Origin of the sequence: Undibacterium sp. Ji49W (assembly GCF_049340205.1) — a bacterium.
Lineage (GTDB): Bacteria > Pseudomonadota > Gammaproteobacteria > Burkholderiales > Burkholderiaceae_D > Undibacterium.
Window position 1 is genome coordinate 1 of record NZ_JBMPOW010000021.1, and the last position, 57671, is coordinate 57671.

The 57671-nt window shown below is 51.9% G+C and carries 52 protein-coding genes (1 of these 52 running past the window's edge); 36 read left to right on the forward strand and 16 right to left on the reverse strand.

The annotated features are described in order from the left end of the window. Positions 1 to 238 precede the first annotated feature (238 nt). From ACO0LK_RS22345 to map, 3 genes are all read right to left on the reverse strand, one after another. A complete protein-coding gene (locus tag ACO0LK_RS22345; RefSeq protein ID WP_422978998.1) occupies positions 239 to 985 on the reverse strand; it encodes a pseudouridine synthase in 747 nt (248 codons plus the stop codon). A gap of 131 nt (positions 986 to 1116) precedes the next feature. Continuing rightward, complete coding sequence (locus ACO0LK_RS22350; protein ID WP_422979139.1) at positions 1117 to 3669, reverse strand: [protein-PII] uridylyltransferase; 2553 nt, start codon at positions 3667 to 3669, stop codon at positions 1117 to 1119. 13 nt (positions 3670 to 3682) lie between these two features. Then, positions 3683 to 4501 (reverse strand): type I methionyl aminopeptidase, encoded by an 819-nt coding sequence (gene map / locus ACO0LK_RS22355; RefSeq protein ID WP_422979000.1) that lies wholly within the window; start codon positions 4499 to 4501, stop codon positions 3683 to 3685. Positions 4502 to 4813: 312 nt separating this feature from the next. On the opposite strand from map, the gene rpsB reads away from it, so the two are divergent. From rpsB to ACO0LK_RS22445, 18 genes are all read left to right on the forward strand, one after another. Next, entirely contained in the window at positions 4814 to 5560 is a 747-nt protein-coding gene (gene rpsB / locus ACO0LK_RS22360) for a 30S ribosomal protein S2 (RefSeq protein ID WP_422979141.1), read from the forward strand. Positions 5561 to 5697: 137 nt separating this feature from the next. Beyond that, positions 5698 to 6579: a translation elongation factor Ts gene (tsf, locus tag ACO0LK_RS22365; protein WP_186945276.1), complete on the forward strand. Its 882-nt coding sequence runs from the start codon at positions 5698 to 5700 to the stop codon at positions 6577 to 6579. A 250-nt stretch (positions 6580 to 6829) separates the two neighbouring features. Next, entirely contained in the window at positions 6830 to 7546 is a 717-nt protein-coding gene (gene pyrH / locus ACO0LK_RS22370; protein ID WP_162041352.1) for a UMP kinase, read from the forward strand. 84 nt (positions 7547 to 7630) lie between these two features. After that, positions 7631 to 8191: a ribosome recycling factor gene (gene frr, locus ACO0LK_RS22375; protein WP_422979002.1), complete on the forward strand. Its 561-nt coding sequence runs from the start codon at positions 7631 to 7633 to the stop codon at positions 8189 to 8191. Between the two features lie 35 nt (positions 8192 to 8226). Further along, complete coding sequence (locus ACO0LK_RS22380) at positions 8227 to 9006, forward strand: isoprenyl transferase (protein ID WP_186945274.1); 780 nt, start codon at positions 8227 to 8229, stop codon at positions 9004 to 9006. After that, complete coding sequence (locus tag ACO0LK_RS22385) at positions 9006 to 9824, forward strand: phosphatidate cytidylyltransferase (protein ID WP_422979005.1); 819 nt, start codon at positions 9006 to 9008, stop codon at positions 9822 to 9824. Before ACO0LK_RS22380 ends, ACO0LK_RS22385 begins: the two co-directional genes overlap by 1 nt. 5 nt (positions 9825 to 9829) lie before the next feature. After that, positions 9830 to 11011, forward strand: a complete 1182-nt coding sequence (ispC, locus tag ACO0LK_RS22390; RefSeq protein WP_422979007.1) for a 1-deoxy-D-xylulose-5-phosphate reductoisomerase — start codon at positions 9830 to 9832, stop codon at positions 11009 to 11011. Beyond that, positions 11011 to 12381: an RIP metalloprotease RseP gene (rseP, locus tag ACO0LK_RS22395; RefSeq protein WP_422979143.1), complete on the forward strand. Its 1371-nt coding sequence runs from the start codon at positions 11011 to 11013 to the stop codon at positions 12379 to 12381. The genes ispC and rseP overlap by 1 nt, the downstream gene beginning before the upstream one ends. Before the next feature lie 69 nt (positions 12382 to 12450). Then, a complete protein-coding gene (gene bamA, locus ACO0LK_RS22400; protein ID WP_422979009.1) occupies positions 12451 to 14799 on the forward strand; it encodes an outer membrane protein assembly factor BamA in 2349 nt (782 codons plus the stop codon). Positions 14800 to 14885: 86 nt separating this feature from the next. Further along, positions 14886 to 15365: an OmpH family outer membrane protein gene (locus tag ACO0LK_RS22405; protein ID WP_422979145.1), complete on the forward strand. Its 480-nt coding sequence runs from the start codon at positions 14886 to 14888 to the stop codon at positions 15363 to 15365. 5 nt (positions 15366 to 15370) lie between these two features. Next, positions 15371 to 16432, forward strand: a complete 1062-nt coding sequence (gene lpxD / locus ACO0LK_RS22410) for a UDP-3-O-(3-hydroxymyristoyl)glucosamine N-acyltransferase (RefSeq protein ID WP_422979011.1) — start codon at positions 15371 to 15373, stop codon at positions 16430 to 16432. Continuing rightward, positions 16425 to 16877, forward strand: a complete 453-nt coding sequence (fabZ, locus tag ACO0LK_RS22415) for a 3-hydroxyacyl-ACP dehydratase FabZ (protein WP_186945269.1) — start codon at positions 16425 to 16427, stop codon at positions 16875 to 16877. Before lpxD ends, fabZ begins: the two co-directional genes overlap by 8 nt. Before the next feature lie 15 nt (positions 16878 to 16892). Continuing rightward, positions 16893 to 17681 (forward strand): acyl-ACP--UDP-N-acetylglucosamine O-acyltransferase, encoded by a 789-nt coding sequence (gene lpxA / locus ACO0LK_RS22420; RefSeq protein WP_422979013.1) that lies wholly within the window; start codon positions 16893 to 16895, stop codon positions 17679 to 17681. Positions 17682 to 17722: 41 nt separating this feature from the next. Then, on the forward strand, positions 17723 to 18850 hold the full coding sequence (lpxB, locus tag ACO0LK_RS22425) for a lipid-A-disaccharide synthase (protein ID WP_422979147.1): 1128 nt from the start codon (positions 17723 to 17725) through the stop codon (positions 18848 to 18850). 59 nt (positions 18851 to 18909) lie between these two features. Next, positions 18910 to 19689, forward strand: a complete 780-nt coding sequence (locus ACO0LK_RS22430) for a TatD family hydrolase (protein ID WP_422979015.1) — start codon at positions 18910 to 18912, stop codon at positions 19687 to 19689. A 7-nt stretch (positions 19690 to 19696) separates the two neighbouring features. Continuing rightward, entirely contained in the window at positions 19697 to 20392 is a 696-nt protein-coding gene (locus ACO0LK_RS22435; RefSeq protein ID WP_422979017.1) for an ankyrin repeat domain-containing protein, read from the forward strand. Between the two features lie 381 nt (positions 20393 to 20773). Then, entirely contained in the window at positions 20774 to 22507 is a 1734-nt protein-coding gene (locus tag ACO0LK_RS22440; RefSeq protein WP_422979019.1) for an ABC transporter permease, read from the forward strand. Positions 22508 to 22529: 22 nt separating this feature from the next. Next, the gene (locus tag ACO0LK_RS22445) at positions 22530 to 23831 is read left to right on the forward strand and encodes an AAA-associated domain-containing protein (protein ID WP_422979021.1); all 1302 of its coding nucleotides are present in this window, start codon (positions 22530 to 22532) and stop codon (positions 23829 to 23831) included. A gap of 18 nt (positions 23832 to 23849) precedes the next feature. Here ACO0LK_RS22445 and ACO0LK_RS22450 read toward each other — a convergent pair whose 3' ends face one another. From ACO0LK_RS22450 to chrA, 4 genes are all read right to left on the reverse strand, one after another. Then, the gene (locus ACO0LK_RS22450; RefSeq protein ID WP_422979023.1) at positions 23850 to 27044 is read right to left on the reverse strand and encodes an error-prone DNA polymerase; all 3195 of its coding nucleotides are present in this window, start codon (positions 27042 to 27044) and stop codon (positions 23850 to 23852) included. A 5-nt stretch (positions 27045 to 27049) separates the two neighbouring features. Next, entirely contained in the window at positions 27050 to 28648 is a 1599-nt protein-coding gene (locus ACO0LK_RS22455) for a Y-family DNA polymerase (RefSeq protein ID WP_422979025.1), read from the reverse strand. Further along, positions 28551 to 29285: a translesion DNA synthesis-associated protein ImuA gene (imuA, locus tag ACO0LK_RS22460; RefSeq protein WP_422979026.1), complete on the reverse strand. Its 735-nt coding sequence runs from the start codon at positions 29283 to 29285 to the stop codon at positions 28551 to 28553. Before imuA ends, ACO0LK_RS22455 begins: the two co-directional genes overlap by 98 nt. 138 nt (positions 29286 to 29423) lie before the next feature. Then, positions 29424 to 30797, reverse strand: a complete 1374-nt coding sequence (gene chrA / locus ACO0LK_RS22465) for a chromate efflux transporter (protein WP_422979029.1) — start codon at positions 30795 to 30797, stop codon at positions 29424 to 29426. A gap of 169 nt (positions 30798 to 30966) precedes the next feature. Between chrA and ACO0LK_RS22470 the strand changes: the two genes are divergently transcribed. After that, positions 30967 to 31194, forward strand: coding sequence for a hypothetical protein (locus ACO0LK_RS22470; RefSeq protein WP_186945261.1), 228 nt, complete (start codon positions 30967 to 30969; stop codon positions 31192 to 31194). Between the two features lie 484 nt (positions 31195 to 31678). Here ACO0LK_RS22470 and ACO0LK_RS22475 read toward each other — a convergent pair whose 3' ends face one another. After that, entirely contained in the window at positions 31679 to 35737 is a 4059-nt protein-coding gene (locus ACO0LK_RS22475) for a Pls/PosA family non-ribosomal peptide synthetase (protein WP_422979031.1), read from the reverse strand. Positions 35738 to 36148: 411 nt separating this feature from the next. Further along, positions 36149 to 37723, reverse strand: a complete 1575-nt coding sequence (locus ACO0LK_RS22480; RefSeq protein ID WP_422979033.1) for a sensor domain-containing diguanylate cyclase — start codon at positions 37721 to 37723, stop codon at positions 36149 to 36151. Between the two features lie 246 nt (positions 37724 to 37969). Here ACO0LK_RS22480 and ACO0LK_RS22485 point away from each other — a divergent pair, with 246 nt between their 5' ends. The 3 genes from ACO0LK_RS22485 (at position 37970) to ACO0LK_RS22495 (ending at position 39728) form a co-directional block, all read left to right on the forward strand. Continuing rightward, positions 37970 to 38818, forward strand: a complete 849-nt coding sequence (locus ACO0LK_RS22485; protein ID WP_422979035.1) for a transposase — start codon at positions 37970 to 37972, stop codon at positions 38816 to 38818. 161 nt (positions 38819 to 38979) lie between these two features. Then, the gene (locus ACO0LK_RS22490) at positions 38980 to 39333 is read left to right on the forward strand and encodes a hypothetical protein (protein WP_422979037.1); all 354 of its coding nucleotides are present in this window, start codon (positions 38980 to 38982) and stop codon (positions 39331 to 39333) included. Next, complete coding sequence (locus tag ACO0LK_RS22495; protein WP_422979039.1) at positions 39330 to 39728, forward strand: hypothetical protein; 399 nt, start codon at positions 39330 to 39332, stop codon at positions 39726 to 39728. The genes ACO0LK_RS22490 and ACO0LK_RS22495 overlap by 4 nt, the downstream gene beginning before the upstream one ends. A gap of 256 nt (positions 39729 to 39984) precedes the next feature. Here ACO0LK_RS22495 and ACO0LK_RS22500 read toward each other — a convergent pair whose 3' ends face one another. The 5 genes from ACO0LK_RS22500 to ACO0LK_RS22520 form a co-directional block, all read right to left on the reverse strand. Beyond that, the gene (locus tag ACO0LK_RS22500) at positions 39985 to 40443 is read right to left on the reverse strand and encodes an integrase core domain-containing protein (RefSeq protein WP_422979041.1); all 459 of its coding nucleotides are present in this window, start codon (positions 40441 to 40443) and stop codon (positions 39985 to 39987) included. Beyond that, a complete protein-coding gene (locus ACO0LK_RS22505) occupies positions 40440 to 40901 on the reverse strand; it encodes a hypothetical protein (protein WP_422979043.1) in 462 nt (153 codons plus the stop codon). Before ACO0LK_RS22505 ends, ACO0LK_RS22500 begins: the two co-directional genes overlap by 4 nt. 33 nt (positions 40902 to 40934) lie before the next feature. Continuing rightward, positions 40935 to 42152 carry a hypothetical protein gene (locus ACO0LK_RS22510; RefSeq protein WP_422979045.1) on the reverse strand — a complete coding sequence of 406 codons (1218 nt, stop codon included), beginning with the start codon at positions 42150 to 42152 and terminating at the stop codon, positions 40935 to 40937. An 80-nt stretch (positions 42153 to 42232) separates the two neighbouring features. Next, on the reverse strand, positions 42233 to 42742 hold the full coding sequence (locus ACO0LK_RS22515) for a hypothetical protein (RefSeq protein WP_422979047.1): 510 nt from the start codon (positions 42740 to 42742) through the stop codon (positions 42233 to 42235). Further along, complete coding sequence (locus tag ACO0LK_RS22520) at positions 42739 to 43353, reverse strand: RNA polymerase sigma factor (protein ID WP_422979049.1); 615 nt, start codon at positions 43351 to 43353, stop codon at positions 42739 to 42741. Before ACO0LK_RS22520 ends, ACO0LK_RS22515 begins: the two co-directional genes overlap by 4 nt. Before the next feature lie 337 nt (positions 43354 to 43690). Between ACO0LK_RS22520 and ACO0LK_RS22525 the strand changes: the two genes are divergently transcribed. The 12 genes from ACO0LK_RS22525 to ACO0LK_RS22580 all read left to right on the forward strand — a co-directional run bounded on the left by ACO0LK_RS22525 (position 43691) and on the right by ACO0LK_RS22580 (position 53143). Next, positions 43691 to 43993 (forward strand): urease subunit gamma, encoded by a 303-nt coding sequence (locus tag ACO0LK_RS22525; protein ID WP_110253278.1) that lies wholly within the window; start codon positions 43691 to 43693, stop codon positions 43991 to 43993. 9 nt (positions 43994 to 44002) lie between these two features. After that, positions 44003 to 44308: an urease subunit beta gene (locus ACO0LK_RS22530; protein WP_162058817.1), complete on the forward strand. Its 306-nt coding sequence runs from the start codon at positions 44003 to 44005 to the stop codon at positions 44306 to 44308. Continuing rightward, positions 44305 to 46002 carry an urease subunit alpha gene (ureC, locus tag ACO0LK_RS22535; protein ID WP_422979052.1) on the forward strand — a complete coding sequence of 566 codons (1698 nt, stop codon included), beginning with the start codon at positions 44305 to 44307 and terminating at the stop codon, positions 46000 to 46002. Before ACO0LK_RS22530 ends, ureC begins: the two co-directional genes overlap by 4 nt. A gap of 3 nt (positions 46003 to 46005) precedes the next feature. Next, complete coding sequence (gene ureE / locus ACO0LK_RS22540; protein ID WP_422979054.1) at positions 46006 to 46524, forward strand: urease accessory protein UreE; 519 nt, start codon at positions 46006 to 46008, stop codon at positions 46522 to 46524. 2 nt (positions 46525 to 46526) lie between these two features. Beyond that, positions 46527 to 47207: an urease accessory protein UreF gene (locus ACO0LK_RS22545; protein WP_422979056.1), complete on the forward strand. Its 681-nt coding sequence runs from the start codon at positions 46527 to 46529 to the stop codon at positions 47205 to 47207. Positions 47208 to 47244: 37 nt separating this feature from the next. Beyond that, on the forward strand, positions 47245 to 47889 hold the full coding sequence (ureG, locus tag ACO0LK_RS22550; RefSeq protein ID WP_422979058.1) for an urease accessory protein UreG: 645 nt from the start codon (positions 47245 to 47247) through the stop codon (positions 47887 to 47889). 27 nt (positions 47890 to 47916) lie between these two features. Continuing rightward, entirely contained in the window at positions 47917 to 48519 is a 603-nt protein-coding gene (locus ACO0LK_RS22555; RefSeq protein WP_422979060.1) for a HupE/UreJ family protein, read from the forward strand. Between the two features lie 410 nt (positions 48520 to 48929). Then, on the forward strand, positions 48930 to 49826 hold the full coding sequence (locus ACO0LK_RS22560; RefSeq protein WP_422979062.1) for a dihydrodipicolinate synthase family protein: 897 nt from the start codon (positions 48930 to 48932) through the stop codon (positions 49824 to 49826). A 25-nt stretch (positions 49827 to 49851) separates the two neighbouring features. Further along, positions 49852 to 50985, forward strand: a complete 1134-nt coding sequence (locus tag ACO0LK_RS22565) for an NAD(P)/FAD-dependent oxidoreductase (protein WP_422979064.1) — start codon at positions 49852 to 49854, stop codon at positions 50983 to 50985. Next, the gene (locus ACO0LK_RS22570; protein WP_422979065.1) at positions 50978 to 51262 is read left to right on the forward strand and encodes a (2Fe-2S)-binding protein; all 285 of its coding nucleotides are present in this window, start codon (positions 50978 to 50980) and stop codon (positions 51260 to 51262) included. Before ACO0LK_RS22565 ends, ACO0LK_RS22570 begins: the two co-directional genes overlap by 8 nt. After that, complete coding sequence (locus ACO0LK_RS22575; protein WP_422979067.1) at positions 51259 to 52557, forward strand: FAD-dependent oxidoreductase; 1299 nt, start codon at positions 51259 to 51261, stop codon at positions 52555 to 52557. Before ACO0LK_RS22570 ends, ACO0LK_RS22575 begins: the two co-directional genes overlap by 4 nt. 232 nt (positions 52558 to 52789) lie before the next feature. Beyond that, positions 52790 to 53143 carry a hypothetical protein gene (locus ACO0LK_RS22580; RefSeq protein ID WP_422979069.1) on the forward strand — a complete coding sequence of 118 codons (354 nt, stop codon included), beginning with the start codon at positions 52790 to 52792 and terminating at the stop codon, positions 53141 to 53143. Between the two features lie 30 nt (positions 53144 to 53173). On the opposite strand, the gene ACO0LK_RS22585 is transcribed toward ACO0LK_RS22580, so the two are convergent. Then, a complete protein-coding gene (locus tag ACO0LK_RS22585; protein ID WP_422979149.1) occupies positions 53174 to 53803 on the reverse strand; it encodes a TetR/AcrR family transcriptional regulator in 630 nt (209 codons plus the stop codon). 185 nt (positions 53804 to 53988) lie between these two features. Between ACO0LK_RS22585 and ACO0LK_RS22590 the strand changes: the two genes are divergently transcribed. Continuing rightward, positions 53989 to 55131, forward strand: a complete 1143-nt coding sequence (locus tag ACO0LK_RS22590) for an acyl-CoA dehydrogenase family protein (protein ID WP_422979071.1) — start codon at positions 53989 to 53991, stop codon at positions 55129 to 55131. Positions 55132 to 55170: 39 nt separating this feature from the next. Then, a complete protein-coding gene (locus tag ACO0LK_RS22595) occupies positions 55171 to 56322 on the forward strand; it encodes a CaiB/BaiF CoA transferase family protein (RefSeq protein WP_422979073.1) in 1152 nt (383 codons plus the stop codon). Positions 56323 to 56336: 14 nt separating this feature from the next. Here ACO0LK_RS22595 and ACO0LK_RS22600 read toward each other — a convergent pair whose 3' ends face one another. Beyond that, positions 56337 to 57671 carry the end of an ATP-binding protein gene (locus ACO0LK_RS22600; RefSeq protein WP_422979075.1) on the reverse strand. The gene runs 2601 nt beyond the window's last position, so the window shows 1335 of its 3936 coding nt (coding positions 2602-3936); the start codon falls outside the window, past its right edge — the gene reads right to left on this strand; it ends in the stop codon at positions 56337 to 56339.

The following is a 57671-nucleotide window of genomic DNA, read 5'->3' on the forward strand; positions in this document are numbered from 1 at the left end:
TTCAATCGCATAAAGCAATTCCGCAGGCTTGCAACACGGTATGAAAAATTGGATAGAAACTTCCTTTCCTTCATCAATCTTGTATTTGCTTACCTTTGGATTTATTGAATGTTAACAGCCCCTAGAAGTACATCCCGCTTTTTGCGCTGCGCTTAGTTACCCTGACCCCGCTGACGCCCGCTCGCTACAGATCGTAAACAGGTTCTAAGTTGTCAGCTTGTCAAACTGACCAGCCAGATCAGAACTGTTCGTCTTCGCGCAGATAGCGCCATTGTCCTTCGGGCAGTTTGCCCAGCTTGACCTTGCCTATGCGCACGCGTTTCAGCCCTAGTACCTGCAAGCCCACCATATCGCACATGCGCCGTATCTGGCGCTTTTTGCCTTCGCGCAAAATGAAGTTTAACTGGTCTTCATTTTGCCAGGTGACTTTTGCTGGCAGCAGCTTTTTGCCATCCAGCGTTAAACCGTGATTCAGTCGACGTAAATCGGCATCCGGCAAGCGGCCCGGTTTGCTGTACTGCACACGTACCAGATACTCTTTTTCAACAACGGTAGTTTCACCGATCAGGTGTTTGGCGATACGGCCATCCTGGGTCAATACCAGTAAACCGACCGAATCAATATCGAGCCGGCCCGCAGGCACCAGGCTGCGTAGCTGGGTAGGGTGGAACTGCGTATCAACGTCGTCTTCTTCCCAGCGATTTTCTGGTTTGACGAGAGCGATGGCGGGCGTGTAGCCATCTTCTGCCTGACCACTGACAAAACCTACCGGTTTGTTGATGAGGACGGTGACGCGCTTTGATTGTTCGGCAGCGGCCTGTCTTTCCACTGTCACTTGCTGGTGTGGCAGCACTTTGCTGCCCAGTTCAGAAATGACTTTGCCATCCACTCTTACCCAGCCACGGACGATCCATTCATCGGCCTCGCGTCGTGAGCAAAGGCCCAGTTCGGACATGCGTTTCGAGAGTCTTACAAGTTCAGTCATGATGCTATCAAATAAAAATTACGGCGGTATCGGCGGCCGGCAAGACCGCGACGTGTAGTGTTTGTATTGTTTAGGTTTATTGTTTATGTTTATTGTTATGTGCGCCGTGCTGTATCAGAAGTAAATTGGTTTCAGATACGCAGGGCATCCAGTAAATCGGTCTCAAACTGGATCTGGCTGCGTGCACCCTGCAAGGCCTGGCCATCGACGATGAAGACGTCTTCGACCCTTTCCCCCAGAGTCATGATTTTTGCTGTATGCAAATTGATCTTGTGCTTGGTTAGGATATTCGCAATAGCATACAGCAAGCCATTGCGGTCATTCGCTGAAATCGACAGTAAATAATACTGGCCACGATCATCCGGGCGCAAATCCACGGTAGGCACGATAGGGAAAGTGCGTGACAGGCGTGACAGGCGTCCGCGATTCGGCGGTGACAGGGGTGTCTGGCGGGTCAGTACTTCGGTCAGTTCATGTTCCAGCAGATTGATGATGTCGCGATAATTATTGGCAAAGGCCGGTTCAATCACCAGGAAGGTATCCAGTGCATAGCCACCTTTGCTGGTGTGAATTTTGGCATCCAGGATGCCAAAATTCTTGCCGTCGAAATAATTGCAGATGCGGGCGAATAAATCCGGCTGGTCCTTGACGTAGACAGTGATCTGCAAGCCTTCACCTATCGGTGACAGGCGGCATTTTACTACTGGTGTGGCACTGTCTATGCGGTCGTGCAGGGCACGCGTCTGCCAGGCGATGTCGGACGCATCATGGCGTAAAAAGTAGGCCACATCCAGTTGTTGCCAGAATTTCTCATGGGCATCGGGTGCCAGGCCATACAGGCGCAGTGCCTTGAGGGCTTCTTCCTGGCGGTTTTTCAGTTCCCGGTCTTTGCTTGGCGCTTCACCGCCCAGTACGCGCAGGGTTATGCGGTACAGGTCTTCGAGTAGCTTGCCCTTCCAGGCGTTCCAGACCTTGGGGCTGGTGCCACGGATGTCGGATACGGTCAGCAAATACAGGGCCGTCAGATGGCGCTCATCCTTGACCAGGCTGGCGAAATGTTGCACGACATCCGGATCAGACAAATCCTGCTTTTGCGCTACGTGTGACATCGTCAGATGATTCTGCACCAGAAAAACGATGAGCTCGGTATTGGCTCTGGTCAGGCCATGGTCATAGCAGAATTTTTTGGCATCCGTCATGCCCAGTATCGAATGATCGCCACCGCGCCCCTTGGCAATATCGTGGAACAGGGCGGCAATATACAGTATCCATGGCTGATTGAAATTGGCCATCAATTGACTGCAGAATGGGTATTCATGCGCATGTTCCGGCATGGTGAAGCGGCGCAGATTGCGCACCACCATCAGGATATGTTGGTCCACTGTGTAGGCATGAAACAGGTCGTGCTGCATCTGCCCGATGATGCGGCGGAAGTTGGGCAGATAACGACCGAGTATGCTCATCTGGTTCATGCGGCGCAGGGCATGGGTGATACCTTGCGGCGATTGCAATATTTGCAGGAATAGCGAACGGTTGAAAATATCATGCCTGAATTCAGCGTCGATCAACAGGCGTGCATGCCATAGTGCGCGCAGGGTCCTTGCCGTCATGCCTTTGAGTTCACTTTGCCTGGCCATGACAAGGAAAATTTCGAAGATGGTCGATGGCGATGATTCAAAGGTGTCATCGCGGGCGATATCAATAAAGCCGTTCACTTCATTGAAATGCGCATTGATGGGGCGCGGTACCGATGGCTGTGGAAACAGGACAGCTTCAATATTTTGCAGCAGTACGGTATTTAACTGGGTAACTGCTTTGGCCGCCCAGTAGTAACGTTGCATCAGGTATTCGCTGGCGCGTCGCGATTCGGTGGTCTTGAAGCCGAAGGTTTCAGCAATAGGTGTCTGCACGTCAAAGATCAGGCGGTCTTCGCGCCGGCCGGCATAAATGTGCAGACGTATGCGGATATCCTTGAAGGCACGCTCATTGCGCTTCAACTGCCGCGCCTCGACATCGGTAATCAGTCCACGTTCTGCCAGTTCGCGCCATGAATTGCCCAGGTTGGCTGCCTTGGCGACCCAGAGTATCACCTGTAAATCACGCAGGCCGCCCGGGCTTTCCTTGCAGTTTGGCTCCAGGCTATAGGGGGTGTCTTCGTACTTGACGTGGCGCTGCTGTAGTTCCAGCAGTTTTTCCTGGAAAAACTTTTGCGGATTCATTGCTTCCGCATAGTGCTGTTGCATGTCGCGGAATGACTTGCGGCTGCCGGTCACCAGGCGCGCTTCCAGTAAACTGGTTTGCACGGTGATATCGGCGGCCGATTCTTGCAGGCATTCTTCTACAGTACGTATGCTGTGCCCGATATCAAGGCCAATATCCCAGAATAGCTGTACCAGTTTTTCCAGCTTTTCACGCAATGTGGCGTCCGGCCTTTGCTGTAGCAGTATCAGTACATCCACGTCCGAATAAGGGAATAGTTCGCCACGGCCATAGCCGCCCACGGCCACTAATGCTGCTTCTTTCGGAAAATCAAAATCACGCCAGATCTTGCTTAGCAGGTGATCGACATTGCGGCAGAGATCGTGCAGCAATTGCTCTGCCTTGTGATTTTCCTTGAATGCATTAATGACCAGCAGTTGTGCTGCCTTTAATTCTTCCTTGAATGTGATTGCCGGAGTCTGCATTTGCCTGTGGGCCTTACGCTTTGCCAGCCGCAGTGATGAAGTCTGGAATTGGCGGGTAGCCATCCGACAGGGTCAGCACTTCGTAGCCGGTTTCTGTCACCAGCACGGTATGTTCCCACTGCGCTGACAGGCTGCGATCCTTGGTCTTGATGGTCCAGCCATCCTGCATTTCCTTGATTTCACGGCGGCCGGCATTGATCATCGGTTCTACGGTGAAAATCATGCCGGGTAGCAGTTTTTCCATGGTGCCCGGTTTGCCGTAGTGCATGACCTGTGGTGCTTCGTGGAAAATCTTGCCGATGCCATGACCGCAGAATTCACGCACTACGCTGTAGCCAGCTTTTTCTGCATATTGCTGTATGACATGACCGATATCACCCAGATGCGCACCCGGTTTAATTTTTGATATGCCCAGCCACATGCACTCATAAGTGATGGCACTCAGGCGTTTGGCAAGGATGGATGTTTCGCCCAGCAAAAACATGCGGCTGGTATCGCCGTGGTAGCCGTCTTTGATGACGGTAATGTCCAGATTGACGGAATCGCCATCTTTCAGGACTTTGTCGCCCGGTATGCCGTGGCAGATCACGTCGTTGATCGAGGTGCAGATGGCTTTCGGATAGGGTGTGTAACCTGGCGGGCAGTAATTTAGTGGAGCAGGGATGGTGCCCTGTACATTCGTCATGTACTCATGACACAGCCTGTCCAGTTCACCCGTGGTGACGCCGACTTTGACAAAGGGCGTGATGTAATCGAGGACTTCGGAAGCCAATCTTCCGGCAATGCGCATGCCGGCGATATCTTCCGGCGTTTTGATAGTAATAGCTTCCATACGTTTTCTTCTGTCTGTTGCTGCGATCAGTATGATGGCGGCAGGTAAAATTGCGAGAATGTTGCAGAACCGGAATTATAGTCCAGGAAGGCGAGTACCGCATTCCCGCAATAAAACGCAGCACTTGAGGAAAACCCCATTTTCATAGTACAATTGATGGTTAGCTTGTGGATGTATTCAAATGCAGCATGAGTTAATTAATTTTTTATTAATCGAATCCGGTCGAAAAGGGTGTCTTCGGCGCTTGTATGGTTAAGTCCATTAAGTTGCTTGGATCACTGGCTGGATTCAAGACCTAACCCTGGAGTTATTATGTCTGTAACAATGCGTGAAATGCTGGAAGCTGGTGTGCACTTTGGTCACCAAACCCGTTTTTGGAATCCAAAAATGGCACCGTATATCTTCGGCCATCGCAACAAGATTCATATCGTCAACCTGGAAAAAACCCTGGCAATGTACCAGGACGCGATGAAGTACATCCGTCAATTGTCCTCCAATCGCGGCACAGTGTTGTTGGTTGGTACCAAGCGTCAATCCCGTGACATCATCGCTGCTGAAGCAAATCGCGCCGGCATGCCTTTCGTTGATCAACGCTGGTTGGGTGGTATGTTGACTAACTTCAAAACAGTCAAAACATCGATCAAGCGCCTGAAAGACATGGAAGCTTCCATTGAAGATGGTTCTGTAGAGAAACTGTCCAAAAAAGAAGCGTTGATGTTCCAACGTGAAATGATCAAGCTGCAAAAATCCATCGGCGGCATCAAGGATATGGGCGGCATTCCTGACGCAATTTTCGTAGTCGACGTTGGCTACCACAAAGGCGCGATCACTGAAGCTGCAAAACTGGGTATCCCTGTTATCGGTGTGGTTGATACTAACCATTCCCCAGAAGGCGTTGCTTACATCATTCCTGGTAATGATGACTCCTCCAAAGCGATTGCTTTGTATGCTCGTGGTGTTGCTGACGCAATCCTCGAAGGCCGTGCAAATGCAGTCAACGAAGTTTTGGAAGCTGTTAAGCCAGGTTCTGACGAGTTCGTAGAAGTAGAACAAGCATAATTTGCCTGTTCAGGCACATGGCTTCAGGTTGTCATGACAACCTGAAGCAAAAAAATGGGCAACAATCGTTCGCCCTTTTTTTTAAACAAAATTTGATGATCGGTGCCTGCGTGGCACCATTGAACTAGGAGAATGACATGGCGGCAATTACAGCAGCTTTGGTAGGTGCACTGCGCGCGAAGACAGACGCGCCGATGATGGAATGTAAAAAAGCCCTGACAGAAGCAGAAGGCGATATGGACCGTGCGGAAGAAATTCTGCGTGTGAAATTGGGTAGCAAAGCTTCCAAGGCATCTTCCCGTATCACTGCAGAAGGCGTTGTCGCATCTCACATCGCTGGTAACGTTGGTTCCCTGATCGAAGTTAACTGCGAAACAGACTTCGTTACCAAGAATGATGATTTCCTGGCACTGGCTAACACCTGCGCAAAACTGATCGCTGAGCATAACCCTGCTGATATCGCAGCACTGGGCGCCTTGCCACTGGATGGCAAGACAGTAGAAGAAGTACGTGCAGCCCTGGTTGGTAAAATCGGCGAAAACATGTCCTTCCGTCGTTTTGTGCGTTTTGACACCAGCGCCAAGCTGGTTTCTTACCTGCACGGCACACGTATCGGCGTAGTCGTTGAATTTGACGGTGCTGATGAGCAAGTTGGTAAAGACGTGGCAATGCACATTGCCGCGATGAAACCAGTTTCTTTGTCTTCTGACCAGGTTCCTGCTGATTTGATCGAAAAAGAGCGCTCTGTAGCTGCTCTGAAAGCGGCTGAATCTGGCAAGCCAGCAGATATCGTTGAAAAAATGGTTGAAGGTTCTGTACAGAAATTCCTGAAAGAAGTTTCTTTGCTGAACCAGACTTTCGTCAAGAACGACAAGCAAACTGTTGAGCAGATGTTGAAATCTGTTAATACAACAGTGAAAGCGTTCACGATGTTTGTTGTTGGTGAAGGTATCGAGAAGAAGCAGGACGATTTTGCCGCAGAAGTGGCCGCGCAAGTGGCTGCAGCAAAACAGGCGTAATCTGGCGAATCAAAAAAAACGGGCCGAAAGGCCCGTTTTTTTAAACCTTGCGATTGTAAGTATTTGTTTCCGGCTCTTTAAGTTTGTGCGTTCAGATGTGAATATCCAGTTCTGGCGTTTTATTTGGTTTGCCCATGGTTGCCAGGCTTGCGTTGGCAAACCAAATAGAAAACAAGAGAGACTTTATCAAAGTCATCTCATTTCGCATGAAATCTTTTAGACTAATCAACTTACCAGAAGGAGTCCTATCATGACAAAACCTGCTTACAAGCGTGTGCTCTTGAAGCTCTCTGGCGAAGCCCTGATGGGCGATGATCCGTTTGGCATTAACCGTGCCACCATAGAACGTATGGTGGCCGATGTGGCAGAAGTATCAAGAATGGGTGTGGAGTTGGCGATTGTTATCGGCGGCGGCAACATCTTCCGTGGTGTGGCTCCAGGCGCCCAGGGTATGGACCGTGCTACTGCCGATTACATGGGCATGCTGGCCACCGTCATGAATGCACTGGCATTGTCTGATGCCATGCGTCAGGTTGGCCTGACATCGCGCGTGATGTCAGCCATTGCCATTGACCAGGTGGTCGAACCGTATGTTCGCCCGAAAGCCCTGCAATACCTGGAAGAAGGCAAGGTCATCGTTTTTGCAGCCGGTACCGGCAATCCTTTCTTCACCACCGACACGGCTGCTGCCTTGCGTGGTTCCGAGATCGGTGCGGAAATCGTGCTGAAGGCGACCAAGGTGGATGGCGTCTATACCGCTGACCCGAAAAAGGATGCGACAGCAACCCGTTACACCACGATTTCTTTTGATGAGGCGATCGCCCGCCACTTGCAAGTCATGGATGCGACCGCATTTGCGCTGTGCCGTGATCAGAAATTGCCCATTAAGGTATTTTCCATTATTAAACCGGGCGCATTGAAGAATGTCATCCTGGGGGCAGACGAAGGCACATTAGTGCACGTATAATCCTGCACTTTGGATGTTTCATATTAATTCGGCAAGGGGTGTCGCCACGGGCGTTATCCTTGCCATGATGTACAGGAGAGCGCCATGAGCGTAGCAGATATTAAAAAAAATTCCGACCAGCGCATGCAAAAGTCCATCGAGACTTTGAAAAACGATTTGGCCAAAGTGCGTACAGGCCGTGCCCATACCGGCATTCTGGATCATGTCCAGGTTGATTACTACGGAACACCTACCCATATTACCCAGGTTGCCAATGTGACGCTGATTGATGCGCGTACCATCGGTGTGCAGCCTTGGGAAAAGAAGATGCTCAACGCGATTGAAAAAGCCATCCGTGATGCAGATCTGGGTCTGAATCCTTCATCTCAGGGTGAATTGATACGTGTGCCTACACCACCGCTGACAGAAGAGCGTCGTAAAGAGATGGTCAAGCTGGTAAAGACCGAAGGTGAGAGCGCCAAGATTGCCGTCCGCAATATTCGCCGCGATGCCAATGAAACATTGAAAAAGATGTTGAAAGATAAAGAGTGCTCGGAAGATGATGAGCGTCGTGCGCAAGATGAAGTCCAGAAGTTGACTGATAAATTCGTTGCCGAAGTGGACAAGCTTCTGGCCGAAAAAGAGAAAGAAGTGTTGACAGTTTAAGCCCTTGCCCGCGTACCAACACATTCTGGATTTACATGAGCCATACAAGTTCCACCAAGGAAGTTCCTGCAGTTGGCGCGATTCCTAAGCATATTGCAATCATCATGGACGGCAACGGACGCTGGGCAACCAAGCGTTTCTTGCCGCGCGTCGCTGGCCATGTCAAGGGCGTGGAGGCAGTCAGGGGTGTGGTTGAGGCTTGCGCCCGGCGTGGCGTGTCTTACCTGACCCTGTTTGCCTTCAGTTCTGAAAACTGGCGTCGTCCGGCAGAAGAAGTGTCCCTGCTGATGCGTCTGTTCGTCACTGCGCTGGAAAAAGAAGTGGCAAAAATGCACGCCAATGACATTCGCTTGAAAGTAGTCGGCGATCTGACGCGTTTTGATGCCAAACTGCAAGCCATGATACAGGCTGCGGAAGAAAAGACTGCCCTGAACAAGGGGTTGACTGTCACCGTCTGTGCCAATTATGGCGGGCGCTGGGATATCGTGCAGGCGGCCAATCGTCTGCAACAGGATCTGAGTGCTGCTGGCAAGGCAGGGCAGGCGATAGATGAAGACCAGTTGTCCGGGTACCTGTCCATGGCCTATGCGCCTGAGCCTGATCTGTTTGTCCGTACAGGCGGCGAAACCCGCATTTCCAATTTCCTTTTATGGCAATTGGCCTATAGTGAATTCTATTTCACGGATACCTTCTGGCCTGATTTTGATGCGGCGGCACTGGATCTGGCCATCGCTTCTTATCAGCATCGTGAGCGTCGCTTTGGTCGCACCAGCGCACAGGTGTCCGAACAATCCCCCGCACAAGAAAGCAATTGATGCTAAAAACCCGTGTAGCGACTGCCCTGGTTTTGCTGGCCATCTTGCTGCCAGTCCTGTATTCGGCCTCGTTTATTGCTTTTTCCGTGCTTGCGCTGGTGTTCTTTGCTGCCGCCATCTGGGAATGCCAGCGTTTGTTTGCCAAACCGGCACCGCTGGTCATGGCGGCAATCTGGACTGGTATGCTGGGGTATTTTTATTTCCATCTTGAGAGTTTTTCGCAACTGCTGCTGTTTGCCTTTGCTACTGCATTCTGGATTTTCCGTCTGTTGCCGACGCTCGCCCGTGGCTTGCCCGACGTACGTGGCTTTACCAGTGGCCTGATGAGTGCCTTGTATGGCATCAGTATTTTTGCCTGTTTCGTGGCCATTGCAGTGTTCTTCAAATATTCGCCGATGTATCTGTTTTCCGTCATGGCCATTGTCTGGATTGCGGATATCGGTGCTTATTTTTCAGGGAAAGCCTTGGGGAAACACAAGCTGGCACCCACAATTTCTCCGGGGAAATCCTGGGAAGGCGCTATTGGTGGCTGGGTATGCGTGTTGGCGCTGGCAACGGCGACGGCTTTCATTCCTGGTCTGGAAAATACCTTTACTGCGCATTTGCTGGCCAGAAAAGGCTGGCTGATATTTTTGCTTGCCATGACCGTATTGACCGCAGCCAGTGTCGTCGGTGATCTGTTTGAGTCATCATTGAAACGCCGTGTCGGCATGAAAGACAGTAGTAATCTGTTGCCAGGCCATGGCGGTGTGCTGGACCGGATAGATGCGCTGATACCAGTCCTTCCACTGGCAGCTTTGCTGGATTTATGGCGATAGACAGTATGCAGAAAAAACAGCAGTTATGTATTTTGGGGGCAACCGGGTCGATCGGCGTGTCTACGCTGGATGTCGTGGCCAGACACCCTGGTCGCTACGGCGTGTTTGCCCTGACTGCGCATACACAGGTGGAAAAGCTGGCGCAGCAATGTCAGGCGTTTTTGCCTAAAGTTGCGGTGGTCGGTACGGCCAGGGCGGCAGATGAGCTGGCAAGTCGCCTGCGGGAAATGAAACTGGCACATATTCAGGTGCAGCACGGCCCACAGGCTCTGTGTGATGTTGCCACTGCGCCTGAATGCGATAGCGTCATGGCCGCCATTGTCGGCGCTGCCGGCTTGCCAGCCTCACTGGCAGCGGCGCGTGCCGGCAAGAAGGTCTTGCTGGCCAATAAGGAAGCGTTGGTCATGTCGGGGCAGTTGTTTATCGATGCGATCAAACACAGCGGCGCGGCACTCTTGCCCATCGATAGTGAGCACAATGCCATATTTCAGTGCCTGCCGGGCAATTATGATCGCCAGCCCGAACGTCATGGCATCCACAAGATTCTGTTGACCGCCTCGGGCGGTCCCTTTCTGAACCGGGACGTGGCGACACTGACCGATGTCACGCCAGAGCAGGCAGTTGCCCACCCGAACTGGGTTATGGGGCGCAAAATCTCGGTTGATTCGGCGACCATGATGAACAAGGGGCTGGAAGTGATAGAAGCCCACTGGCTGTTTGCGACGCCAGCAGAGCAGATCGAAGTCGTCATTCATCCGCAAAGCGTGATTCATTCCATGGTGTCGTATACCGATGGTACCGTGCTGGCCCAGATGGGTAATCCGGATATGCGCATTCCTATTGCCTACGGCATGGCGTATCCTGAACGGATAGATTCAGGTGTCGCACCTCTGGATTTGCTGAAGGTGGCCAGTCTGCATTTTCAGGCGCCGGATATGACACGTTTCCCTTGTCTGCAACTGGCCTACGATGCCTTGCACACCGGAAAGTCAGCCTCAATCATATTGAACGCAAGTAATGAAGTCGCTGTCCAAGCGTTTTTGGATAAAAAGATCGGCTTCCGCATGATCAATGAGCTCATACAGCGCACGCTGGAGAAAATGGCAGTGACCGATACCCCGGATCTGGATAGCATCCTGGCCAGCGATGCCGAGGCGCGCGCACTGACAGGGGCAATGATTCCGTGATCACTTGGCTGCAAAACGCGCTGGCTTTCCTGGTGACACTGGGCATTCTCGTCACCATTCATGAGCTTGGTCATTATCTGGTCGCACGCTGGTGTGGTGTCAAGGTATTGCGTTTTTCGCTTGGCATGGGCAAGGTGATCTATTCCCGGCGTTTTGGCAGGGATCAGACCGAATGGGCGATTTCCATACTGCCTCTGGGGGGGTATGTAAAGATGCTGGACGCCCGTGAGCAGGGCGTTGAGAATATTTCCCCGGAAGAGCTTCCCCGGGAATTTTGCCAGCAATCGGTCTGGAAGCGTATCGCCATTGTTGCTGCTGGGCCGATCGCAAATTTCCTGCTGGCAATTGCTTTGTATTCGGTATTGTTCATGCATGGTTTTTCCGAGCCAGCTGCAAAAGTGCGCGTGGCATCCGCATCCATCGCTTACCAGGCTGGTTTGCGTTATGGTGATCTGGTTACTGGCATTGATAATGAGGCTATACAAACCTGGTCGGAGTTGCGCTGGCGGCTGATGCAGGCCAGGCTGGCTGGCACTAATCCTGCATTGGAAATCCGGCGCGCCAATCCGGACCGGGCTTCCGCCACAGTTACGATGACGATAGAGTTACCTTTGCAGAGTTTGAATGCCAATGAGGTCGATGGCGATTTCCTCGGGCAGCTGGGCTTGAATCTGGTCAGTAACAAGGAAGTGATACTTGAGGAGTTGCTGCCTGCTAGTCCGGCTCTGCAGGCGGGCTTGAAAGCTGGTGACCGCATTCTGGAAATCGATCGCAAGCCTTTGCTGGATGTGATTGAATTTAGGCAACTGGTCAACGCGAATCCTGGAAAGCCGTTGAAGTTATTGGTGCAAAGAGGGCAGGAGCAGTTTGAGGCAGACGTTACGCCCACAGTGCAAGAGGTAAGTAAGCAGAAAGTTGGCTTGCTGAAGGTTAAATTGAAAGGCATGCCGCCGGAAATGGCGGTAGTACAGGCATCTGGTTTTGCGGCCTTGAGCCGGGCTGCGGAAAAAACCTGGGATACCAGTCTGTTCAGCTTCAAGATGCTGGGCAAGATGCTGACGGGAAAAGTTTCTCTGAAGCATATTACTGGCCCGCTGACGATTGCTGACTATGCTGGTCAGACCTCAAGAGTCAGTGCAATTAGTTATCTAGCTTTTATCGCTTTGATCAGTATTAGTCTGGGCGTGATGAATTTGCTACCCATACCGGTTTTGGATGGGGGGTATTTGTTGTATTATTCGCTGGAAGTTTTGAGAGGGAAACCTTTGCCAGATCATTATATGGAAATGGGACAGCGTGCCGGGTTTTTTTTGCTGCTGACCATGATGGCAATAGCTTTTTTTAATGACATCGTCCGACTAGTGTCATAATAGTCGGCTTGATGGCAAAAACTCATTTCAGATAGCAATATTGAGAGTATTGAAAGAACTTTATACCCAATGAAATTACATATCGAGCAGTTCACTTTAGCCCATTTTCGTCGTCATGCCTTGTCTCTGGCCGCATTTGCACTCTGCACTGGAAACGCACTCGCGATTGAACCCTTTACCGTCAAGGATATACGGGTAGAAGGATTGCAACGGACGGAGGCCGGTACTGTATTCAGCTATTTGCCTGTCAAGGTTGGCGAAGTGTTTGATGACGCTAAAAGTACGACTGCGATCAAATCCCTGTATGCCACGGGTTTCTTCAAGGATGTTCAGATAGAAGTGCAGGACGGGGTTCTGGTTGTGTTGCTGGAAGAGCGTCCAACCATCGCCGGCGTAGAATTTACCGGCACCAAGGAATTTGAGAAAGATGCACTGGTCAAGGCGTTGAAAGATATCGGCGTCGGCGAATCACGCATCTTCGATAAGGCAACGGTTGATCGTGCCGAACAGGAATTAAAGCGCCAATACCTGTCCAAGGGCTTGTATGGCATGCAAATCACCACCACCATCACACCGATAGAACGTAACCGTGTGAACGTGACGTTTGCCGTGGATGAGGGCGATGTGGCAAAAATTGCCCAGATCAATATCATCGGTAACAAGGCTTTTTCGGATGGTGAGCTGCGCGAGTTGATGGCACTGTCCACTCCAGGCTGGTTTAGCTGGTACACCAAGGCCGACCAATACTCCAAACAGAAACTGTCGGGTGATATCGAAACCTTGCGCTCGTTCTATCAAAACCGCGGCTATCTGGAAATGCAAATCCTGTCTACCCAGATTTCCATCACCCCGGACAAAAAAGACATCTACATCACCATCAATCTTGATGAAGGCGACAAGTACACTGTTTCCGATATCAAGCTTGAAGGCGACACCATGGGGCGTGAAGAAGAACTCGCTTCCCTGTTATTGCTGAAAAAAGGCAATATTTACAATGCAGCCCGCCTGACCGAGAGTACCAAGCGTATTTCCGAGCGTATGGGTAATTTTGGTTATGCATTTGCCAACGTCAATGCCAATCCTATCCTCGACAAAGAGAAAAAAGAAGTCGCATTCACGATCTTTGTTGATCCGGGCAAGCGCGTCTATGTGCGTCGTATCAACCTGGCTGGTAATACCCGTACCCGTGATGAAGTCATACGCCGCGAATTCCGTCAGTTTGAAAGCTCCTGGTATGATGGTGAAAAAATCAAGGCCTCGCGTGACCGCGTAGAGCGCTTGGGTTACTTCAAGGACGTGACGATAGAAACACCTGAAGTGCCTACCAGTGTTGATCAGGTTGACGTGAATCTGTCAGTAACCGAAAAACCGACCGGTAACCTGTTGTTTGGTGCTGGTTACTCCAGCGCTGAACGATTGACATTGACCGGTTCTATCCAGCAAGCCAATGCCTTTGGTAGTGGTGACACGATAGGCCTGGATATCAATACCAGCAGCCAGAACCGCACGATTGCTGTTTCTCACACAGATCCGTATTTCACGGATGATGGTGTTAGCCGTAATATCGAGGCTTACGTACGTACTACCCGTCCTATTATCGGTAGCGTTGGCGATTACAAAATCCAGACTACCGGTGGTGCCTTGCGCTTTGGTGTACCATTCTCTGAAGTTGATACTGTCTTCTTTGGTCTGGGTTTTGAACGCACCAAGGTGCAAACCTATTATGGTAGTCCGTATCGTTACCTGAAATACGTTGCCGACTATGGCAATGGCGTGAAAGACACCGGCAGTGTGGATTATGGCGTGGGTGAGGCTGTGACCAACTCCTTCCCGCTGACTGCAGCATGGCAACGTGATAGCCGTGATAGCGTATTGACGCCGACCATCGGTCGTTATCAGCGTGCCAATCTTGAATTGTCAGCGGTTGGCAGCTTCAAGTACTATCGTGCGATCTATAATGCACAGTTGTTCCAGCCGGTTTATCGTTCAGTCGTGCTGGCTTTGAACGGTGAGTTTGACTATGGTCATGGTTTGGGCGGCAAGCCTTATCCTTTGTTTAAAAACTTCTATGCTGGTGGTATCGGCTCGGTCCGTGGTTATGAACCATCTACCCTGGGTACCAAGGATCCGAATGGCGATGCACTGGGTGGTGCAACGAGGTTGCTGGGTAATGTAGAATTACAGATTCCATTCCCTGGTGCGGATAAGTCCCTGCGCTGGTTTACCTTCCTTGACGGCGGTAACGTCTTTGATGAAGGACAAAAAATCCGTGCGAAGGATTTGCGCTTTTCCGCAGGTATAGGTATAAGCTGGATATCGCCGGTCGGTCCATTGAAACTGAGTTTTGGTAAGGCACTGAATGCCAAACCTGATGACAAGAAACAGTCATTCCAGTTCCAGATGGGTACCGGGTTCTGATAGACGGCATTGCCATATTTGTTTTAGTACGTGTTACGGAGATTATTTTGAGTCAACATATTACCCCGGCCCAATTGCTGCAGCGCATGTTGCTTGGTGTGGCTTGCGTTTTCAGCATGGCCCAGGCGCAGGCACAAGATTCCAGAATCGCCATCTTTGATTCTCAAAGGGTGATACGCGAATCGGTGCCGGCGAAAGCAGCCGAAGCCAAGCTGAAAGTTGAATTCTCCAAGCGGCGCGAAGAACTGGAAGGCCTGGCAAAGAAAATCAAGGCCATGGCTGAGAAACTGGACAAGGATGCGCCCGTCCTGCAAGAAACAGACCGTATCAAGCGTCAGCGTGAAATCACTGAACTGGATCAGGACTTCAATCGCAAACAGCGTATTTATAATGAAGACCTGAACCAGCGCCAGAATGAAGAAATCGCTTCGCTGGTAGAACGTGCCCAAAGAGCCATCAAGCAAATCGCCGAAGCCGAGAAGATTGATGTTGTTCTGCAAGACGTGGTGTATTCGAATCCGCGTATTGACATTACTGATAAAGTTCTGAAGGCACTTTCCAAATAATTCCTATGACCACGAGCATTCGGCTGGGTGAATTGGTCGATCGCTTCGGTGGTCAATTGATCGGTTCGCCGGATATATCTGTTGCTGCGATTGCGCCTCTGAGCGAGGCAGGTGAGCAGCACATCACCTTCCTGTCCAATCCCAAACTACGTCATCAGGCTGCAGCTACCAAGGCTGCGGCACTGATCGTGACGCAGGCCGATTTCGATCAGTTGGGGTCGGAATATCAGGGCGCGTGCCTGATTGTCCCCAATCCTTATGTGTATTTTGCCCGTGCAGCCCAGTATTTCGCGGCTTTGAACGCGATACCGGCTATCACCGGCATACACCCCGCTGCCTGGGTCAGCCCGCAAGCCATCGTGGCGGCGACTGCCAGCATAGGCCCCAATGTCAGTATCGATGCTGAAGCAGTCATTGGTGAGCATGTAGTGATCAAGGCTGGGGCTGTCATCGGGCGTGGTGTCAGCATAGGCGATCATAGCCTTATCCATGCCAATGCCAGCATTTATGATTATTGCGTGATTGGCGAGCGTTGCATTATTCATTCGGGTGCGGTGATCGGTGCCGACGGTTTTGGCTTTGCCAATGAAAAAGGGCAATGGATCAAGATTCCGCAAACGGGCAGGGTGCTGATTGGCAATGACGTGGAAGTTGGTGCCAATACCAGCATAGACCGTGGTGCCCTGGCTGATACCATTATCGAAGAAGGTGTCAAGCTTGATAACCAGATACAGATAGGCCACAACTGCCATATAGGCGCGCATACTGCCATGGCAGGGTGTGTTGGTGTGGCGGGTAGTGCAAAGATAGGCAAATACTGTACGTTTGGTGGTGCCGCCATGGTGCTGGGACATCTGACCATCGTCGACAATGTACATATTTCTTCTGCCAGCATGGTATCGCGTTCGATACTTGAAGCCGGGCAATATACCGGCTTTTATCCTTTGGCCAAGAATGCCGACTGGGAAAAAACTGCAGCCATCGTGCGCAATTTATCGGGTATGCGTGAAAAAATGCGCTACCTGGAAAAAACAATGAAAACACTGACTGAAAAAGATCATGAATAGCCTGGACATCAATCAAATCAAAGAATACCTGCCACACCGTTATCCCATGTTATTGGTGGATCGCGTACTGAGCTGGGAAAATGGCAAGACCATCACCGCCATCAAAAATGTCACGGCAAATGAAGAGTTTTTTAACGGCCATTTCCCGAACAAACCTGTTATGCCTGGCGTCCTGATGATAGAAGCTATGGCGCAGACTGCAGCCTTGCTGTCATTTTTGACGATGGGGCAAAAGCCGGATGAAAATACCATCGTGTATTTCCTTGGTATTGATGGTGCACGCTTCAAGCGCCCGGTAGAGCCAGGCGATCAGTTGAAGATGGAAGTAGAGATCATCAAGGTCGCACGTGGTATCTGGAAGTACAAGGCCAGGGCCACGGTAGATGGTCAATTGGCTGTAGAAGGCGAATTGATGTGCACCATGCGCACGAAAGACGAAGCCTAGCACGGGAGAGAAAGAATGCTCATTCATCCAACAGCGCTGATTGATCCCAATGCCCAACTGGATAGTACCGTTGAGGTAGGTGCTTATTGCGTCATCGGCCCGGATGTCTCCATCGATGCAGGCACGAAAATTGGTTCTCATGTAGTGATACAGGGACATACCAGGATAGGGCGTGATAATCACTTCCACGCGTTTTCTTCCATAGGCGGCCCGCCCCAGGACAAAAAATACGGTGGTGAGGTGACCTATCTTGAAATCGGTGACCGTAACCTGATTCGCGAATTTTGTACTTTCAACTGCGGCACGGTGCAAGACCGGGGTGTGACACGTATTGGCAGTGATAACTGGTTTCTGGCTTATGTGCACATTGCCCATGATTGCACGGTCGGTAACCATACCGTGTTTTCCAATAATGCCGCATTGGCAGGGCATGTTGAAGTGGGTGACTGGGTGATTATGAGCGGTTTTTCTGCCGTTCACCAATTCTGCAAGATTGGTGCCCATGCTTTTGTTGGTATGAATACCAGCCTGACCCAGGACGTGCCGCCATTCGTGCTGGTGTCTGGTAATCCGGCACAGGCGCATGGCGCAAATCTTGAAGGCTTGAAGCGTCGCGGGTTTAGCCGTGATCAGTTGAATGCCATACGCCAGTCTTACAAGCTGATTTATAAGTCGGGCCTGACTCTCGAAGAGTCAAAGGCAGCCCTGGACCAGCAAGTAGCCAGTCTTGAGGCAGATGCCGCTTCGCAGGTTCAGGCGATGCGCGATTTCCTGGATGCATCGACACGCGGCATAGCCCGTTAGGATAACGCGTGTCCTCGCCTTCCAATCGTCCCATCATTTCCATGGTGGCCGGAGAAACCTCCGGCGATATGCTGGCTGCGCGCATGCTGTCCGGCTTGCGTCCACGCTTGCCAGATGCATTGATGCATGGCATTGGTGGCCCTTGCATGGCTGAATATGGCTTCGTCAATGATTGGCCCATGGATAAATTGTCTGTGCGTGGCCTGTTTGAAGTGCTGGTCCATTATCGGGAAATTAGCGGGATACGCAATCAGCTCAGGCAAAGATTACTTGATGAAAAACCCGATGTATTCATCGGTGTGGATGCGCCTGACTTTAATCTGGATCTGGAAGTTCAGTTAAAACAGGCCGGTATTCCTACCATGCATTACATCAGCCCATCGATCTGGGCATGGCGTGGTGGACGCATCAAAAAGATTGCCGAAGCCGTATCCCACATGCTGGTGGTATTTCCGTTTGAAGAAGAGATATACCGCAATGCCGGCATACCGGTGACCTATGTCGGCCATCCGCTGGCGCAGGTCATTCCCATGGAAATCGACATGGCAGCCGCCAGGGATGAACTGGGCCTGGATAAGAATGCACGGGTTGTCACCATCTTGCCGGGCAGCCGCATGTCCGAGATCAAATACAATACCGAAGCTTTTATCCGCACAGCCAAAATCCTGTGTGAACGCGACCCGCATTTACAGATCGTAGTGCCCATGGTCGGCGAAAAACAGCGCAGCTATTACATCAAGCTGGTGGTTGACGCCAGGCTTGATAATGTACCGGTGCTGCTGATTGATGGCCGTTCGCATACGGCCATTGCAGCGGCAGATGCCGTGCTGGTAGCGTCTGGAACAGCCTCACTGGAAGTGGCTTTGTTCAAGAAGCCGATGGTGATTGCCTACAAGATGATGGAAGCTTCGTGGCAGATATTGCGGCATATGGGTTATCAGCCCTGGATAGGCTTGCCGAATATCCTGGCGCGTGAATTTCTGGTACCTGAGTTTCTGCAATCTGCGGCCAGACCAGAAGCGATGGCCGATGCACTGTGGCAGCAATTGAGCGATAGCGCCTTGCAGGAACGTCTGAAGCAGCGTTTTGTCGACATGCATCATTCCCTGTTGCGCGACACCGCCAACGTCTCGGCGCAAGCCGTATTACAATTGATTTCAGCTTCTTGAGCTAAAATCGTCTTTGGCCCGGTTTAATCGGGTCTATTCTCTGATAAAGCTGGACTAGCATGTACGTTGATTCCCATTGTCATATCAATTTCCCTGAACTGGCCGTGCGCATGCCGGAAATCCTCGGCAAGATGCAGGAAAACGGCGTCACCCACGCGCTCTGTGTGTCGGTCGATTTGCCTGATTTTCCGCAGGTGCTGGCATTGGCGGAACAATATCCGCATATCTATGCGTCCGTAGGTGTGCATCCTGATTACGAAGAAACCGAAGAGCCGACCGCAGAACAACTGGTCAAGCTGGCCGATCACAACAAAATTATCGCCATCGGTGAAACCGGCCTGGATTACTTCCGCTTGAAGGGCGATTTGGAATGGCAGCGTGAACGTTTCAGGCAGCATATCCGTGCTTCACGTATCTGCCGCAAGCCTTTGATCATCCACACCAGGGCTGCCGCTGAAGACACCATACGCATCCTCAAGGAGGAGGGCGCAGGCGTAGCGCAGGGCGGTGTTGCCGGTGTCATGCATTGCTTTACCGAATCGCTGGATGTGGCATTGGCGGCGGTTGATCTGGGGTTTTATATTTCCTTTTCTGGCATACTGACCTTCAAGAGCGCCAAAGACTTGCAGGCCGTAGCCAAAGCCTTGCCGCTGGAGCGTATACTGATAGAGACTGATTCGCCCTACCTGGCACCGGCGCCACATCGCGGTAAAATGAATGAGCCAGGCTTTGTACGCCATGTTGGCGAATTCCTGGCGGATTTGAAGGGTGTGTCAGTCCTTGATGTACAAAAAGCTACTACAGAAAATTTCTTTCAACTGTTTCAGTTCGCGCATTGATTTTCCTATGACTGCTCATCTGCTGATCCATCGCTTACTTGCCCGTCTCCCGCGTCAGTTGGTTACTGTATTGAGCTTGCTGAGCATGTCATTCATGATGTCGGCACCGGCAAGAGCGGATGCCTATGATGATTTCCTGTTTGCGGTACGCTTTGACCAGGTCGGTAACGTCAGAGCGCTTTTGCAAAAGGGAATGGATGTCAATTCTGTCGAATCCATGCGTGGTGAAAGTGTTCTGATGATTAGCTTGCGCGAAAAGTCCATGAAGGTCTTCCCGGTGCTGCTTGCGCATCAGGATATCAAGTTGGAAGCACGGGCGATGAATGGGGATACGGCGCTGATGCTGGCCTGTTATCTGGGCAATGTGCCAGCAGTCAAAGCCCTGATAGAACGTGGTGCAGAAATCAACCAGCCAGGATGGACTGCCTTGCACTATGCAGCAGCAAACGGCAGCAAGGAAATCATTGCCTTGCTGCTTGAACATTCTGCCTACATCGATACCGAATCCGCGAATAAAACCACACCTTTAATGATGGCTGCACGCACCGGTAAAATGGATGCGGTTGCCTTGCTGCTGGATGAAGGCGCAGATCCTTTATTGAAAAACGATCTCGGTCTTACTGCGCTCGATTTTGCCAATGAAGTAGAGCAAAGAGAAATCGCCGCCTTTCTGAAGGAAAGAATGCAGGCGGCTAAAAAATAAGATTTTTTTTGCACTGCAATATCTTGCCTGCCAAATGGACTCTATGTTAAAGTTCGCGCATCTCATTTTCGGAGCACGATCTGTGGACAGTTATAGTTGTCGATCTTCATTCAACTTGGCAATGTAAGCACAGATTCTCTCTTGCTACCTTGCCATTATGGCGGGTAGTGGTCTCTCTCAGCCCTTGGGCTGTTCCTTCTACTTACCCAATTTTTTAATGTACGTGTGACCCCTGCAATGTCACTGGTTTCTTGCGGACCCAGTAGGTGCATTTGGCGGCTGTCGTTGTCACGTAACTTATCTTTGTTCATGCCTGACATGCATGCGACAGGAGGAGTGGTATGTTCTGCTTTTTTATCGTAACTGGTGGCAGGAGCGTTCATGTTTGAATTGTTCCGTTATCAGCACCGTGAAACCGTCAGCGAAAACAAAGGCCCCAATCGCTGGGACTGGGCCCTGTTGCCGCTGGTTCTGGCTGTTCTGGGTATTTTTGCTTTTGCGGCCATGCAAATGAGCCGTCCCTTTGCTGTTGGCGAAGCCTTGCAGATTTCTCTGGACCCGGCTTATCTGCCTTACTATTTATTGCGCACCATCCTGCGCATGTTCACTGCTCTGGCTTTTTCCTTATTGTTCAGTCTGGTATTTGCAGCAATTGCAGCAAAATATGCAGCCGCTGAAAAAGTGATGATACCGGCGCTGGATATTTTGCAGTCGGTACCTATTCTTGGTTTTCAGGCGATTGCGATTGCCCCTTTTATTGCTCTGTTTCCGGGTAATTTGCTGGGTGTGGAATGCGCAGCGATTTTTGCGATTTTTACTTCGCAAGCCTGGAATATGGCATTCAGCCTGTATCAGTCGATACGCAATGTGCCTGCCGAATTGCAGGAAGCTGCCATGATCTTCAGACTGTCCGGCTGGCAGCGCTTCTGGCGTCTGGAACTGCCGTTTGCCATGCCTGGCCTGTTGTGGAACATGATGATGTCAATGTCTGGCGGCTGGTTTTTTCTGGTGGCGGCAGAAGCGATTTCGGTGGCCGGTCAGGATATCAAACTGCCTGGTATAGGCTCTTATATCGCAGTAGCGATTGAAGCCAGAGATGGCACTGCCATCGCCTGGGCCATTGCATCCATGCTGATTGGCATCCTGCTGTATGACCAATTGTTTTTCCGCCCCCTGCTGGCATGGGCAGACAAGTTCCGCTTTGAAGAGTCGCAGGGCGATACGGCGCAGCAATCCTGGTTGCTGGACTGGATGCGCAACAGTTTCTGGTTTCGCGAATGGGCGGCAAAATTCCAGGCTTTTCTTGGTCGCGGTCTGGCATGGTTCAGCGTCAGGCATGACGGTACGTCAGAGCAGGTACGCAAGAAAACACTGCATCCAGCCTGGTCCAGAGTATGGGATGTCTGTCTGATACTCGTTTCTGTGCTGGCGATGTATAGCTTGCTGACTTTCATCCATAGCAATGTCGGCTGGGCGGAGGTATTGCACGTCATGGGCCTGGGCATGATTACCCTGGTACGTGTCATGTTGCTGATTGCGCTGGCATCGCTGGTCTGGGTGCCGATCGCGGTATGGATAGGTCTGCGTCCTCAGTATTCGCAAAAAGTGCAGGCCATGGCGCAGTTTCTGGCAGCTTTTCCAGTCAATCTGATGTTCCCACTGGTGGTGTTTGCCATGGTGACCTTTCACCTGACGCCGAATATCTGGCTTAGCCCACTGATGGTGTTTGGTACCCAGTGGTACATTTTGTTCAATGTGGTGGCAGGGGCTGCAACCATACCGAATGAGTTGCGTCTGGCGGCTGACAACCTGGGGCTGAAAGGCTGGCTGAAATGGAAGCGGGTCTATTTGCCCGCCATTTTCCCCAGCTATATCACCGGGGCGATTACTGCCAGTGGTGGCTCATGGAACGCCAGTATCGTGGCCGAATATGTGACCTGGGGTAAAACCACGCTGGTTGCCGATGGTCTGGGCAGTTATATCAAGCAAATGACGGAAACCGGTGATTTTCACCGCATCGCGCTGGGCATAGGGGTGATGTGCGTATTTGTCATGTTATTGAATCGTTTTTTCTGGCGCAAACTGTATTTGCTGGCAGAAGATCATCTACGTTAAGCCTGGTGCTGAGGAATTCAAGATGAATCAAAACTTATTACTGGACCTGAACCAGGTCGCCAAATCATTCAAAGCCGCTGACGGTAAATCCCGCCTGATCCTCGATAAGGTTGATTTTCAACTTAAAGAGGGCGAGATCGTTGCGCTGCTGGGTAAATCCGGCTCTGGCAAATCGACTTTGCTGCGGATTATGGCAGGCCTGATTTCTGCGGATACTGGCAAGGTAGCCTATCGCGATAAATCCATTTTCGGACCGGTTGCAGGCATTGCGATGGTGTTTCAGTCATTTGCCCTGTTTCCCTGGCTGACGGTGCAGCAAAACGTGGAACTGGGGCTGGAGGCACAGGGTGTCCCGGCTGCAGAGCGTGAAGCCAGGGCCGATGCCGTGCTGGAATTGATAGGCCTTGCGGGCTTTGGCGGCGCCTTGCCGCGTGAATTGTCAGGTGGCATGAAACAGCGTGTTGGTATCGCCCGGGCACTGGTGACCAATCCCGATGTATTGCTGATGGATGAAGCATTTTCTGCACTTGATGTGCTGACCGGTGAAACCTTGCGCAATGACATGCTGGATTTGTGGGAAGAAGACCGTATTTCCACCAAGGGCATACTCATCGTGTCGCACAATATTGAAGAAGCGGTGATGATGGCGGACCGCATCATCATTCTGTCCAGTGATCCCGGTACGGTACGTTGTGAAATCAAGATAGATTTGCCAAGGCCGCGCGATGTGGATTCGATCGAAGTCAGGGCGCTGATCGATGAAGTGTATGGCTTGATGACCATGCGCGCCACCCACGAAGCCACTGCCGAAGCATCCCATGCGCGGCATCTGGGCTACCGTCTGCCGGAAACCGATGTCAGTCGTATTGAAGGTGTTCTGGACTTGCTGGCCGAGGCACCATTCAACGGCCGTGCCGACTTGCCGCAACTGGGTGAAGAGGCTGAACTGTCTGATGAAGAATTATTCCCTACCTATGAAGCCTTGAGTCTGCTGGGTTTTGCCATTCTGGAAAAGGGCGATATCATGCTGACGCCTTTGGGCAAGAAATATGCGGAAGTCGATCAGGCGCAGAAGCAGGAATTATTTGGTCAGCAGTTGTTGACCCATGTACCGCTGGCTGCTCATATACGACGCAATCTGGAAAGTGAAACAAGCGGCAGTCTGTCCGAACAGCCCTTGATTGATTTGCTGGAAGAGTTCCTCAAAACCGATGAGGCAAAACGGGTCCTGGAAGTGGCTATTGAATGGGGGCGTTATGGCGAAGTCTATGAGTATGATTACCATACCGGCCGTCTGACTTTGCCGGAAACGAATGATGAATAAGCGCATTCTCTGCGTGGTTTAACAGAAATCCCTGCTGCCTGCCGCCAACTGTCCCAGTAAATGGGACATGTCGACCAGACGTTTGGCGACCAGGTGGCGGACTTCAGCTTCACATTGCCAGATACCATAGACGCCCAGCAACTGGGCGTTCAAGACTTCGCGTCTTTGCTTTTCCACCAGTGAAGGCCAGATGATCACATTCACCGGCCCGGTTTCATCTTCTATGGTGATGAACAGTACACCCTTGGCCGTACCGGGCCGCTGCCTGACTGTCACCAGCCCGCAGCCACGGGCAAATTGTCCCTGCTGGAAAGTATTGAGCATGTCTGCCGGCAGGAAACGCTTTTCCAGTAATTGCGGGCGCAACAGGGCAACAGGATGGCGTTGCAGGCTCAGACCCATGGCATGGTAGTCACTGCGAATTTCCTGTGCTTCTGTCGGTGCTTTCAGTACAGGTATCTGTTCCTGTATGCTGGTTGGGCGTAGCAAATCCCGGTCTGGCAGGGCTCCGACGGCTTCCCACAAGGCCTGGCGGCGATGGCCGCTCAGGGAAATCAGGGCATTGCCAGCTGCCAGTACATGCAGGTCATGACGGTTCAGTCCGGCGCGTCTGGCAAGATCCTGTACGTCGGTAAAAGTCTGTTCCTGACGGGCTTGCTGTATGCGCAGGGCCGTGCTTTCAGACATGCCCTGCAATAGGGAAAACCCCAGGCGGACGGCAGGTTGCAGGGTACTGGTGTAGCGATTGTTTACCATTTCTTCCAGTGAAGAATCCCAGTTGCTGTACATGACATCAGCCGCTTTGACTTTGACATCATGGCGGCGTGCATCCTGTATCAATTGTGACGGCGAATAAAATCCCATGGGTTGCGAGTTCAGTAGCGAGCACAGGAAGATCGCTGGTTCATGGCATTTGATCCAGCTGCTGATATAAGCCAGTATGGCAAAGCTGGATGAATGGCTTTCAGGAAAGCCATATTCGCCAAAACCCTTCATCTGTTCAAAAATGGCTTCGGCAAAAGCTTTGTCGTACTTGTTTTTGACCATGGTGTCGACGATTCTGTCGTGATAACCTTCCAGACCGCCTTTGCGTTTCCAGGCTGCCATGGCGCGTCGCAGGCCATCGGCTTCGCCAGCAGTAAAATCGGCGGCCAGCATGGCAATCTGCATGACCTGTTCCTGAAAAATCGGTACTCCCAGGGTTCTGCTCAGGGCAGCGCGCATGGCTGGGTCTTTGTGTTCTTCTATGGTTTCCTTGCCCTGGCGACGGCGCAGATAAGGATGGACCATGCCACCCTGAATCGGCCCGGGCCGCACTATCGCCACCTGCACCACCAGGTCATAAAATTGGCGCGGCCGCAGGCGTGGCAGCATGCTCATCTGCGCCCGCGATTCAATCTGAAATACGCCTATGGTATCGGCCTTACAGATCATGTCGTAGGTGACGGAGTCTTCCCTGGGAATGTCTTGCATGCTGGCTGGCTTGCCTGGGAAGCTGGCCATCATGTCCAGTGCCCGCTTCAGGGCTGACAGCATGCCCAGCGCCAGCACATCCACCTTCATCAAACCTAATGATTCCAGGTCATCCTTATCCCACTGGATGACGCTGCGGTTTTCCATGGCGGCATTTTCTATCGGAACCAGGCGCGACAGTTTGCCACGGGTAATCACAAAGCCACCGCTGTGCTGTGACAGGTGGCGCGGAAAACCCAATAACTGCGTCGCCAGTGTTGCCCATTGTTGTGCCAGCACGGACTGGACATCCAGTCCGCATTCGGCAAAGCGATTCAATAATTCCTGCTTGCTGTCAAACCAGCGATGTGACTTGGCCACGGCATCGACAATTTCCAGATCAACTCCCAGCGCTTTTCCTACTTCACGCAAGACACCACGAGGACGGTAGGTATGTACTGCGGCGGCCAGTGCAGCGCGATTTCTGCCGTATTTTTCATAGATGTATTGCATGACTTCTTCGCGGCGCTGGTGCTCGAAATCAACATCGATGTCGGGCGGTTCATTTCTTTCTTTGGAAATAAAACGACCAAACAGCAGGGTATGTGTTTCTGGATTGACTTCGGTAATGTGCAGGCAATAACAAACCACGGAATTGGCGGCAGAGCCACGTCCCTGACACAGGATTTTTCTGTTTCTGGCAAAATTCACGATGTCATACACGGTCAGGAAGTAAGCCTCATAGGCCAGGTCATTGATCAGGTGTAATTCGGTTTCTATCTGGTCTGCCAGCCCTGATGGCAAGCCTTGCGGATAACGCAGTTGTGCCCCTTTGTACACTGCCTCGCGCAGATAGGTGGCGGGTGTGTGCCCTTTGGGAATCAGCTCATCCGGGTATTCATAACGTAATTCACTCAACGAGAAATTACAGGCATTGGCAATGTGGATGGTTTCGGCCAGCGCCTGTCGCGGGTAGATATTCGCCAGCCGCAAGCGTGACCGCAAATGCTGCTCTGCATTCAGTGCCAGGGCGTAACCACATTCAGCTACTGGCTTACCTATGCGTATGGCCGTCATGGTGTCTTGCAAGGGCTTGCGTGAACGCACATGCATGCAGACCTGGCCAATTGCTACTACAGGCAGTTTTAATTGATCGGCGGCCAGATACACTTGTTCCTGCTGATAGGCGTCGGCCATTTGCGTTAGCAGATTCAAGCCTATCCAGGCACGTCCGGGAAAGGTGTGTGCCAGCCAGTTGGCCTGGTTTGCCAGGCTGACAGGTTCAGCCGGATAGGCCGGTACCAGTATCAGCAGACAATCCGGCAGCGATGCCAGATGGCGCAAGGCTTCGGGTGGTGCAGAGAAATCCTTCCTGGTCAGCAGGTAATGACCTTTGCTGCTGCGTCCACGTGCCAGCGTGATCAATTCGCATAAATTGCCATAACCTTCACGGTTTTGTGCCAGGGCGATCAGATGCAGCCCGGTCTTTGTTGCCTGCGCTTGATTCGTTTGTTCTTCGTTCAGTTCATCGCTGAGTATAAAGTGGCTGCCTATGATCAGGGGAAAGCCACTTTTCTTTGCTTCAGTATGTGCGCGGGCCACGCCAGCCAGTGAGCATTCATCGGTAATCGCCAGTGCCTGATAATCCAGACTGATGGCACGGGCTACCAGTTCTTCACCATGCGATGCGCCCCGCAAAAAGCTGAAATTGGTAATGCAGAATAATTCGGCATAGGCAGGGAGTAGGCTGCTGCTTATCATGATCTTTACCCAAATACACCATGCAAAAACCAGACGGCATGGTCACTGTCCGGGTCCATCGCGCGTTCACGATAAATCCAGTAACGCACGGCTTTGGCATCTATGGCGACAAAATAATCGCGTGCCTGTATCTGTTCATGCCACCAGCCAGCTTCTATGCGCTCGGCTGGTGAAATCAGTGACAGTTCTGATTCGTAATAAGGGCGGTGATTGCGGATTTCCAGTGGCAAAGCTTTGGGCAGCAACCAGTCTGGTCGTAAATTGACTGCTGCATGCATACCGGCAATCGGGCCCTCATTGGATGCAGTGGTTTTTTTTATCGTCCCTTTCATGACTGGTTTTGTGACCGATTTTATGACTGATACCCAGGCATTGGCCACATCTGGTCTGTGGTCAGCTTGCGGCTGGGCTTTCAATACAGCGTTTTCACCCAGGCGGGCAACCAGTAATTCCAGTAATCGCTGATGGTCTTCTGCCTTGCCCCCTGGTTCGGGAAACAGGGTTTCACTTTGCAGTTCACGTGGGCTAGTCTGTTTGACCTCCAGCACGATGGCGATGACGGCGCTGTGCAGTTTTAACTGCGTCAGCCTTTCCTTGAACAGGCTGAGCAAATGCGCTTCCTGCCAGCAGGCTTGCCCCAGCTTCAGATCAAACAGGGTAGGGGGAATGGCCTGGCGTCCCCGTTCATGCAATAACTCCAGATGGATATGACTGACTGCCAGGTGCTGCACCGTCAGCCAGCCCAGCAACTGGGTCAGCAGACTGCGGGCATACATCAGCAGGGCATCGGCCTGCTCGATACGGTCAGGCAATTCCACCCTGGCCTTGAATTCGGGTGGGGCGAGATGCCATTGATGCAGTTCGGTTTGTTCGCCATAAGCAGCATCGAGTTCATGCAGGATGGCTTTGCCACAGCGTCTTTGCAGGCCAGGTCGTGGCAGTTGTCGCAAATCTTGCAGGCTATGGCAGGCAATGCCCTGTAATAATTCCAGCGAATCTTGTGCTGCTGTCAGCAGGCCAACAGGCAGGCGGTCCAGATGCCGGGCGAGCTTTTTAGCGCCCAGCACATGCTTGCCCACACGTTTTTTCTGTGCCGCTAGCCTGGCAAAAAGCCATGCCGCCCTGGCTACGGGGGCAATCCCCGTGTTTGCCGTCAGTCCCAGTACCTGCATGGTGGCCTGAATACGCTTGCGCAAGGCGCGGATGCCGCCAAACAAGCTCAGGCTGGCACTGATATCGATGAGAATGGTGTCGTCTTCTGCCAGCGCCACCTGGGGCGAATACTGTAGCAAAGCAGTAGCACTGGCCAGCAAATCCAGTTGCTCTTGCTGGGTGTCGCGTTGAAAGCAGCGAATATCAGGCAGCAGCATTTGCGCACCACCCGTGCGCATGCCCGGATACACGCCAGCCTGGCGCGCTGATTGCGAGACTGCACTGACCCGGCCCTGCTGAAGCACGGCACTGGGTATGCTTTCTTCGACGCCGGGCCAGTGTTTCACAAACACTTCAAGCTGGAGCATGGGCAGGTGTACGGCGAGCCAGAGTGGTGGACGTTGCACCAGCATGCCTGTCTGCCGTACTATTTTCTTTGTTGGTATGGACATGTGAATACAAATAATGATGGGCTGCTATACGCAGTGTCAGCGGACGATCACGCAGGCCGCCACGACGCTTGATCATTGCCAGTTCCAGCCCGCCGGCGACAGGCCGCAGACTCAGCCGCAACGGAGCCGGTGATGGCAGTGGTGCCATTTGCAGGTTGCGCATCAGGCAAAAAAAGGTATCCGAACTTTGGGCTGCCAGATGCAGGCGACGCAGTGCTTCACTGCGTATCTGTGATTGCCAGAACAGCAGGGCACCGCAACTGCCATTGCGTAACACCTGTTCAGCTGCCCAGAGTGCATTTGACTGCTTGCTGCACGTGATCCAGATTAACTGCGAGGTTTCTAAATGGGCGCAGGACAATGCCAGTGCCTGCGGTGTATAGGGCGGTGTCAGCAAGACGATGGGGCGCCCCTGCAATTGATTCAGGGCTGGTTTTAATAAGCTCAGTTCGGCAATGCCGGCGGTGGGTAACAGAATTTCTGTCAATTGCCCCAAGGGCCAGCCACCACCGGGCAATTCAAGACGCAATTCAGGAAAACCGGTATCCAGATAAGCGCCATGACCACGCGCCAGTTGTGAGGCACGCCACAATGCGGGATGTATACCTTCGGCAACAAGTGGGGAAATACTGGGCATGATAGATTATACTGTATAAATATACAGTATATGTAATTCTACCCAAAACTTCAAACACAAACTCGCTGCTTATTCATTCCTTATTAGCCGCATTGCCCATATTGCAGTTTTGTTATTGCAACTTTCTGAGGCATGTCATTAAACCAATGTCTTGATGGCCAGGCCCAGGACAGCACATGCAGCGATGACATGGATCACATTGCGTTTGAAACCTAACAGGGCAATGGCGGCAGCGATGGCGATCAGGGCAGACATCCAGTCCAGCTGGCCAGAAAATCCCTGTGGCCAGATGACGTGATAAGCAAAAAACAAGGCCAGATTCAAAATCACGCCCACTACGGCCGCCGTAATTGCCGTCAACGGGGCGGTGAAATTGATATCGCCATGGGTGGACTCCACCAGCGGCCCGCCAGCCAGGATAAACAGAAACGAAGGCAGGAAGGTGAACCAGGTCACCAGCGCGGCAGCGACTGCGCCGGCCAGAAAGAGCGCATCTGGCCCGAACACGGCCTTCACATAACCACCAACAAATCCCACAAAGGCCACCACCATGATCAATGGCCCGGGAGTGGTTTCACCCAGTGCCAGGCCATCTATCATCTGCGTTGGTGTCAACCAGCCATAGCCGCTGACGGCCCCCTGGTAGACATAAGGCAATACCGCATAGGCACCGCCAAACGTCATCAGGGCTGCCTTGGTAAAAAACCAGCCCATTTGCGTCAGTGTATGATTCCATCCATAGTATGCCGTCAGTAAACCCATAGGGATGGCCCACAATACCAGGCCCGTGATCAGTACCCATAACAAACGGCCCCAGGCAAACCGGGCATGAGCCGGTGTCGGTGTGTCGTCGTCAATTAGCGCCGGGCCATAGGAAGTGTTGGCATTGCCATGGCCTCCGCCAGTCTTGAATTTTTCCGGTACCAGCCTGCCACCTGTATAGCCAGTGATTGCCGCCAGCACGACGATGACAGGGAAAGGAATATCCAGAGCAAAAATTGCCATGAACGCAGCGGCCGCAATGCCCCATAAATAGCCGTTTTTAAGTGCGCGTGAACCGATGCGGTGTGCCGCCTGTACCACAATCGCCGTGACAGCCGGTTTGATGCCATAGAACAAACCGGCCACCAGATTCAGGTCGCCATAGACGATATAGATCCATGACAGAGCAATCAGTATCAACAGGGAAGGTAATACAAACAGCGCACCGGCAGCAATGCCACCACGTGTTTTATGCATCAGCCAGCCTATATAGGTAGCAAGCTGTTGTGCCTCAGGTCCGGGCAGGACCATGCAGTAATTAAGGGCATGCAGAAAGCGCCGTTCTGAAATCCAGTGGCGGTTTTCCACCAGTTCCTGATGCATGATGGCAATTTGCCCGGCAGGACCGCCAAAGCTGATGAAGCCCAGCTTCAGCCAGAAAAGCAGCGCCTGTCCAAAGCTGACCGCAGTCGGTGGCGTAGCCTGTTTGAGAGCAGCCGGGTCAGATTGCGTCATAGTGGGTAGCGTCATTTTTCATGTTTTTGCCTGCCTGTAGATGAGCTCAGAAAACGACATCAGAATAAATACTGATTGCATATACAGTGCTTTGTGTTAAAGTACGTTCATGGACGAACAATGCTGCGTAATGACCTGATTACTGTCCTTCTATCATTCGTAACCGACATGGAGATTAACTATTATGGCAAACCTTGAACAGTCTTTTGACACACGTTTCAGCCTGCAATTCGCCCCGACTTCTTTTCTGATGCGTCTGGGTCGTCGCGAGATATTCGTCTGCCGGGATTTCCGCCAGCGTTCTTACTACGTTAACCCCGTAATGGATTGCAGTACCGGCGTGCAGGCAGGCCATCTGGAAATTCTGTTGCTTCGCAAATGGCTGGTGATACTGTCAAAAGCAAACTGGTAATTCGTATTTTGACAATCATTCAGTTCTAATACTATTGTACCGAGAATGGATGTCATTTCTATGTCAGCCTTGATCTGACTATCCCGGCTGACTGTCAAAGCGGGCTGACTGTCAAAGCGGGCTGACTGTCAAAGCGGGCTAGCTGTCAAAGCGGGCTAGCTGTCAAAGCGGGCTAGCTGTCAAAGCATACAAACGATGAATGATTCCCTCATGCATAGACAGACGGGCTTTGCAATGCAGTTAATGCATGCATGCATTCATGCATTACTCAAAATGACACTTTCCAATCATCATGCATCAAAGCTGATGAGATTGAAATCATTGAACCGTCAAGCCAATCTGCCCTGCACACTTGAACGCGTAGCTGAAAACAGATACTACAAAGCCCGGTTTATCGTCAATTGAGAGATAAGCCGGGCTTTGCAATTCTGCTGCCAGAATGGGGCCAATTGATCATAAAAGCATGCTGATCACAAAAGCATGCTCATGCCCCCGTCATCGCCGCAGGACAACCATGCCAGCTGGAACCTGCCGGTATGAACTCACCTTTCATCACCAGTGTGAGTGCACCCAGGCTGGCATTGTCTGCCACCACTGCGCTGTACAGAACGGCACTGCGTGGCCCCATATATACACGTTCACCAATGCTGACATGATCAATTTTCATAACACGGTCTTCAAACAAATGGGTTTGCGGACAGGCGAGTGCATTGATTTCGCTATAGGCACCAATGCTGACGCAATCAAATTCGGTAATGTCGGTGGTATCCATATACACACCACGCCCGATTTTACAGCCCAGCAAATTGAATACCAGCGGCAGCCAGGGGGTGCCACGCAGATAACGCATGAAATTTGGTACCGCTATCCCTTCATACAGATTGGTAATGCCTTCCGATATCCAGACAAACGGTGTCCACATGGGTACGCTGCTCTTCTTGTAGCGGAAAATAAGCAACCATTTCAGCGCCAGTACAAAGGCAAAACTGCCGACACCATACAGCAGACCGGCAATCACCAGGTAATACAGGACTTCACTCCAGCGGTCATCACCAGCCAAAGGCATCAAATCCAGAACGATGGTATAGCCGACGGCAATCACCATGGCATGTGGCGCAATGATACGAAACGCCTCAATCAGACCACGGCCCAGACGACGGATAATGGATGGTCGGAAAGTCAGGTTTTCCGGGAAGCCCCTGGTTTCCTCACGTGCCGGTAAATGAATTGCCGGCGAACCCAGCCAGGTGTCACCTTCACGCATTTGCTGATTCGATGGTGCGCTGGTATGCACACCGATGAGTACATTTTCCGGCAGTATGGTGCCATCCGGTATATACGCACCATTACCGACAAAGCTGCGACGTGAAATGACGGTAGGGTGCATGCTCATCCAGCCACCGTCGATTTGCTCATCCCCCAGCAATACCGCATCGGCAATAAAGGTGTCATCCCCCAGCGTCAACATATCGGGTACCACACCCAGTGCTGTTGAAATTTCGGCACCACGACCCACCTTGGCACCCAGCAGGCGATACCAGAACGGCGCATAGACCGTGGCATACACACCGTGCAAGACATTCAGGCTGGATTCCTGTATCTGGTTGACCAGCCATTTGCCGCAATAGGTATTACCGTGTACAGGGTATTTACCTTCTTTCAAGGTAGGCAAGATACTCCAGCGTATACCGGCCGACAGCAGGGCAGTGCAGACGATCAGCACAGCCGTTGCCGGGAAGGCCAGCAAGAAATACTTCACCAACTGGAAAATCACAGAATTGCTTTGCAAGCCAGGGAATAATTCAGAATTATCAAACCAGTCTATCGTCACAAAGCTGGGGAAGACCGGCATGAAGAACAATGCACTGATCAATAAGGACCCAAATACAAAAAAGATCGTCTCGCCCACCAGGCGCAAGGCAGAAACTTGCGGCCTGGGCGGATACATCTGCGGATCAAATGCTCCCACATCGCGTGCTGGCGAACCTTTCCAGATGCGCAAAGCCGGGATAATCTGGCCACTGCTCAGGGCCGATTGCGCTTCAAGATGGCCACCCGCTTCAATTTTGACATCGCCTTCCAGTACGGCATAAGAACCGACATAGGCTTCATCAGCCATGGCAATGCGTCCCAGCAAAAGCTCGCCATGCTGGACACGGGCATTTTCAAAATTGCTGGCATTACCGATGTTGCAGTGATCACCTATCTGCAACAAATCGGGCGCACGCAAGGTGATGGAGCCTATCACCACATCCTTACCAATTTTGGCACCGAGCGCACGCAACCACCATGCATACAGCGATGAGCCGCTCAGCATGTAAGCCGGCGCTGCTTCCATGAGCCGGTCTGCCAGCCACCAGCGATAATAGGTCCAGCCCCACAGCGGATACCGCCCGGCTTTAAGCCGACCGGCAATCAGCCATTTGCCGGCAATGGCAACTGCAAATTCGGCCAGCGTCAGCAACAGGAAGGCACCCACCGACAAGGCTACCGCCCTGGCGATGGAATCCTCAGGGTCACCAGTAAAGTAATGATAGGCAAAAAATGGCGCCAGCCATTGCACCATGCGCATTGCCACCAGCCAGGGAATAGCGACAGCCTGGCCCAGACCACACAGCCAGCGCTTCCAGTCGGGGGCGTGGGTCCAGACCTTGCTGGTACCAGATGTTGCCGCCGCAGTTGCCGCAATAGCCTGGGCCTGGCTGGCACTTTCTAGCGCAGCCAGCAAATTGCTGATGGTGCGATGCTGGTACACATCGCTGATTCTGAAATACGCAAATTGTGGATGCTTGCGCAGCATGGAGACCAGCTTGGCCGCCATCAAGGAGTGGCCACCCAGGTCAGTAAAAAAGTCAGATGCGCGACGAATCGCCTGACCAGGGAACAGACTTGCCAGGGCAGGGAACAGGACTTCTTCCGCTGCGGTTTCGGCGACGTCAGAATCATGATTGGCAGCCAACTTCACCAGCGCAAGTTTTTTCAGGGTATTGCGGTCAATCTTGCCCGAGGTCAGTCTGGGCATTTCAGGCAGATATTCAAACCGGGCCGGCACCATGTACACGGGCAAGGCTTTAGCCAAGGTGGCACGCAACTCGGCTGCGTGTCGCGCAAACGCTTCTGCACCGGCATCAGCCGCTAACTGATCGTTGACGATAAAGGCAACGATCTGGTCTATCTCATCTTCTTTGCGCAGCACCACGGCCACGGCGCCCACACCAGCCTGCCTGGCAAGCACAGATTCAATCTCGCCCAGCTCAACCCGGAAGCCACGGATTTTTACCTGATCATCCGCCCGCCCAAGGCATTGGACCGTGCCATCCGCATTAAAACAGGCCAGATCGCCGGTGCGGTACAGCCTTTCTTCATGTGGGTGACTGGCCCAGGGGTTGGGCAGAAATTTCTCCGCTGTCAGATCGGGACGCCCCAGATAGCCTATCGCCACACCGGGGCCAGAAATGCAAAGCTCGCCAGTTTCACCCGCAGGCAACAGACGCAGGTCATTTTCCACATCAGTAGCAATTACCAGCAAAGAATAATTCGGCAAAGGCTTGCCGATATTCACCGCCTGGTCTGCCTGTAGCCTTGCCAGACTGGCCGAAACACTGGCTTCTGTCGGGCCATAGGTATTGAACATCTGCCGCCCTGGCCGTGACCAGCGCTTGACCAATACCTCGGGACACATCTCGCCACCCAGATTGATCAGACGCAGGCTATCAACTTCATGTGTGAACAGGGCAAGCAGGGTAGGGACAGCATGCAAGACCGTAATATGATTTGCATTCAGTGCCAGCGGCAAGGCATCGGGGTCAGCCGTAATTTCTTTGGGTGCCAGCCATAAGGTCGCCCCCACCAGATAACTGATCCAGATTTCTTCAAAGGACATATCAAATGCCAATGAAAACCCCTGATACACACGATCATCATTGCGTATGCCCAGCACATGATTTTCACTGCGCAGGAAGTGGCAGATACTGCCCTGATTAACCAGTATGCCCTTGGGCTTGCCCGTGGAGCCAGACGTGTAAATGACGTAGGCTGGATCTGTGCCTTTAACCGGGCCACGTTTCAACAGGCTGGCATCGGTCGATGTCAGCAGGTCTTCCGCCAGCCAGGTAGTAAGGGAAAGGGTATTCAGTGCATCAGCAAATGCCTGGCAACTGACGATGCCAAAGGCATTCGCATCTTGCAGGCAGACTGCAATGCGATCAATTGGCGTATCCGCATCAAAAGGCAGCCAGGCCGCGCCCGATTTGGCAATAGCGGCCTGCATGACCAGCAGATTAATGCCCCGCGTCAGCCACAGCCCGACTATATGTCCCGGGCGCACACCCGCAGCAATTAAAACAGAAGCGACACGATCAGCATGTTCGTTTAACTGGTGATAACTGAGACTTTGCTCACCTGCAATAAGTGCAGTCTTGTCTGGAAATGCTGCCGCCGTCGCTTCAAGCAGATCTGCCAGCACTTCATCACGCAAAAAATCAGGTCTTTGCTCACCATACAAAATTTCAGGGCTTGCTATTGTGCTGCTAAACGAATGCATAAAAAATTCAAAAGAGAAAGGTCACTTAATATAGGCTAAATTTTGGGTGTTTACGCCAAATACTTTCTCGTGTTGAGAAATTGCAACTAAGATGCTGATTTTAACATTTTGATACACCAGCACGGTGGTTTTAAGGGGTAAGAAAACGCTGATATTTGTGCACGATAAAATCGTGATCAGTGTGCTGTTCATGTGTTGTTGTGCGGTGCGGAAAAATTGCTGAAGACTCTTTAGTTGGAAGAACCTTGTAGCAGGTGACGTGCGATGATCAACGAGGACAGTTTATGTCAGGCTGCTGATGGATATTTTTAAAGTTAAGGGAATGAAGAGAAATTGCCACTGTTATTGCAGGATTGCCTTCAGTTTTCATCAAATTATTTCGCCAAATTATTTCGCCAAATTATTCGCAATTCATGCTGGTTTATGCTCGCCATTTCCCGCATGCACGCGATTTCGCCCCTGTGATTTGGCATGGTAGAGCGCCTTGTCAGCGGCTTCAATCAATTCAACAGCCTGATTGTTTTCTCTGACAGGTACAAAAGCGTCTATGCCTGCACTGACGGTGACCACGCCGGCCGAGTTGCCAGAATGTTTGAGTTCAAGCTGATAAATGGCCTGACGTATGTTTTCCGCTACTTTCATGGCGCCTGAAATATCGGTGCCGGGTAGCAGGATTGCCAGTTCTTCTCCGCCATAACGTGCGCTAAGGTCGCCGGGGCGGTGCTTGCCAGCGGCAACCACCTTACTGATTTCACGCAGACATTCATCACCGGCGGCATGACCATAGATGTCGTTGTACTGCTTGAAGCAATCAACGTCTATCATGATCAACGCCAGCGAACTGGCATTGCGCATTGCCCGGCTGAACTCATCTTTTAATGCAATATCAAACTGACGTCGATTTGCAAGACCTGTCAGGCCATCCTGCATCGCCAGTTTTTCCAACGTCCGGTTCAAGTTTTCCAGTGAGTGGCGCGCCTTGGACAGTTCAGCTTCGGCCTGTACACGAAGATTGATTTGTCTGATCAGCCGTGACCCGATCAAAGCCAGGCCCAACACCAGGCAACCGACACCTATGGCATGCACGATGGAATTTGACTTCCATTCTTCCAGTACTTCATCTCTGGACAAGGCGGCAGACACTACCAGTGGATAGAGCTCCAGTTGCCGGTAACTATTGATTCTGACAATACCGTCCTGGCCGGATGTAAAGGTTTGTGTACCCACTTTGGCATTGGGCAGATAGTCACGAAACAGGGGGAATTGCGAAATATTCCTGCCCAGGGATTTTTCTTCAAAAGGACGCCTTAGCAGGATGGTGCCATCCGTCAGCGCAACAAAAATCGCCCCGGTTTCGCCTATATCAAACTGCTCGTAAAACTTTTTGAAATAGCCCATATTGATGGTTGCCAGAACAACGCCTGCAAAGCCGCCATCACTATTGTTAAAGCGCCTGCTCACGGTGATTATCCATTCACCTGTGGACTTGCTTTTGATGGGCGGACCAATGTGTACACCCCGATCTGTGTGCTCGCGATGGTAGATGAAATATTCACGGTCAGAATTATTGGCATTCTTGTTAAGAGTCGCCTGGGAATTGGTTACCCAGCGGCCATCCTGATCGTATACAAACAGGCCATGCAGTTGCGGCAATTCCTGAACCCGTTTAATCAGTAAAGAATGCATGCGCTCAAGATTGGATTCCGTGACACCATCCACTTCCAGCCTTTCCACCAGCCCCACCAGCACGGTATCGGCCCCTTTGATCGTATCGTAAGCATGCTGCCCTATGGAACGAGCCAGATTCGAGGTAGCCCTCTCGGTTTCCGCCAGTTGCACCTCGCGTGCCCGCCAGGTTACCCAGCCCTGGACCAGAATTAAAGAAGCGCAGACCAGTATCACAAATCCGGTTGCCAGCGCAGTAACAGGGAATTTTCTGGGGGCAGGGTCAGGAAGACCAGTATTGATGGCAGTCATAGTCGTCATGAAGTGAAACCTTCCTTCCAATCCGGTGGTGACGCAGCCATGCGCGTAGAGCATACTGCTTCTGAAGAAGTGCAAAGATGCCAATAATTATAGGGTATATTGGTAAAAAAATATCGAATTATTGATGTGCTCACAGGAAATATTTCCTGTGGATATCGAGGACGTTGGCATTCTCTTTATCGGAGATGGGGTCATGGTTATAGCCCCCATTTGATGTTGATTTATTAATCGATATGAGGGTATAGCATGGTAAGACCACTACGATTAGAGTTTGCAGGTGCTTTATATCACGTCACTTCTCGTGGAGACAGGCGTGAGGATATCTATTTGGATGATGACGACCGGCAGGAGTGGTTGACGGTGTTGGCCGAGGTATGTGACCGCTTCAACTGGGTGGTACATGCCTACTGCGAGATGAGCAATCATTATCATCTGCTGGTCGAAACCATTGATGGCAATTTGTCGCGTGGTATGCACCAGCTCAATGGCTTGTATACCCAGCGTTTTAATCGTCGTCACAAACAAGTCGGGCATTTGTTCCAGGGCAGGTACAAAGCGATTCTGATACAAAAAGAAGCGCACCTGTTGGAGTTGGCGCGCTACATCGTTCTTAATCCAGTACGTGCCGGGATGGTGAGTTTGCCAGAGCAATGGTACTGGAGCAGCTATCATTTCTGTGTACGTGACCAGCACGCTCCGCCGTGGCTGGATACCGACTGGTTATTGGGACAGTTTGGTGTCAAACGCAAACAAGCCAGGTTAGCCTATGCCAGATTTGTACGGGATGGCGTGGGCTTGGCTTCGCCCTTGCTGGCAACCCGACACCAACTGCTGCTGGGGGATGACGAGTTTGTCGAAAAATACCAGCATCAATTACGCCCAGAAGACCTCCGGGACGTGTCTATCGCACATCGACGTGCGATTTCTTTGCCGTTACATACCTATCAGGAAAACTTTGCTGATCGCAAGGAGGCCATGGCTCAGGCATATCGGTCTGGCGCTTATTCCATGGCCGAAATTGCAGCCTTTTTTTCTGTTCACTACGTCACTGTCAGCAGGGCAGTGCGGGCATTTGAGGCAAAACACGAACAGTAGACTTGTGTTGATTCGCGCCTTCTTTAGAGACTTTAACGGGACTGGACGACGACAGGTCTTATACTCGCACATTTGCTTGTTGTAGAATTGTCGTAATGTGAGACCTGACCCCTTTTTTTCTGGCTGCGGCCGCAGCATGTGCGCGAACGCCAGCTTGCGGAATGGCTTTAGCGGCCGCATCCGCAGCAACGGCTAAAGCTGCGGGCGATATGTGCAGTAAGACGTACAAGAAATTTAAAAACTGGTATGCACAGGATAATAGTTCAGCTGAGGGAGCAGATAGCGGAGATAAGGGATCAACTCCTACTGATCTGCCTGCTCAGCCAAACGAAAACAACTTAGACAAGATTCCTGAGAATAAAGGTGACAAAACTGCTCAAGACGCTGGGTATATTGATGCGCATGACGCCAAAAACGGTCGAGGTGACAGTAAGGTTAATATATACAACGACAAGACAACAGGGCAAAAATGGCTCTGGGACGGTAAGAGAGGCTCTGAGAAGGAAATATTATGAATAGGGAAAAGTCGGTTTCGCTTACGCTCCGAGGTTTTGATCGTACTGCGCAAGATGTTGCATCGCTCATAGGTGTAAACCCAACCCGTCTTGGAAATCGTGGTGAACCGGTGCGGCCAAGCGTCAGAACATTGTTAACTCGCTCCTATGTCCAATACTCAATGAGCTTTCCAAGTGAATATTCTCTATGCGATATGCTTCCTGATTTCCTTGTCTATATGGGAGGGGTTAGCCACCTTTGGGATGTGCAAAGCCAAGTGCAGCCGGAGTTTTTTGAGTTTCATTTTGACTTGCCAGTGAAAAAATCTGAAGAGTCACAAGAAGGATATTTTTCGACAAAAGACGTTGCAGATATTTTTCAACTCAGAGCCAGCATATCGCTCGGTTTTTTTTAAATTAATAGGCATTACATAGCTGCCCTGTTCGACGTTCGATTGACCGAATATATTCCGCCTATTCTGCATTTTTTTGCAGGGAACGGCGGATTTTCGATGTGCTCAGAGCATCAAAACGTCAAAATTTCAATCAACATCACAAATCGACTTCGCGTAATTGCCTAAGTTTTGCGCAAAATTCATGCTGGATACGCACCAACACCCGAACAGACATTCTGTCCATACACGGTAAAGCTGTTGGTCCTTCAAAGCATCACTATCGCCGTATATAAAAACCACACAACAAACCATCCCAAGCTGCAAAGCACTGCACCGATTTTGGTGCGGTGGCATACGGATCGATGCCTCGCCACACTTCCGCTGGCGTCCACCCATGCAAATGTTGATGCGGCCGAATCAAGTTATACCAACTCATAAATTCCGCAAGCAAACCGTCAAGTGCCAGCCCATCCTTGGGAATGATCAAATTGAGTTTTTGCTTTAGCGTTAAAAAGAAGCGCTCAATACGCCCGTTTTGCCAGGGCTTACCCGGCTGGCTGAATTCATGCCGTATACCTAGCTTCATCAAACCCACAGCAAAAGCTGCACTTCGAAACACCGAAGCATTATCAGTCCGGATACTTTTTGGTTTCCCAAATAATTTAATCGCTACTGCAAGCTGATTCAGTATGGCTTCTGAAGTCGCTGATTCCAAACGCACCAATAACAAATTCAAGCGCGTCCCGTGGTCAACTGCACCCAGTAAAAATGTTGGACACCCCCAGCGTCTACTTTCCCCGTTCCATCCAGACACCAACGCAGATTTGCAGGAGCTGGTGCCGGAAAATGATTTCTGGTACGTACACGTATTGTCTCTCTTTCAGACCGATACTTTTGCACCCAGACATAGACCGTATTGAGTGATACGGACATCCCGGTATGGGCATACAGACGATTGAAGGCATACATCGTCACCCGATAGCTACTATTTTCTTCCATGTAAAGATCAAGCACTGCATCTATTACCCAGGCTGGTTTCCTGTTGCCGTTAGATCGTCGTGGTCGCGAAGGATAAAAACGGGCGACAGCAGCAGGAGAGCACGCATCATTTTCTTTTGCACTGTACCTATCATAAAAACTTACCCGCAACATCCGAATCAGCAGCACAATCAACATCACTGAAACAATCAACATGGGTATCTGTTCAGTTAGAATAAGACTCACCCATCAAGGCTTTTTCTCTTCCCGTTTTTCTATCACTACCCTTGACGTAGCTGTTGCTTCCCTGACGGTATATCCTTCAGGTATGCCGAACAGGCTGGCGGCTGGCTCTGCGCGTTTGAGATTGGTCAGGCGGTAGCTCCATTCGCCGCTGCGGGGGTCGCTTTGTTTGATCAGGACGGTTAGTTGTAAGTCCGGGGAGTACCAGTTTTCAGAGCTGACGGTAATCGGATTTTTATTGCCGATCTCGCCGGCGGGGATTTGATACGAACGCATTTTCCCCTCCGCACGGACGCCATCGAAATCTCTTGTGCCCATGTCTTTGGTGCTTGTCTTGCTAACCCAGCGGCTGTCCATATATGCGGGCGGGAGTGGTGCTGTTTTTATGATATTGATCAGATTATCGGTTGCGCTGATGACGGCAGTATGCGGTCCCGGTACAGAGGTGATAGATTTTGCATTGATTACTTTGACCTCTTCTCGTGTTTCTTTGTTGCCTTCAGATTTGTCATCGCTTTTTTTTCTCAATGTTTTGATAATGATTTCATCGTCATTCGTTTGCAGATAGATCCTGCCTGTAATTCCTTCCTGCTTCTCTTTTGCGGCCATGACTTTCCCATCTGCTGTCTTTGTAAGGATAATCTTGGTGACGGTCTTTCTGTCCGGTATGATTACATAGCGTGAGTTTTCCACCGGGTCGGTGATAAGAATTTGTGACACATTGCCTTTGCTGTCACGTACTTCATATCGAGTGCGGCCTACAGTATCTCTATAGACCATGCTTGACGTTTTATTGCTGATCTGATTGCCGTCAGCCAGAGTCTGCGTTTTTTCGGTAATGATCTCTGCGCTGTATGGTGCGTTTTTTACCAGGTTAGACATATGCATGTCTTGCATGCCTGAGAAAACTGCGTTCATGGCATCGCTGGCATTTCTCGCTGCACTCATTGCATCTGCAACGGCTTTGTTGACGGTGCTGGCTTCTGGCAAATCGGCTAGTGCTGCAAGTGCTGGCACGGATGATGTTGCGGAAAATGGTGTGATTGGAGCCATTGGTGGCAAGGGCGGCATGGGTTTAAGCGGTGCAATTTGATGAACTTCAAGTTGTTGGCGTGTTTGTTTTTCTTCTGCTGAAATTGGTACAGGGTTGTCATTGATGACATTGGCTTGCGCTGCCGTCCATGAATAGCTCAAAAAAATCAGTATTGGAAGTTTGAAAGTCATGATATTTCCTTCGTGTTCATGGGTAAATTGGATTCAAAGAATCTAAGTTGAATTTAAAGATGTTGCTTAAAACGGATGCGTTAATTTTTGAGCAGGCGCATGGCTAATGGCGCCCCTTCCTCGTCCACTAACATCTGCGCCCTTACCATTTCACCGGCAATTTCTGGGCTAACGGGCATGCCCAGGCTGGCCAGCCAGGCAGCTGGCACTTCGGTTTCCATCATGTGAGGTGTTCCTTCATCCAGACGTTCCAGCGGCACCAGGGCGACGAAGGGCGGCAGCTCTGTGTTTGAAACTGCGGTGCTGTCAGGTGTAATTTGATGTGGGGGCGCTGGAAACAGCACTGTCAACATGACCAGGCAAAAACTGCCGCACATTGTCAGCAGACCAGCCAGCCAGGGGCGCAATTGACTACTGCGCGCCTGCTTTTTATGCTTGTTTTGTTGCTGGGTAAAGGCCAGTAATAAAGCCTGCTCAGTCGACGCTGGTGTATTCAGTTCTTGCAAGTCTTGGCGCAAGAGGCTGAATTGCTGGTCCAGCGCAGCATCGGTATCGCTGATCTTGTGCTGGGAATTCATGTGCTCATTCATCTTTGTGTTCCTGTTTTTGCTGTTGCATCGGGTCGCCAGCCCATTCTTTCGCTGTATTGCAGGATGGCGGCACGTGCTCTGGACAGGCGAGAACGCACGGTGCCTATGTCTATGCCGCAAATGACGGCGATTTCTGCGTACGACAGTTCTTGCAGTTCATACAAAATAATCACATCACGATAATGCGGCCGCAGCACGGCCACTGCCTGCCTGACATGTTCTGTCAATTGCTGGCTGAAGATGGCATCTGTGGGTTCTGCTGCTTCGCTTATCAATACTTCTTCTTCGTTTTCATCTCCGTGACCTTTGCCGGGCAACTGCTGATGGCGGCGCTGGGTCTGGTCCTGTTTCAGCAGCAGGTTCCTGGCGACACCAAACAAAAAATTCTGCAAATTGCCCAGACCCGCGTCATAACGATACGATCTGGTCAGCAAGCCCATGAATACGTCTTGCACGACATCGGCGGCCAGCGCGCTCTGGCCGCAACGCATGAGGGCATAGCGATAAATCGGCCCCTGATGCCGTTGGTACAGACGTTGAAATGCAGCGACATCGCCATCGCGCATTTGCCTTAACAAGCTAGAGTCTGTATCCCCGGTATCCGTCTTCATTCGTCTGTTGTTGTCTTCTGCTTGGTTCTGTTGGAGCAATTTATGTATGTCTCAAGAGGTATTACCTTGATGGGCCTCGAAAGTTCCAACTATTTCGCTAAAGGCTGTTAGACGGGTATTTAATAAATATGCACATTTATGGTGATTTATTGCATTTATTTGGTGCGTTTTCATGAAATATTGATTGTCTGCACATAGATATACTTGGTTCAAAACTTGCTGTGTTGCTTTTAATAATGTTCCAGAAGTAAAAGTAGATATTCGGTGCCTGACTACTTGTTATTTTGAAAATCAACCGAAATAATAGGAAAGAACTACGTGGAGCGAGAAAGAAGATATGGATCTGACACCCAGAGAAAAAGATAAGTTGCTGATATTTACCGCCGCCTTGCTGGCAGAGCGGCGCAAGGCGCGTGGCCTGAAACTGAATTACCCGGAGGCGGTCGCCCTGATCACCGCCGCCATCATGGAAGGCGCACGTGATGGCCGCACGGTGGCTGAACTGATGTCGGAAGGCACGCAAATACTCAGCCGTGCCGATGTCATGGAAGGCGTGCCGGAAATGATTCCTGATATCCAGGTCGAAGCGACTTTCCCGGACGGTAGCAAGCTGGTTACCGTCCATCACCCCATTCCCTAGGAGAAAACCATGATACCAGGCGAAACCCTGATAGAGGATGGGGATATCGAATTGAACGTGGGTCGTCCCGTGGTCAGCATTACTGTAGCCAATAGTGGTGACAGGCCGATACAGGTGGGCTCACATTTTCATTTTTATGAAACCAATCCGTCCCTGCAATTTGACCGTCAACAAGCTTACGGCATGCGTCTCAACATTGCTGCCGGTACCGCCATTCGTTTTGAGCCGGGGCAGCAACGCAGCATAGAACTGGTGGCCCTGGCAGGTGACAGAAAAGTCTATGGTTTCAGCGGTAAAGTGATGGGGGCGCTATGAAAATTTCACGTCATGCTTATGCTGAAATGTTCGGGCCAACCACGGGTGACCGCATCCGTCTGGCAGATACCGGCCTGTTCATAGAAATTGAAAAAGACTTTGCGATTTATGGCGAAGAGGTGAAGTTTGGTGGCGGCAAGGTGATACGCGATGGTATGGGCCAGTCGCAAAGGCCACATGCTGAAGTCATGGATACCGTTATCACCAATGCTGTCATCATTGATCACTGGGGTATTGTCAAAGCAGACATCGGCATTAAAAATGGCTTGATTGCATGCATAGGCAAGGCGGGTAACCCAGACATACAGTCTGGCGTCGACATGGCCATTGGTGGCGCGACCGAGATCATTGCCGGTGAAGGCAAAATCGTGACCGCTGGCGGCATCGATTCACACATCCATTTTATTTGCCCACAGCAGATTGAAGAAGCCTTGATGAGTGGCGTCACCACCATGCTGGGCGGCGGCACCGGCCCGGCCACCGGCACGGCAGCCACTACCTGTACGCCAGGCCCCTGGCATATGCATTCGATGCTGATGGCGGCAGATGCTTTTCCCATGAACCTGGGCTTTATGGGTAAGGGTAATGTCAGCCTGCCTTTGCCGCTGGAAGAGCAGGTAAGGGCCGGTGCCATCGGCCTGAAGCTGCATGAAGACTGGGGCACCACGCCACAAGCCATCGATAATTGCCTGACGGTGGCTGACAATATGGATGTGCAGGTTGCCATTCATAGTGACACGCTGAACGAAGGCGGCTTTCTGGAGCATACCCTGGCGGCATTTAAGGACAGAACTATCCATACCTTCCATACCGAAGGTGCAGGCGGTGGTCATGCGCCGGATATTATTGCTGCGGTGGGTGAGGCGAATGTACTGCCGTCCTCCACCAATCCTACCCGGCCCTACACCGTCAATACCCTGGACGAGCATCTCGATATGCTCATGGTCTGCCATCATCTTGACCCGGCTATTGCCGAAGACATTGCCTTTGCTGAATCACGCATACGGCGCGAAACCATCGCTGCGGAAGATATTCTGCATGATATCGGTGCTATCTCGATGATGTCTTCCGATTCCCAGGCCATGGGCCGTGTTGGCGAAGTCATTATGCGTACCTGGCAAACGGCAGACAAGATGAAGCAGCAGCGTGGCTCGCTGGCAGAAGACAATGCGCGTCATGACAACTTCCGCGTTAAACGCTATATCGCCAAATATACGATTAACCCCGCACTGACCCATGGCATTGCCCATGCCGTTGGCTCGCTCGAAGTGGGGAAGATTGCCGATATCGTCTTGTGGAAGCCAGCTTTCTTTGGCGTGAAACCATCGATGATCATCAAGGGCGGCATGATCGCCGCTGCCCAGATGGGTGACCCGAATGCATCAATACCAACGCCACAGCCCGTGCATTACCGCATGATGTTTGGTGCCTTTGGTGGGGGCTTGAAAAAGTCGTTTACTTTTGTATCGCAGGCGGGGCTGGATGCGGGGCTGGCAGAACAGTTGAAGTTGAACAAGACCCTGATTGCCGTCAAGAACACACGGCATATTCGCAAAAAGGACATGATACACAATGGCCTGACGCCAAAAATGGAAGTCGATTCCGAAACCTATGAAGTCCGTGCCAATGGTGAATTGCTGGTCTGTGAACCGGCAAAAATCCTGCCCATGGCCCAACGCTATTTTTTATTTTAAACAATGCTGACATTACAAACAAAAATCGAGACTGCCGACAGCATCGCCGGGCAACTGGTCTTGCCGTATGAATTACGTGAAAAAAGCCGCCTGCGTGCCACGCTTGCCAGTGGCGAAGATGTGGCCGTGTTTACCGTGCGTGGTACTGTCATGCGCCATGGTGACCTGATGCTGGGTAATGATGGCCGCGTGATTGAAGTCGTTGCTGCAGCCGAGCCGACATATAAGGTGGAATGCGAAACTGCCTTTAATTTATTGCGCTGCGCCTTCCATCTGGGTAACCGGCATACCCAGGCGCAGGTGGGTGACGGTTTTTTGCGTATACGCAAAGACCCGGTGCTGAAGGAAATGTTACAGGGCTTGGGGGCCGTCGTTACTGAAGAGCAGGCCAGTTTTGAGCCCGAATCTGGTGCTTATGGCGGTGGCCATCATCATGGTGGCGATGACGGGCATCCGCATAATCCACTGGCGCCTATACCTTTGCGCCAGCGCATACATCGTCCTTCAGACAGCAAGGCTTAAGCATGCAGTCTGCGGCATTGCTCCATTTGTTGCAACTGGCCAGCCCGTCTTTGCCTATCGGTGCCTATAGTTATTCGCAAGGGATGGAAGCGGCGATAGAAAAAGGTCTGGTACGCAACGAAGTCACAGCCAGGGAATGGATTATCAATTCTCTGCATGAAGTGGTGGCCCGTTTTGAAGCGCCGGTACTGTGGCGTTTGTTACAGGCTTTTGGTGACCGGGATCTGGCCGCCGTATCGCACTGGACCAGCTTGTTCATTGCGGCCAGGGATACAGCAGAATTTCGGGCTGAGAGCATACAGATGGGTTATTCACTGGGCAAACTAGTGAACGACCTGAAGATTGCTGATGCAGAATTACTTGCGATTTTGCTGGCGCAACATGAATTGCCTTTGCCCACGGCCATGGCTGCAGCCGCCGTTGCCTTGCAGGTGCCGCCAGAATCGGTCTTGCTGGGCATGCTGTTTTCGTGGGCAGAAAACCAGGTGCTGGTGGGGGTGAAATCCATTCCCCTGGGTCAGGTGGCAGGGCAACGTTTATTGCTGTCGCTGCGACCCGAACTGGAAAAAGCGGCAAGACTGGCACAAGAACTGGAAGATGGCCAATTATCGAACTGGGCACCGGGGCTGTCTTTGCTGTCCATGCAGCATGAAGTCCAATACAGCCGACTATATCGGTCATAAAGCCGGTCGTAAAAAATAAAAAAACAGGAAACAATAAATGAATACCCAAACACATACATCTTCAGAACCAAACCCCTTGCGCGTAGGCATAGGTGGCCCGGTCGGTTCCGGCAAAACGGCATTGTGCGAAATGCTATGCAAAAGCATGCGCGACCACTACGAAATGGCGGTCATTACTAATGACATCTATACCAAGGAAGACATGGAAATTCTGCTGCGTGCAGACGCCTTGCCTGCCGAACGTCTGATGGGAGTGGAAACTGGTGGTTGTCCACACACTGCCATACGTGAAGATGCATCCATCAACCTGGAAGCGATTGCCCGCATGAGTGCTGATTTCCCTGACCTTGATTTGATACTGGTGGAATCTGGCGGCGATAATCTTGCGGCCACCTTCAGCCCTGAACTGTCAGACCTGACTATTTACGTCATTGACGTGGCCGGTGGCGAAAAAATCCCGCGTAAAGGCGGGCCAGGCATCACCCGTTCAGACTTGTTGATCATCAATAAAACCGATCTGGCACCGCACGTAGGCGCCAATCTGGACATCATGGCGCAAGACGCCAAGCGCATGCGTGGTGAGCGGCCTTTTGTATTTACCAATCTGCGTACCGGTGACGGGCTGGAAGCAGTAGTCAGCTTTATCCGCAAACAAGGCATGCTGGACGAAGTCAAAAACTAATTTTCAATCTGGAATCGGGAGATAAATATGAAAGCAAGTAAATCGCAAATTCTTGGTGTTATTGCCGCGTTCAGCCTCGCCATGATGACTATGCCGGCGTCGGCGCATGACAGTGTGCTGCATACCATGAATGCCTTGCTGGATGGCTTTCTGCATCCCTTCACCGGGTTCGATCATTTGTTGGCCATGCTGGCGATAGGCATCTGGGCGGCGCAGCAAAAGCAGGCGCGTGCCTGGCTGATACCGGCCAGCTTTCCCTTGATGATGCTTGCTGGCGGCGCGCTCGCTTTGGCAGGTGTTGCGTTGCCGGGTATAGAGCATGGTATTGCTGCTTCTGTGGTGGTACTGGGCTTGCTGATCAGCTTTGCGGTTAAATTGCCTCTAAGTGCGGGTGTGGCCCTGGTATCTGTGTTTGCCGTGGCACATGGCTATGCGCATGGTCAGGAAATGCCGGCAAATGCATCAGCATTGCTGTATGGCAGCGGCTTTGTACTGGCTACAGCCTTGATCCATGTCATGGGCTGGATGGCGGGTAAGGGCGCACAACAATGGCTGGCAAGCCAGTTGCCGCGTATTGCTGGTGCAGGCATTGCCATGGCTGGGGTTTTCTTTTTCGTATCTGCAAGCTGATTCTGTAAGCTTGATTTTGCAAGCTGATTTTGCAAGCTGATCAAGGTTCAATCTTTAATCAAGCAATAGGGCAAGGGTGGCGATGTCATTCTTGCCTGATTTGTAATTTGCGGAATGTTGTGATCCTTTGGTCGCAACTTGTCACCACTTGTCGCCCCTTCAAGTGACTATGCCGATTTCGTCTTTCAAGGCGCATACAAACATCAAGACTGCCGCTTTCGGTGGACTTACACTTTCTCATGTTCAAGCCTGACAGCTACGTCATCGATACATGAAACGGTGCGTTTTCGCTGTGATCGATTTCTTCGGTCAGTTTTCCGGTCGGCTTTTCGACCATCTGTCAGCGCAAGGTTTCTTTGACTGAATTTCAAAATTAACCGGTCTTCGCCGGAGAAAGCAAGGCAAATACCATGTGGCAAGGTGTCATTCCCGCAGTAACGACCAAATTCAATTCCGACGACAGCCTCGATTTTAAAGAGATGGAACGTTGTTTCCATTATCTGATGGATGCCGGTTGCGATGGGCTGATCGCCTGTGGCTCTCTGGGTGAAGGCCCATTGCTGTCGCATGCAGAGCGCATTGATGTACTGAAACTGACCAAGCAGGTGACAGGTAACAAGCCAGCGATCATGACCGTGGCCGAAGCCGCAACCCGCGATGCCTGCGCCCTGGCAGAAAAAGCCGCCAAAGCCGGTGCCGATGGCTTGATGGTGGTGCCAAGCACCATCTACCACACCAATCATCGTGAGACCATCGCCACACTGCGCAGCATTGCGGCAGCGGGGGATTTGCCCATCATGATTTATTCAAATCGCCTGGCCTATCGCGTCGATGTGACTACCGACATGCTGGAAGAGCTGGCAGACGATGCCCGCTTTGTGGCAGTCAAGGAATCATCGGACGATATTCGCCGTACGACAGAAATCATCAATCGCCTGGGCAATCGCTATGACCTGTTCACCGGTGTGGACAATCTGGCGTTTGAAGCGTTGACTGCTGGTGCCAAAGGCTGGGTGGCAGGGCTGGTAGTGGCTTTCCCGCATGAAACGGTGGCAATTTATCGCCTGATACAGGCCGGTCGTTATGCTGAAGCGCTCGATATCTACCGCTGGTTCCGCCCCTTGCTGGATCTGGATGTGTCTACCTATCTGGTGCAGAACATCAAACTGGTCGAAGCTCTGGTGATCGATTCCAACGACAGGGTACGTGCACCGCGTTTGCCACTGGACGGCGCCTTGCGCGCACGTGTAGAGCAGATAGTCAACATCGCCCTGGCAAACCGCCCTGTGCTGCCTGTATTTAACTGACAGGCTGGTTCAGGATGGAGCAGTGATGAGCATGAAGCCAAGGGCGCTGGTGGTAGGGGCAGGCATAGTTGGTAGTGCCTGCGCGCTCAAATTGCAGCAGGATGGTTTCCAGGTTGGCCTGATTGATGCTGCCACGCCCGGTTGTGGTGTGACAGCGGCGGGCATGGGACATTTGGTGGCACTGGATGAAAGCAGCCAGGAGCTTGATCTGTGTCTCTTGTCCTTGCGTTTATGGCGCGAGTTTTTTGCCGAGTTTCCGGATGTTGGCGAACCCAGTCCCTGTGGCACCTTGTGGGTGGCCGAGGATGAAGCGCAACTGGTAGAAGCACAGCACAGAGCCGCCACCTTGAATGCACGGGACTGGCAGGCCGATGCCCTGAGCGGTGCGCAGGTACAAAAGCTGGAGCCAGCCTTGCGCCCCGGCTTGGCTGGTGGCGTCCGGGTTGCGGGTGACAGCGTGGTGTATCCGCCGCAAATCGCCTATTTTATGGCGCAGCAATTACGCAGGCAGGGTGGACAATTGTTGCTGGGCCAGCGCGTCAGCAGCGTGCATGCAGCCAGCCTGAAACTGGAAGATGGCAGCAGGCTGGGCGCAGATGTCATCGTCATTGCCGCCGGTCTGGACGTGGCCAGGCTCTTGCCAGAGATTGCCGTATTTGGTCGCAAAGGGCATCTTGCCATTACCGACCGTTACCCAGGACACCTGTCGCACCAGATCGTCAGTATGAATTATGGCCAGGCGGCGATGACTGCCGATGCCCTGGCGGTCGCTGCCAATGTACAACCACGCCCGACCGGGCAATGGTTGCTGGGTTCTTGCCGTCAGGATCATCAGACAGATACCAGCATTGATCCGCGTGCCCTTGGTGCGGTTTTGCAGGCAGCCATGCAATTATTGCCCTGCCTGGCGGATATGCAGATTATCCGCGCCTGGGCGGGCATGCGTCCGGCCTCGCCCGATGGGCAACCCATCATAGGGCCACATCCACTGTTGCCAGGCATCTGGGTGGCAGCAGGGCATGAAGGCCTGGGTGTGACGACAGCACTGGCGACGGCACAGATACTGGCCGACCAGATAGCCGCACGCCCTGGCAAACTTGATGACACTACCTATCTGCCTTCACGTTTTTTCCCTGAACAGGGCGTCAAATATGCCTGAACAAACTGCCATGCAGGCAAAAATGCCGGCAAAAATTTGGATTGATGGCCAGCCTGTTGAATGCCGCAGTGACATGACGGTGGCTGCGGCATTGATGCAATACCAGCATCAGCAAACCCATTTATCGGTCACTGGCCAGCCACGCTTTGCTGTTTGTGGCATGGGCGTCTGCCAGGAATGCCGGGTCAGCATCAATGGCCAGCCACATCGCCTTGCCTGCCAGGAATACTGTCGTTCAGGCATGGTCATCAACACCGGCTTGGGTGGGCAATCATGAGCGGCCCAATAGCGGTATTTTCTACCGATGTGCTGATTATCGGTGCTGGCCCGGCTGGTCTGGCTGCTGCGCTGGCAGCCACGGCACAGGCAGGTGTCATGGTGACCATCATCGATGAAAATCCGGCACCCGGTGGCCAGATCTGGCGCGGTGGTGCTGGCCATTGGCGTGACAGTCGGGCGCAGGCACTGTGGAACACGCTGAGTCAGCGTCCCAATCTGCGCATTGTTTATGGTGCACGTATCGTAGCCAGGGGCAGCGAGCAGGAATTCTTACTGGAAACCGCTGATGGCGCACAAAAAATACGCTGGGCAAAATGCATACTCTGTACCGGTGCGCGTGAATTGTTACTACCTTTCCCAGGCTGGACATTGCCCGGCGTCACTGGTGCTGGTGGCTTGCAGGCACTGATCAAAGGCGGCATGCCGGTAAGGGGCAAGCGGGTGGTAATTGCCGGTAGCGGCCCTTTGTTGCTGGCGGTGGCTGATACGGCAAGGCGGGCAGGGGCCAAGGTAGTTGCCATTGCAGAACACCGCAGCAATGCTGAATTGATACGTTTCTTTCTGGCTTTGCTCCATCAGCATCGCGGCAAGTTTTTGCAGGCTATCAAATTATTTTGGCATTTAAAACAAATCGCTTACCGGCATGATGCCAGAGTCATCAAAGCCACAGGTGAGCAAAAGCTAAATAGCGTCAGCCTGCAACATGGCAGCAAAATACTGGATATACCCTGCGATTTTCTGGCCTGTGGTTTTGGCTTGCTACCCAATCCTGAACTGGGAAGCCTGCTGACTTGTCATATCGTCGAAGGCAGTATCCAGGTAGATGCGCATCAAGCCAGCAGTCAGCCTGCCATCTGGGCTGCCGGTGAAGCCTGCGGCATAGGTGGTGTTGATAAGGCCCTGGCGGAGGGGCACATTGCCGGTCTGGCAGCCACAGGCCAGACCATCAGCGACGATGCGTTGGCCATACGTGAGCGGGCGCGGTCTTTTGCACAATTGCTCAATAGTACATTTGCTGTGGATGAAGAGTGGCGTCACCTGTGTCAGCCAGATACCCTGGTGTGCCGCTGCGAAGATGTCAGTGCCCAGCAACTGGCCCTGCATGGCGACTGGCGCAGCGCCAAGTTGATGACCAGGGCTGGCATGGGTGCCTGCCAGGGCCGTATCTGTGGCGCAGCCTGTCAATTCTTGTTCGGCTGGCAAGCCCCAGACATGCGACAGCCGGTTTTTCCGGTCAAGGTATCTACACTGGCTGCATTGGGAACAATCGGCGCTGGTGAGGAAGCGCACTGACTATTTAATGCCAGGCAACTGTCATTCATTTCAAAGCAGGCTTGCGAGCCTGCTTTTCTATTTTCTTCACCACAGATTTGCCTTCAAATTGACTGCTTGACCCGTGATTTATGCATTCTGTCGCAAGTGCATGGCAGGTGAGGATGGTCGTGCCTAAGATAACTACATCGCGCTACAGAATTAGATTAGAACTGGCCCTGAAAAGCCCAACCACACTCACGAGAGGCACATCATGACTTCGAATAAAAACACCGCACAACGTACTGCACTGATCGTATTTTTTATTATGTTACTGGCCGTCATCAGCTTGGGCGCATTCAGTGATGTGAACATGCACGTCAATGGCCACGAGACAGGCATAATCGGCGGCTTTTTCGGTTTTGTTCTTGCCTGCGGCATAGGTGCACTTGCCTTGTTGTTCGCTTTGGGCCTGACAGGTGTGGTGCTGGCAGGTGTTGGCATTTTATTGTTTTTCATCCTTGTCGTTGTGCTTGGCTCTCTTGCCCTGGCACTGTTGCCACTGTTATTCCCCGTCTTGCTGATTGTTGGACTGGTGGCACTATTTTCAAAACGCAATCCTGCATAAAACGTTTTTTGAGGCATGCTTCTCTGCTTGTCATGCCTTGGTGCGCAGGATGAATTGCATGCACTGTGCAGCCAGTTCTTCTATCCTGATCCCGCTGCCACCGTCACGCCCACGGCGATACCATTGGGCAGTCCAGTTCAGGGTGCCGAACATCAGCAACTTGTCCAGCGGTGTTGGCATGGCCCAGTCGCCCGAAACATGCAGGGCGGCGATGGCTTGTTCCCATACGGCTTCATACCTGTCTTTGAGGGCAATAATCCTTGCGCGGGCAGGTTTATCAAGTGAGCGCCATTCATACAGCAAGACGGCAATAAAATCATGATCCGGTGCCAGCAGGGTATTCAGATGCACTTCTACCAGCCGCTGAAAGGCAAGGCGTGGCGGCAAACCGGCCAGGCTCAGTTGCTCAATTTCCTGCAATGATCGTTGCATACCCTGTTCCATCACCGCAACCAGAATGTCTTGCTTGGTCTTGAAGTGATAAAACCAGCTGCCTGACTGTATGCCCACCGCTGCGGCGATGTCGCGCACGGTGGTGTTGTCATACCCCTTTTTACGAAACAACTGGGCGGACTGTTTGATCAGTTCCTGCCGTATGCTTTCTGACTCATCCAGCACAGGCCGCCCCCTCTTTTTTGCAGGTGGCTGGCTTTGCTGCATTGCGTCACCAGTTGCTGTAGCGGTGTTCATCACTTCTTTTTCAGGCATGGCGAATGGGGATAGTCTTCTAAAAATCAGGGATGATGGTCGTATGGGTGCCAGAGATGGTAACCTTAAAGCAGACTTGCGGCAATTCAAGCCAATTCAAACACAAAAGCAAGCTAACGACCAAGGATGGAGACACTATGCAAATCAAGCCCGGCTGGATGACGCCAGAACTGGACAGTTTTCGTGACGCCGTGCGTCGCTTTGTAGATGCCGAAGTGATTCCGCATCAGGAACGCTGGAAAAAGCAGCAGCATGTAGACCGCGATATATGGAATAAGGCGGGTGCTATGGGTATCCTGCTGGCAGACATACCTGAAGAATATGGTGGTTCCGGCGGCAGCTTTGCCCATCAGGCCATCGTGTTTGAAGAACTAACCTATGCCGGTGACATGGCTCTGGGTATTCATGTACACGCCATCGTCGCACACTACATTTTGAACCAGGGTACAGAAGAACAAAAACACTATTATCTGCCCAAGCTGGCAAGTGGTGAAATGGTGGCTGCCATTGCCATGTCTGAACCAGGTGCCGGTTCTGATCTGAAAGGCATACGCACCAGTGCCTTGCGCCATGACGATGGCTATGTCATCAATGGTTCCAAAACCTTTATTTCCAATGGTTACCTGGCTGACCTGGTGGTGGTCGTCACCAAGACGGACCCGGATGCCGGTGCCAAAGGTATTTCTCTGTTGCTGGTCGAAACCAAAGATTGCCCGGGTTACCGCGTCGGCCGCATATTGGAAAAAATAGGGCAAAAAGGTCAGGATACCTGCGAACTGTTCTTTGATGATGTGCATGTGCCCATCGATCGTGTGCTGGGTGGAGTGGAAGGCAAGGGCTTTAGCCAGTTGATGACAGAGTTGCCGTATGAACGCACGATACTGGGCGTGGCCGGCGTCGCTGCCATAGAGCGGGCACTGCGTCTGACCATAGAACATACACGTGAACGCAAGGCTTTTGGTCAGGCTCTGATCGAGATGCAGAACACCCGTTTTGTCCTGGCAGAAATCAAGACCGAGGCAACCATCGCCCGCATATTCATTGACCGCTGCATCGTCGATATGATGGAAGGGCGCATGGATACCGAACTGGCTTCCATGGCCAAATACTGGATATCCGACCTGCAATGCAAGGTCATCGACCAGTGTCTGCAATTGTTTGGTGGCTATGGTTACATGATGGAATATCCTATAGCGCAAATGTATGTGGATGCCAGGGTGCAGCGTATCTATGGCGGTGCCAATGAAATCATGAAAGAAATTATTGCGCGCAATCTGTGAGCAGGCAGACAAACCAGAACGATGGATGAAGGATGAAACATGGCTGGACCTTTAACAGGAATACGTGTCATTGAAATGGTGGGCCTGGGGCCTTGTCCGTTTGCCGCCATGATGCTGGCTGACATGGGTGCGGAAGTCATACGCATAGACCGCAAAATGGCGGCTGGCGGCAAAAATCCTTTCCCTATGCTGGGAAGCAAGTACGATGTCATGGCGCGTGGCCGGCGCTCACTGGCACTGGATTTGAAGCAGGATGAAGCAAAAAGTCTGGTGCTGGAACTGGCAGGGAAAGCAGATATCTTGCTGGAAGGTTTTCGGCCTGGGGTCATGGAAAGACTGGGGCTGGGCCCGGAACCCTGCATGCAAGCCAATCCACGGCTGGTATATGGACGCATTACCGGCTGGGGGCAGGATGGGCCATTGGCCCAGGCAGCGGGACATGACCTGAACTACATCGCACTCAGCGGCATGTTGCACGCCATGGGCAGGGCGGATACACCGCCCGTGCCACCGCTGAACCTGGTGGGGGATTTTGGTGGTGGTGCCATGATGCTGGCATTCGGGGTCGTCTGCGCGGCGCTCGAAGCACGTAATTCAGGCAAGGGGCAGGTTGTAGATGCTGCTATGGTTGATGGTTCGGCCTTGCTGGGTGCCATGATTTATGGTTTCCGTGCCTTCGGTGCCTGGAGTGACCAGCGTGGTGCGAATATGCTGGATGGCGGTGCTCATTTTTATGACACCTATGCCTGTCTCGATGGCAAATACATTTCCATCGCTTCGATAGAACCACAGTTTTATGCCCTGTTGTTACAGCTCGCCGGCATCACGGATCCTGCATTTGAAGCGCAGATGGATAGCAGCAAGTGGCCAGAATTAAAAGTGAAATGTGCCGCCCTGTTCAAAACCAGGACCAGGCAGCAATGGTGTGAATTGATGGAAGGAACGGATATTTGCTTTGCGCCGGTTCTGGACATGGCAGAAGCGCCCGCACATCCGCACAATCAGGCCAGGGGTAATTTTGTCGATGTGGATGGAGTCACCCAACCAGCGCCCGCACCCAGATTCAGCCGCACCAGCCCGGAACTGGGCTTGCCACCGGCAACAGCAGGGCAGCACAGCGTAGCTATTTTGCGTGACTGGGGTATTGCTGAAGACAGAATCAGCAGTTTGTCAGAGCGTAAGCTGATTTAGAATGCCGCCAGCAATCACTGCTGGGCGATAAGCCCGGCTGCTGCCTCAAATTCAAACTGATGCATGAAATGCCTGAGCTGTGTCATACGGTCTGGGCTCAGTTGACTGGCAATGGCATTCTGGTGTTCATCAAACAGGGTTTGTGCATCACCGTCAGATGCCAGCAACAAGTGATATAAGTCAGCGAGCAATTGTTTCGCCTCTGCTTCGTTGAATGCGGCTTCCACGGGGCCGGGTAATCTGTCTGGCAGTAGTGCAGTCAATTCATCGAGGACTGCATTCAAAGATTGTTGCAGTCGTTCTTGCAATGCAGAAATCGTTTCCCGGTCTTTTTGATTGGACAGGGCCAGTTCCATCTCTGCTGCGATTTTTTGTAATTCTACAGCGCCTATGCTGCCTGCGAGACCTTTCAGGGTATGGCTTAATCTTTCGGCATTTTTATGGTCGTTGTCGTTCAGCAGGCGCTTTATTTCTTGCAGGGTATCTGCCTGGCTTTGTTGAAAACGGTGCAGCATGTTCAGGTAAAAATCCTGGCGTCCGCCCATGTAATGCAAACCCTGCCGGGTGTCGAGTTGGGTGAAATGCGGCAGGATGATGTCGGTTTCTTCCTGACAGGCAACCAGTGATGCAGCCAAAGAGACAGCCGAGGCGATGCTGGTCTGTTCTTCGCTGCCACTGATCCAGCGCGATACAATTCTGAACAGCGCTTCCGGCTGAACCGGTTTGGTCAGGTAATCCTGCATGCCTTCGCGCATGCAACGTTCACGAATATCGCCAACAGCGTGCGCTGTCAGTGCAATGATGGGGGTGTCGTCGAATTGGGCTTCTTTGCGTATCAGGGCCGCAGCTTCATGCCCATCCATGACTGGCATCTGTAAATCCATGAAAATCATGGCGTAATAGCCGGGCGGCGAGACCATCGCCAGGTGCACGGTTTCTCTGCCATTTTCGGCGACATCGGCAGTGATGCCGACCATGCTCAAGAGTTCCAGCGCGATTTGCTGGTTGACAGGATTGTCTTCCGCCAGCAAGACGCGACGACCGGCATGGTTTTGCGATGGCTGTACCTGCCTGTGTTGTTCGCGCTGGGCAGGCGCGTTACCCGGCAGGTGCTGTCTGCTGACTGGATGGGCAGCGGCGTTGAAAGCCAGGTCAAAGCTAAAGCTTGATCCCTGGTTTTCAATACTGTGAACGCTAATGTCGCCACCCATCAATTCCACCAGGCGACGTGATATCGACAGGCCCAGCCCGGTGCCGCCATATTTGCGGGTGGTTGATCCATCTGCCTGGGTAAACGGCTGGAACAGGTTTTGCTGCTGTTCTGCCGACATGCCGATGCCGGTATCGCT

Bases quoted from the DNA above. Each gene is read 5' to 3' on its own strand.
- ACO0LK_RS22345 (WP_422978998.1), bottom strand. From the start codon at position 985: ATGACTGAACTTGTAAGACTCTCGAAACGCATGTCCGAACTGGGCCTT.
- ACO0LK_RS22350 (WP_422979139.1), bottom strand. From the start codon at position 3,669: ATGCAGACTCCGGCAATCACATTCAAGGAAGAATTAAAGGCAGCACAA.
- map (WP_422979000.1), bottom strand. From the start codon at position 4,501: ATGGAAGCTATTACTATCAAAACGCCGGAAGATATCGCCGGCATGCGC.
- rpsB (WP_422979141.1), top strand. From the start codon at position 4,814: ATGTCTGTAACAATGCGTGAAATGCTGGAAGCTGGTGTGCACTTTGGT.
- tsf (WP_186945276.1), top strand. From the start codon at position 5,698: ATGGCGGCAATTACAGCAGCTTTGGTAGGTGCACTGCGCGCGAAGACA.
- pyrH (WP_162041352.1), top strand. From the start codon at position 6,830: ATGACAAAACCTGCTTACAAGCGTGTGCTCTTGAAGCTCTCTGGCGAA.
- frr (WP_422979002.1), top strand. From the start codon at position 7,631: ATGAGCGTAGCAGATATTAAAAAAAATTCCGACCAGCGCATGCAAAAG.
- ACO0LK_RS22380 (WP_186945274.1), top strand. From the start codon at position 8,227: ATGAGCCATACAAGTTCCACCAAGGAAGTTCCTGCAGTTGGCGCGATT.
- ACO0LK_RS22385 (WP_422979005.1), top strand. From the start codon at position 9,006: ATGCTAAAAACCCGTGTAGCGACTGCCCTGGTTTTGCTGGCCATCTTG.
- ispC (WP_422979007.1), top strand. From the start codon at position 9,830: ATGCAGAAAAAACAGCAGTTATGTATTTTGGGGGCAACCGGGTCGATC.
- bamA (WP_422979009.1), top strand. From the start codon at position 12,451: ATGAAATTACATATCGAGCAGTTCACTTTAGCCCATTTTCGTCGTCAT.
- ACO0LK_RS22405 (WP_422979145.1), top strand. From the start codon at position 14,886: ATGTTGCTTGGTGTGGCTTGCGTTTTCAGCATGGCCCAGGCGCAGGCA.
- lpxD (WP_422979011.1), top strand. From the start codon at position 15,371: ATGACCACGAGCATTCGGCTGGGTGAATTGGTCGATCGCTTCGGTGGT.
- fabZ (WP_186945269.1), top strand. From the start codon at position 16,425: ATGAATAGCCTGGACATCAATCAAATCAAAGAATACCTGCCACACCGT.
- lpxA (WP_422979013.1), top strand. From the start codon at position 16,893: ATGCTCATTCATCCAACAGCGCTGATTGATCCCAATGCCCAACTGGAT.
- lpxB (WP_422979147.1), top strand. From the start codon at position 17,723: ATGGTGGCCGGAGAAACCTCCGGCGATATGCTGGCTGCGCGCATGCTG.
- ACO0LK_RS22430 (WP_422979015.1), top strand. From the start codon at position 18,910: ATGTACGTTGATTCCCATTGTCATATCAATTTCCCTGAACTGGCCGTG.
- ACO0LK_RS22435 (WP_422979017.1), top strand. From the start codon at position 19,697: ATGACTGCTCATCTGCTGATCCATCGCTTACTTGCCCGTCTCCCGCGT.
- ACO0LK_RS22440 (WP_422979019.1), top strand. From the start codon at position 20,774: ATGTTTGAATTGTTCCGTTATCAGCACCGTGAAACCGTCAGCGAAAAC.
- ACO0LK_RS22445 (WP_422979021.1), top strand. From the start codon at position 22,530: ATGAATCAAAACTTATTACTGGACCTGAACCAGGTCGCCAAATCATTC.
- ACO0LK_RS22450 (WP_422979023.1), bottom strand. From the start codon at position 27,044: ATGATAAGCAGCAGCCTACTCCCTGCCTATGCCGAATTATTCTGCATT.
- ACO0LK_RS22455 (WP_422979025.1), bottom strand. From the start codon at position 28,648: ATGTCCATACCAACAAAGAAAATAGTACGGCAGACAGGCATGCTGGTG.
- imuA (WP_422979026.1), bottom strand. From the start codon at position 29,285: ATGCCCAGTATTTCCCCACTTGTTGCCGAAGGTATACATCCCGCATTG.
- chrA (WP_422979029.1), bottom strand. From the start codon at position 30,797: ATGACGCTACCCACTATGACGCAATCTGACCCGGCTGCTCTCAAACAG.
- ACO0LK_RS22470 (WP_186945261.1), top strand. From the start codon at position 30,967: ATGGCAAACCTTGAACAGTCTTTTGACACACGTTTCAGCCTGCAATTC.
- ACO0LK_RS22475 (WP_422979031.1), bottom strand. From the start codon at position 35,737: ATGCATTCGTTTAGCAGCACAATAGCAAGCCCTGAAATTTTGTATGGT.
- ACO0LK_RS22480 (WP_422979033.1), bottom strand. From the start codon at position 37,723: ATGACGACTATGACTGCCATCAATACTGGTCTTCCTGACCCTGCCCCC.
- ACO0LK_RS22485 (WP_422979035.1), top strand. From the start codon at position 37,970: ATGGTAAGACCACTACGATTAGAGTTTGCAGGTGCTTTATATCACGTC.
- ACO0LK_RS22490 (WP_422979037.1), top strand. From the start codon at position 38,980: ATGGCTTTAGCGGCCGCATCCGCAGCAACGGCTAAAGCTGCGGGCGAT.
- ACO0LK_RS22495 (WP_422979039.1), top strand. From the start codon at position 39,330: ATGAATAGGGAAAAGTCGGTTTCGCTTACGCTCCGAGGTTTTGATCGT.
- ACO0LK_RS22505 (WP_422979043.1), bottom strand. From the start codon at position 40,901: ATGTTGATTGTTTCAGTGATGTTGATTGTGCTGCTGATTCGGATGTTG.
- ACO0LK_RS22510 (WP_422979045.1), bottom strand. From the start codon at position 42,152: ATGACTTTCAAACTTCCAATACTGATTTTTTTGAGCTATTCATGGACG.
- ACO0LK_RS22515 (WP_422979047.1), bottom strand. From the start codon at position 42,742: ATGAATGAGCACATGAATTCCCAGCACAAGATCAGCGATACCGATGCT.
- ACO0LK_RS22520 (WP_422979049.1), bottom strand. From the start codon at position 43,353: ATGAAGACGGATACCGGGGATACAGACTCTAGCTTGTTAAGGCAAATG.
- ACO0LK_RS22525 (WP_110253278.1), top strand. From the start codon at position 43,691: ATGGATCTGACACCCAGAGAAAAAGATAAGTTGCTGATATTTACCGCC.
- ACO0LK_RS22530 (WP_162058817.1), top strand. From the start codon at position 44,003: ATGATACCAGGCGAAACCCTGATAGAGGATGGGGATATCGAATTGAAC.
- ureC (WP_422979052.1), top strand. From the start codon at position 44,305: ATGAAAATTTCACGTCATGCTTATGCTGAAATGTTCGGGCCAACCACG.
- ureE (WP_422979054.1), top strand. From the start codon at position 46,006: ATGCTGACATTACAAACAAAAATCGAGACTGCCGACAGCATCGCCGGG.
- ACO0LK_RS22545 (WP_422979056.1), top strand. From the start codon at position 46,527: ATGCAGTCTGCGGCATTGCTCCATTTGTTGCAACTGGCCAGCCCGTCT.
- ureG (WP_422979058.1), top strand. From the start codon at position 47,245: ATGAATACCCAAACACATACATCTTCAGAACCAAACCCCTTGCGCGTA.
- ACO0LK_RS22555 (WP_422979060.1), top strand. From the start codon at position 47,917: ATGAAAGCAAGTAAATCGCAAATTCTTGGTGTTATTGCCGCGTTCAGC.
- ACO0LK_RS22560 (WP_422979062.1), top strand. From the start codon at position 48,930: ATGTGGCAAGGTGTCATTCCCGCAGTAACGACCAAATTCAATTCCGAC.
- ACO0LK_RS22565 (WP_422979064.1), top strand. From the start codon at position 49,852: ATGAGCATGAAGCCAAGGGCGCTGGTGGTAGGGGCAGGCATAGTTGGT.
- ACO0LK_RS22570 (WP_422979065.1), top strand. From the start codon at position 50,978: ATGCCTGAACAAACTGCCATGCAGGCAAAAATGCCGGCAAAAATTTGG.
- ACO0LK_RS22575 (WP_422979067.1), top strand. From the start codon at position 51,259: ATGAGCGGCCCAATAGCGGTATTTTCTACCGATGTGCTGATTATCGGT.
- ACO0LK_RS22580 (WP_422979069.1), top strand. From the start codon at position 52,790: ATGACTTCGAATAAAAACACCGCACAACGTACTGCACTGATCGTATTT.
- ACO0LK_RS22585 (WP_422979149.1), bottom strand. From the start codon at position 53,803: ATGCAGCAAAGCCAGCCACCTGCAAAAAAGAGGGGGCGGCCTGTGCTG.
- ACO0LK_RS22590 (WP_422979071.1), top strand. From the start codon at position 53,989: ATGCAAATCAAGCCCGGCTGGATGACGCCAGAACTGGACAGTTTTCGT.
- ACO0LK_RS22595 (WP_422979073.1), top strand. From the start codon at position 55,171: ATGGCTGGACCTTTAACAGGAATACGTGTCATTGAAATGGTGGGCCTG.